Annotated in this window: 38 protein-coding genes and 1 tRNA gene (2 of these 39 cut by a window edge); 11 read left to right on the top strand and 28 right to left on the bottom strand. The window is 39.7% G+C overall.

The annotated features are described in order from the left end of the window. From ACN9MR_RS16260 to ACN9MR_RS16245, 4 genes are all read right to left on the bottom strand, one after another. A protein-coding gene (locus ACN9MR_RS16260) for a Gfo/Idh/MocA family oxidoreductase (RefSeq protein ID WP_426325164.1) crosses the window boundary here: on the bottom strand, positions 1 to 414 show its 5' end (the start). The gene continues 906 nt to the left of window position 1, outside the view; the window shows 414 of its 1,320 coding nt (coding positions 1-414); it begins with the start codon at positions 412 to 414; the stop codon falls past the left edge of the window. Between the two features lie 34 nt (positions 415 to 448). Then, positions 449 to 1,414, bottom strand: coding sequence for a formylglycine-generating enzyme family protein (locus ACN9MR_RS16255; RefSeq protein WP_426325163.1), 966 nt, complete (start codon positions 1,412 to 1,414; stop codon positions 449 to 451). 926 nt (positions 1,415 to 2,340) lie between these two features. After that, the gene (locus ACN9MR_RS16250; protein ID WP_426325162.1) at positions 2,341 to 3,618 is read right to left on the bottom strand and encodes a DUF5103 domain-containing protein; all 1,278 of its coding nucleotides are present in this window, start codon (positions 3,616 to 3,618) and stop codon (positions 2,341 to 2,343) included. 485 nt (positions 3,619 to 4,103) lie between these two features. Beyond that, a complete protein-coding gene (locus tag ACN9MR_RS16245) occupies positions 4,104 to 6,011 on the bottom strand; it encodes an ABC-F family ATP-binding cassette domain-containing protein (RefSeq protein WP_426325161.1) in 1,908 nt (635 codons plus the stop codon). 350 nt (positions 6,012 to 6,361) lie between these two features. On the opposite strand from ACN9MR_RS16245, the gene ACN9MR_RS16240 reads away from it, so the two are divergent. From ACN9MR_RS16240 to ACN9MR_RS16230, 3 genes are all read left to right on the top strand, one after another. Next, positions 6,362 to 6,772, top strand: a complete 411-nt coding sequence (locus ACN9MR_RS16240) for an Rrf2 family transcriptional regulator (protein WP_426325160.1) — start codon at positions 6,362 to 6,364, stop codon at positions 6,770 to 6,772. 74 nt (positions 6,773 to 6,846) lie between these two features. Beyond that, complete coding sequence (locus ACN9MR_RS16235; protein WP_426325159.1) at positions 6,847 to 7,497, top strand: NAD(P)-dependent oxidoreductase; 651 nt, start codon at positions 6,847 to 6,849, stop codon at positions 7,495 to 7,497. A gap of 154 nt (positions 7,498 to 7,651) precedes the next feature. Further along, positions 7,652 to 8,680, top strand: a complete 1,029-nt coding sequence (locus ACN9MR_RS16230; RefSeq protein WP_426325158.1) for a quinone-dependent dihydroorotate dehydrogenase — start codon at positions 7,652 to 7,654, stop codon at positions 8,678 to 8,680. Between the two features lie 1,028 nt (positions 8,681 to 9,708). On the opposite strand, the gene ACN9MR_RS16225 is transcribed toward ACN9MR_RS16230, so the two are convergent. From ACN9MR_RS16225 to ACN9MR_RS16210, 4 genes are all read right to left on the bottom strand, one after another. Further along, positions 9,709 to 10,374: a DNA alkylation repair protein gene (locus ACN9MR_RS16225; RefSeq protein WP_426325157.1), complete on the bottom strand. Its 666-nt coding sequence runs from the start codon at positions 10,372 to 10,374 to the stop codon at positions 9,709 to 9,711. A 289-nt stretch (positions 10,375 to 10,663) separates the two neighbouring features. Beyond that, positions 10,664 to 10,834, bottom strand: a complete 171-nt coding sequence (locus ACN9MR_RS16220) for a hypothetical protein (RefSeq protein WP_057933572.1) — start codon at positions 10,832 to 10,834, stop codon at positions 10,664 to 10,666. A 34-nt stretch (positions 10,835 to 10,868) separates the two neighbouring features. Further along, a tRNA-Cys gene (locus ACN9MR_RS16215) sits at positions 10,869 to 10,942 on the bottom strand. A gap of 59 nt (positions 10,943 to 11,001) precedes the next feature. Next, positions 11,002 to 11,748, bottom strand: a complete 747-nt coding sequence (locus ACN9MR_RS16210; RefSeq protein ID WP_426325156.1) for a TrmH family RNA methyltransferase — start codon at positions 11,746 to 11,748, stop codon at positions 11,002 to 11,004. Here ACN9MR_RS16210 and ACN9MR_RS16205 point away from each other — a divergent pair. Next, complete coding sequence (locus ACN9MR_RS16205; RefSeq protein WP_426325155.1) at positions 11,739 to 14,162, top strand: BamA/TamA family outer membrane protein; 2,424 nt, start codon at positions 11,739 to 11,741, stop codon at positions 14,160 to 14,162. The two genes, ACN9MR_RS16210 and ACN9MR_RS16205, sit on opposite strands and share 10 nt — an antisense overlap. On the opposite strand, the gene ACN9MR_RS16200 is transcribed toward ACN9MR_RS16205, so the two are convergent. The 6 genes from ACN9MR_RS16200 to ACN9MR_RS16175 form a co-directional block, all read right to left on the bottom strand. Next, positions 14,163 to 14,732: a 2'-5' RNA ligase family protein gene (locus tag ACN9MR_RS16200; protein WP_426325154.1), complete on the bottom strand. Its 570-nt coding sequence runs from the start codon at positions 14,730 to 14,732 to the stop codon at positions 14,163 to 14,165. It lies immediately after the preceding gene. A gap of 426 nt (positions 14,733 to 15,158) precedes the next feature. Further along, positions 15,159 to 15,689, bottom strand: coding sequence for a hypothetical protein (locus tag ACN9MR_RS16195; RefSeq protein WP_426325153.1), 531 nt, complete (start codon positions 15,687 to 15,689; stop codon positions 15,159 to 15,161). Further along, complete coding sequence (locus tag ACN9MR_RS16190) at positions 15,686 to 17,983, bottom strand: patatin-like phospholipase family protein (RefSeq protein ID WP_426325152.1); 2,298 nt, start codon at positions 17,981 to 17,983, stop codon at positions 15,686 to 15,688. The genes ACN9MR_RS16195 and ACN9MR_RS16190 overlap by 4 nt, the downstream gene beginning before the upstream one ends. A gap of 48 nt (positions 17,984 to 18,031) precedes the next feature. Further along, complete coding sequence (locus ACN9MR_RS16185) at positions 18,032 to 18,505, bottom strand: TspO/MBR family protein (RefSeq protein ID WP_426325151.1); 474 nt, start codon at positions 18,503 to 18,505, stop codon at positions 18,032 to 18,034. Between the two features lie 44 nt (positions 18,506 to 18,549). After that, positions 18,550 to 19,899, bottom strand: a complete 1,350-nt coding sequence (locus ACN9MR_RS16180; RefSeq protein WP_426325150.1) for a M28 family metallopeptidase — start codon at positions 19,897 to 19,899, stop codon at positions 18,550 to 18,552. A gap of 153 nt (positions 19,900 to 20,052) precedes the next feature. Next, on the bottom strand, positions 20,053 to 20,673 hold the full coding sequence (locus ACN9MR_RS16175) for a hypothetical protein (protein WP_426325149.1): 621 nt from the start codon (positions 20,671 to 20,673) through the stop codon (positions 20,053 to 20,055). 609 nt (positions 20,674 to 21,282) lie between these two features. Between ACN9MR_RS16175 and ACN9MR_RS16170 the strand changes: the two genes are divergently transcribed. Together ACN9MR_RS16170 and ACN9MR_RS16165 are read left to right on the top strand one after the other, a co-directional pair. Next, a complete protein-coding gene (locus ACN9MR_RS16170; RefSeq protein ID WP_426325148.1) occupies positions 21,283 to 21,744 on the top strand; it encodes a response regulator in 462 nt (153 codons plus the stop codon). Further along, the gene (locus tag ACN9MR_RS16165; protein ID WP_426325147.1) at positions 21,725 to 21,916 is read left to right on the top strand and encodes a hypothetical protein; all 192 of its coding nucleotides are present in this window, start codon (positions 21,725 to 21,727) and stop codon (positions 21,914 to 21,916) included. Before ACN9MR_RS16170 ends, ACN9MR_RS16165 begins: the two co-directional genes overlap by 20 nt. Positions 21,917 to 22,042: 126 nt before the next feature. Here ACN9MR_RS16165 and ACN9MR_RS16160 read toward each other — a convergent pair whose 3' ends face one another. Continuing rightward, the gene (locus tag ACN9MR_RS16160) at positions 22,043 to 22,879 is read right to left on the bottom strand and encodes an alpha/beta fold hydrolase (protein WP_426325146.1); all 837 of its coding nucleotides are present in this window, start codon (positions 22,877 to 22,879) and stop codon (positions 22,043 to 22,045) included. A 155-nt stretch (positions 22,880 to 23,034) separates the two neighbouring features. Here ACN9MR_RS16160 and ACN9MR_RS16155 point away from each other — a divergent pair, with 155 nt between their 5' ends. Beyond that, positions 23,035 to 25,113 carry a hypothetical protein gene (locus ACN9MR_RS16155; RefSeq protein ID WP_426325145.1) on the top strand — a complete coding sequence of 693 codons (2,079 nt, stop codon included), beginning with the start codon at positions 23,035 to 23,037 and terminating at the stop codon, positions 25,111 to 25,113. Positions 25,114 to 25,279: 166 nt separating this feature from the next. Here the strand turns inward: ACN9MR_RS16155 and ACN9MR_RS16150 are convergent, their stop codons facing one another. The 10 genes from ACN9MR_RS16150 to ACN9MR_RS16105 all read right to left on the bottom strand — a co-directional run bounded on the left by ACN9MR_RS16150 (position 25,280) and on the right by ACN9MR_RS16105 (position 44,642). Further along, the gene (locus ACN9MR_RS16150) at positions 25,280 to 26,317 is read right to left on the bottom strand and encodes an IS110 family transposase (RefSeq protein WP_426325144.1); all 1,038 of its coding nucleotides are present in this window, start codon (positions 26,315 to 26,317) and stop codon (positions 25,280 to 25,282) included. A 377-nt stretch (positions 26,318 to 26,694) separates the two neighbouring features. Then, a complete protein-coding gene (locus tag ACN9MR_RS16145; protein WP_426325143.1) occupies positions 26,695 to 27,204 on the bottom strand; it encodes a hypothetical protein in 510 nt (169 codons plus the stop codon). Next, positions 27,197 to 28,465 carry a hypothetical protein gene (locus tag ACN9MR_RS16140; protein ID WP_426325142.1) on the bottom strand — a complete coding sequence of 423 codons (1,269 nt, stop codon included), beginning with the start codon at positions 28,463 to 28,465 and terminating at the stop codon, positions 27,197 to 27,199. The genes ACN9MR_RS16145 and ACN9MR_RS16140 overlap by 8 nt, the downstream gene beginning before the upstream one ends. Beyond that, positions 28,462 to 29,751 carry a condensation domain-containing protein gene (locus tag ACN9MR_RS16135; RefSeq protein WP_426325141.1) on the bottom strand — a complete coding sequence of 430 codons (1,290 nt, stop codon included), beginning with the start codon at positions 29,749 to 29,751 and terminating at the stop codon, positions 28,462 to 28,464. The genes ACN9MR_RS16140 and ACN9MR_RS16135 overlap by 4 nt, the downstream gene beginning before the upstream one ends. A 125-nt stretch (positions 29,752 to 29,876) precedes the next feature. Further along, positions 29,877 to 31,085 carry a glycosyltransferase gene (locus ACN9MR_RS16130; protein WP_426325140.1) on the bottom strand — a complete coding sequence of 403 codons (1,209 nt, stop codon included), beginning with the start codon at positions 31,083 to 31,085 and terminating at the stop codon, positions 29,877 to 29,879. Between the two features lie 10 nt (positions 31,086 to 31,095). Then, positions 31,096 to 32,295 (bottom strand): glycosyltransferase, encoded by a 1,200-nt coding sequence (locus ACN9MR_RS16125; protein ID WP_426325139.1) that lies wholly within the window; start codon positions 32,293 to 32,295, stop codon positions 31,096 to 31,098. An 11-nt stretch (positions 32,296 to 32,306) separates the two neighbouring features. Then, positions 32,307 to 33,071, bottom strand: coding sequence for an alpha/beta fold hydrolase (locus tag ACN9MR_RS16120; RefSeq protein WP_426325138.1), 765 nt, complete (start codon positions 33,069 to 33,071; stop codon positions 32,307 to 32,309). Further along, on the bottom strand, positions 33,059 to 33,355 hold the full coding sequence (locus ACN9MR_RS16115; protein WP_426325137.1) for an acyl carrier protein: 297 nt from the start codon (positions 33,353 to 33,355) through the stop codon (positions 33,059 to 33,061). The genes ACN9MR_RS16120 and ACN9MR_RS16115 overlap by 13 nt, the downstream gene beginning before the upstream one ends. Beyond that, entirely contained in the window at positions 33,343 to 37,578 is a 4,236-nt protein-coding gene (locus ACN9MR_RS16110; RefSeq protein WP_426325136.1) for a beta-ketoacyl synthase N-terminal-like domain-containing protein, read from the bottom strand. The genes ACN9MR_RS16115 and ACN9MR_RS16110 overlap by 13 nt, the downstream gene beginning before the upstream one ends. Before the next feature lie 23 nt (positions 37,579 to 37,601). After that, positions 37,602 to 44,642 (bottom strand): SDR family NAD(P)-dependent oxidoreductase, encoded by a 7,041-nt coding sequence (locus ACN9MR_RS16105; RefSeq protein WP_426325135.1) that lies wholly within the window; start codon positions 44,640 to 44,642, stop codon positions 37,602 to 37,604. Positions 44,643 to 45,428: 786 nt separating this feature from the next. Between ACN9MR_RS16105 and ACN9MR_RS16100 the strand changes: the two genes are divergently transcribed. Next, entirely contained in the window at positions 45,429 to 46,757 is a 1,329-nt protein-coding gene (locus tag ACN9MR_RS16100; RefSeq protein ID WP_426325134.1) for a rhamnogalacturonan acetylesterase, read from the top strand. Between the two features lie 21 nt (positions 46,758 to 46,778). Further along, the gene (locus ACN9MR_RS16095) at positions 46,779 to 49,124 is read left to right on the top strand and encodes a beta-L-arabinofuranosidase domain-containing protein (protein ID WP_426325133.1); all 2,346 of its coding nucleotides are present in this window, start codon (positions 46,779 to 46,781) and stop codon (positions 49,122 to 49,124) included. Positions 49,125 to 49,695: 571 nt separating this feature from the next. On the opposite strand, the gene ACN9MR_RS16090 is transcribed toward ACN9MR_RS16095, so the two are convergent. From ACN9MR_RS16090 to ACN9MR_RS16080, 3 genes are read right to left on the bottom strand one after another with little or no spacing between them, the layout of a single operon-like run. Beyond that, positions 49,696 to 50,634, bottom strand: coding sequence for a glycoside hydrolase family 43 protein (locus tag ACN9MR_RS16090; RefSeq protein ID WP_426325132.1), 939 nt, complete (start codon positions 50,632 to 50,634; stop codon positions 49,696 to 49,698). Between the two features lies 1 nt (position 50,635). Further along, entirely contained in the window at positions 50,636 to 52,177 is a 1,542-nt protein-coding gene (locus ACN9MR_RS16085; RefSeq protein WP_426325131.1) for an alpha-N-arabinofuranosidase, read from the bottom strand. A 13-nt stretch (positions 52,178 to 52,190) separates the two neighbouring features. Beyond that, positions 52,191 to 54,194 (bottom strand): alpha-L-arabinofuranosidase C-terminal domain-containing protein, encoded by a 2,004-nt coding sequence (locus ACN9MR_RS16080; protein WP_426325130.1) that lies wholly within the window; start codon positions 54,192 to 54,194, stop codon positions 52,191 to 52,193. A 462-nt stretch (positions 54,195 to 54,656) separates the two neighbouring features. Between ACN9MR_RS16080 and ACN9MR_RS16075 the strand changes: the two genes are divergently transcribed. Next, on the top strand, positions 54,657 to 57,059 hold the full coding sequence (locus ACN9MR_RS16075; RefSeq protein WP_426325129.1) for a hypothetical protein: 2,403 nt from the start codon (positions 54,657 to 54,659) through the stop codon (positions 57,057 to 57,059). A 44-nt stretch (positions 57,060 to 57,103) separates the two neighbouring features. Next, a protein-coding gene (locus ACN9MR_RS16070) for a rhamnogalacturonan lyase (RefSeq protein ID WP_426325128.1) crosses the window boundary here: on the top strand, positions 57,104 to 57,671 show its 5' end (the start). It continues 1,280 nt past the right edge of the window; 568 of the gene's 1,848 nt are visible here — the first part of the coding sequence; the start codon lies at positions 57,104 to 57,106; the stop codon falls past the right edge of the window.

Here is a 57,671-nt window from a genome sequence, read left to right as displayed (position 1 = left end):
TTGTTTAACAGCTTCTTCAAAATGGATCGGACGGAAGCCCGGAGGCGTGGTTAACAGCACCACATCGGCTAATGGGATGGCTTTTAAATAAGCATCGAAACCTACAAACTGGCGTTCTTTTGGAACATCCATCTTTGCTGCAAATTTTCCGCTTAACGATTGGTAACTGCTGTCTAAACGATCCTGAAAAGCATCGGCCATAGCTACCAGCTTAATATTGAATTTGGTACTTAACGCCTGGAAAGCTGCTCCTGTTCCACGGTCGCCACAGCCAATTAAGGCAATTTTTATTGTGTCAGAGCCCGAAGCATAAGCCCCGGCCAATGGGATACTGCTTAACATTGCACCACCTGCGAGCATTGCAGTCGCTTTTAAAAAATCGCGGCGATCTTGTTGGTTGATTGGTTTTTTCATGTGTTTAGTTTTTATTTTGGTTAGATAGTGTAGGTTAAAAGTCTTTTATAGGTTGTTTATTGTAATAAGCATCAATTTCAGCTTTTGATGGCGTTTTAGCTGGTCGTACTAAACGCATGCCTACAAATGGCGCTTCGGGGAACCACCAATTGCTTTTCGGGATCTGTGGATCTAATTGTTTCCACGATGGATCAGACGCTAATCTGGCTGTTGAAGTCAGGTTGTTTGGCGTTTCATCATAAGAGCCACCGCGAACTACATTTGGGTAGAGTTTTTCGGGTACCGCCACAGGGTTTTCTGCCGTTTTATCCTTACTTTGACTATAGAAATCAGCGATATATTGGTCGTAAGTCCATTCGCTAACGTTTCCGTACATGTCAAATAATCCCCATGCATTTGGTTTTTTTTGCCCTACCTGATGGGTTTTATTGTCGCTATTGTCTTTATACCAGGCATAATCTCCTAATTTGGTTGCATCATTGCCAAAAGAATAATTGGTTTCGGTACCTGCTTTACAGGCGTATTCCCATTCTGCTTCTGTTGGTAAACGATAAAAAACACCAGTACGCACATAAAGCCATTTGCAAAATTGGATGGCATTGTATTGAGTCATTGCTACCGCTGGCTGGTGTTCCTTACCCATGCCAAAAGTCATATCAAGATAGGGTTTTGTAGGTCTGGTTACCGCATCTACCTCCGCTGGAATAGCACTTGTGCTGGCTTGTTTTTCGTAATCGCGATAAAGGAAAGGTTCGAAAATATCCCAGGTTACTTCATGTTTTCCAATCCAGAAAGCATCGAGTTTAACCTCGTGAACGGGTTGTTCATCAGGTTTCCCTGTTTTACTTCCCATCTTAAATTTGCCTGCCGGTATAGCTTGCATATCGAATTTTAATTTTGTTCCATTAATGGATTGTGTGTACGATTCACTAGAAGTTTGTGCTGAAATCTGCGCACAAGGATAGGCGATTAATGCTACGGCAATTAACTTTTTAAACATAATTTTTGGTTAGATACACTTATTTTCTAGGTGTTTATCTGGTTGCTTTCTGAAACACTAAAGTAAATAACCACATTTAAAACAAAGAAAATTTATGTAACAATAAAGGTAATAAATGTAACATTAAAAGTCAAATTGACAATTAAAGCGATCGTCATCCTGAAGGGTAATTTATTGGATAAAAATCAATATAAATGTCGTTTAAATTTCAGGAGGCATATAATTCCCCTATTTTAGAGGGGTGTCCGCAGGAAGGGGTGTTTTATTAGTCCTAGCCGGACAGGCTTCTTTCTTTTTGATGTCAAAAAGAAACAAAAAACACCGGCTGAAAATTTTTCTTTCAAAGCTAGTGGGTTGGCTTGGGCAGTGCGACCCGAAAAATTTGTTAGGCCGGATTTATTAGAACGGGGATACGGTGCTCAGGCCTAGTTGGGCAGAAATACAATCGGCTAAACTACTCAATATTACAAATAACATCAATGGTAACTTGTTTCAGGATCTAATTGGAGAAGATTTTTAAAGTCGATCTTACTTGTAATTATTTGACTAATAACCTGAGTTCGATTAATGTTTAAAAATTAATGTACTTTATTAGGACGAATTGGCTAGCCGTTTCGTCATGCTGAATTTATTTTACAAGTAGAAGTAGTGTTTTCAATTGTCTTGTAGCTACTATGTGGTCAGCATCTTTACTGTTAAACCGTCTTGCTATAAAGACCCTGAAACAAGTTCAGGGTGACGACCGTTCATATAACTCGCCAAATAACCCAAATTAAAGCACATTATTAATCGAACTCAGGTTAATAGTATTATAGCTAAAAGGTCTTTTGCCATATAAGGAATATAAGGTCATTTAAGCTTATATTCCTTATGTATCTTATAATCGTTTGTTTTGCATTTTTGACGCATCATCATTGCAAGCTGACTTACCTTCTATCGGTAACTTTATTACTCAGGTTGGTATAACCAATCAATGTATCCCATCGCGCTCCGGGACGGCGATAATAAACGAAAATCTGATAGCTGTTTTCGGTCTGGAAGAATGCACCTTCGAAAGGTTTGGTTTCCATTACCCTGGTGTCTTTATTAAACCAGGCAAACTCATAATCGTATAGGCCCTGTTTAAGTATAACGTTACCGTAAAACTGTTTTCTGTTGGCATCATAGAGCAGTTTGTTTTCATTGCTCATGGTATAATTGTTAAACCGGCCAACAACATAAGCATCGCCATTCGGGCTGGGTGCAGGGGCATTTAATGTAAATAAAACACTCATGTACTCTGCTTCTGTTTTATCATCACGTCCGTCGGTATTGCGGATAAAAAAGTTTCCGTTTTCATCGTACTGGTTGGCAAATGCACCGACAGTTCTGGCTGCATCCTGAAAAAGCATCACGTTCACGGATTGATTGTCGCGATAAATATCTTTAACATTATCAGCCTTGTACCTTAAACTCCTGGTGTCAAATTTCCTGAATTCATTATCTCCCCAAAAATCATTCGTATTGAGGTCGTTATAAACCAATTGGTTTGGTCTTACAAATGAAGGTTTAGTATTAACCTGGATAGTATTGGCATTGAAGTTTTGCATTACTACTGCTTTAATATCCTGATAAGGGTTGGGGATTGGGAAAGCATGATTAATGGTGAAATTGATTTTTTGTTTGTAGTTCCTGTTTTCAACCTGCATGGAATTGTTTACTTCTGCCGCTACAGCAACCTGACTATCGAGGATGTAGAAACGTTGCGAAATAACAGGTTTGTTTTTATCGCCATCTAAATAAACTTTTAATACGTAGTTGCCCCCGATTTTTGGCTGGATTTGGGTATTGGGTAAATTGATTTCGTAATGGGTGTATTTTCGGGCGGTATTAGAAGAGTAGCGATAATTGATGATGCGGTCATCATTGAAGCTTCCTAAATAATCTATACTCGAAATTTTCGAAGTTTCCCATTCTGAGGTGCAGTGTTCTATGGTGTACCAGTAGTTTTGGGTACCTGCAAGTAAATCGTCGAACGAAAAAGTTATCGTTTCTGACGAATTGAGCATGATTACAGGTAGGCTCTGTTCTTTATTGCTGTTATAACAAAGTACAGTTTTAATATTTGGAAGATAAATTTTATTCTCGTTGGTAAACGTTTTATCGTTTTGCGCAAAGGCTAGGCTAGAGATGAAAAATAAAACCGGAATTAATATTTTCTGCATGGTTAAAAGTAAAGTTTTATTGGGAAGTGGCAAAACCAAATTGTGGATGGTTTATTCGTGGTGTCAGATATTTCTATCTGACACTGATCTGATTTTTTTGCATATAAATTCTATTTGTTAGGATTTCCTAAGAATCACTTAACAGTCAGATGGTAACATCTGACTACACATTGGATGGTTGCCACGGAAGCACGGATGGACACGGAAGGTTCCCCGCATGCCGTCATTTCGAGCGGAGTGCAACGCAGTCGAGAAATCTACTAAACAGATCTCTCCGTTCCGCGTTGCTTCAGTCGAGATGACGGGACGACGAATTATCCGTGGTGTCAGACATTACGATCTGACACTAAATGATGAATTCATAAACAGCCAGATGGTAACATCTGACTGCACATTAATACCTCTATAGCAACTAATGCACAAAAAAGCCGTCACGATGTAAAATCGAAACGGCTATATATTTATACCTACTGGCGTTTAAAAAACTAACCTTCCAGCTCCATAATTTCAGCTGCTAAACTTTCCCATTTATTTTGGCAATTGTCTAATTCCTGTTTTGTTGCTAAATAACGTTTGTTGGCTTCAGCTAATTTATCGGCTTTGGCGTAAACATTCTCATCTGCCAATTCTGCTTCAATATTTTTAACATTCTGCTCCAGTTCGGTGATCAGCTTTTCTGTTTTTTGCAGTTCGTCGTTCAGCTTTTTTAATTGGTTAGCTGTATTTGGGGTAACTGCTTTTGGCTGTTCCTTTTGTTTCTCTGGCATTTTAACCGGAATAGGTTTAGCCGCAGGAATTACCCTTTTGCTATTCCATTCTTCATATTCTGCATAAGTACCAGGGTATTGTTTAATTTTTCCGCTTTCGATAAACCAGATCTTATTGGCCACATTATCTAAGAAATACCTGTCGTGAGATACTGCAATAAAGGTACCTTCAAACTGTTGTAATGCCTGAATCAGGATATTAACCGATTGGATGTCCAGGTGGTTGGTCGGCTCATCCAGAATCAGGAAATTCGAATCTGTGGTTAACGATTTGGCCAGTGCCACACGCGATTTTTCACCTCCCGAAAGCACTTTGATTTTTTTGAAAACATCGTCTCCCGTAAAAAGGAAACAGCCTAAAATACTACGTAATTCGGTATCGGTATGTTTTGGGGCAAATGCTTGTAATTCTTCTAAAATCGAATTTTCTAAATGCAGCGATTCCAATTGGTGCTGTGCAAAGAAAGTGGTGGTCACATTATGACCGGTTTCGCAGAAACCTTCAAATTTCTCGGCTCCGGCAATCATTCTCAATAAAGTAGATTTACCCTTACCGTTTGCACCAATCAAGGCAATTTTATCGCCTTTTTCTATCACTCCTTCAGCATCATCCAAAATGTGCACATTCGGATAGCTTTTATTGGCGTGTTCTATACGCACCACGTGCCTGCCCGATGGTTTAGAAAATTTGAAAGCAAAATTTACGGTCGGGTTATCATCATCTACATCATCAATACGCTCCATCTTATCTAAAGCTTTCATCCGCGATTGTGCCATTTTAGCCTTGCTCGCCTTCGCTTTAAAACGCTCAATTAAACGTTCTTCCTGCTTTATTTTAGCCTGTTGGTTTTTAAATTCACCCTTTTGGATTTCACCACGTAAGGCTTTTTCTTCAACATAGAAGCTATAGTTACCCGCGTACACGGTTAATTTTCCTTTACGCGATTCTACCGTACGGTTTACAATCTTATCCAAGAAATACCTATCGTGAGATACAATTACAATGGCACCTTCAAAGCCCATTAAGTAGTTTTCTAACCATTTAATGGAAGGTAAATCCATGTGGTTGGTAGGCTCATCCAGCAATAGGATATCAGGCGTTTGTAATAATATTTTGGCCAGCATTACACGCATACGCCAACCCCCCGAGAAGGTATTTAACGGACGCAACTGATCTGCGGTACTAAAACCTAAACCAGCCAAAATTTCATTTGCCCTATATTCGATGTTATAGCCATCTAAAGCTTCAAATTCTTGCTGTTTATCACTTAACTTAAATAAAACTTCTTCGCTGTAATCCGTTTCGATTTTTTTAAGCAGTTCTTCAATCTCATCGTGCAATTGGTTTTGGCGTTCAAAAGCTTCCATGGCCACATGCAAAATGCTATGGTGAGAATCGTAAGAAAGTAAATCCTGGTTTAAGTAGCCGATTTTCAGGTCTTTAGACATGGAAACAGTACCCGAACTCGGTGCATATTCGCCTACAATTATTTTTAAAAGTGTTGATTTTCCTGTTCCATTGGCGCCGATTAAACCAGCTCTGTCGCCAGGTTTAATGTGCCAGTTCGCGTCATCGTACAAGGCTCTTGAGCCAATCAGGAAGGTTAAATTATTTATTGAAATCATTTCGGCTGCAAAAGTACGAAATTTAAAGGCTTTTTTCAGCTGGAAAGTCAAATAGGATAAGCTAAAAACATTAATTGGTTTTAGGTAAAGCAATACTTGCTAATTGGTGTCGTAATGACATTAAAAATCAATTTATATAAAAACAAAAGCTTTTAAGTGTCTGTTTAATAAATTATTACTGTTTTAAATTGATACTCGATATAACGCCTATCTGCTCAATATCCTCAAATTTTAGTTGGTCTTTAAAATGGTAATGCATTACAATTGTCAGTACAGGGTTAAATGATGTTAAATTTTTATGATGTATAAAAATTATCATACCTTTGTTCTGTAATTAAAATAGTTACAGTATGAATAGCAGTCATTTTTCTATATCGCTTCACATTCTTACGCTTCTCGATCAGGTGAAGGGACAGCTATTGAATTCGGAATACATTGCCGGAAGTATCAACTGCAATCCTGTTTTGGTAAGAAAGGAGCTTGCCAATTTACATAAGTACGGTTTTGTTCAAAGTAAAGAAGGAAAGGGTGGAGGCTCTACATTGGCAAAAAATCCTGCCGATATTAATTTGGGGGATGTGTATAGGGCGGTTAAACAAAAAAGTTTACTGGGTGAAAGCAAAAATAAACCTAATCCCGATTGCCCGGTAGGGAGACAGATTACTAAACATTTAAACGATTTATACGATGAAGCCGAAACCGCTTTGGTGAAGAATCTTTCATCTAAAACATTAAAAGATTTTAGTGCGGGTTTTAAGTAAAAAATTTTAAATATAACTGTAATAAAAAGTATTACAATTTAAATCAGATTAATAAATTTTAAAAATTAAATAACATGAAAGTAGCATTAATTGGAGCCTCTGGATTTGTAGGCAAAGCCATTTTAAATGAATTAATTAATCGTGGAAACGAAGTAATTGCCATTGCACGCGATACCACTAAAATTGAAAGTAATAATGATCAGGTAAGCAAGATCGCAGTTGATGTTTTAGACACTGAAAAATTAGCAGCGGTTTTAAAAGGTGCTGATGCAGTGGTAAGTGCTTTTAACGCAGGTTGGACCAATCCGAATTTATATAACGATACGGTACAGGGAGCAGAGGCTATTCAGGCTGCAGTAAAAGCATCGGGCGTTAAACGTTACATTTTTATTGGTGGAGCAGGTACTTTGCAGATCGATGGTCACCAAATTGTAGATGGGCCAAACTTCCCTGCCGAATACAAGCCAGGTGCAACAGCAGTAAGAGATTATTTTAATACGCTAAAACAAGAAAAGGAATTAGACTGGTTGTTTTTTAGTCCGGCTATTGAGATGCATCAAGGCATCACCACCGGCCGTACCGGGAAATACCGCTTGGGTAAAACGAGTCCGGTTTTTAATGAAGAAGGCCGTTCTATTTTATCAGTAGAAGATTTAGCAATTGTTATTGCTGATGAGCTGGAAAATAATGCACATCACCAGGAGCAGTTTACGGCAGCTTACTAGGGATGCAGGATGGGGCAGTGGGATGGTTTATTGGTTCATTAGTCATTAGTCATTGGTTCACTGGTCATTGGTTCACTGGTCATTAGTAACTGAAAATTGATCACTGAAAACTGCTCTATTTTCCTTTTTCCCATTAAGTTCTTATCTTCGTGCCATGTATCGCCTTATTAAACCAATATTCTTCAAATTTGACCCTGAAAACGTACATTATTTTGTAGTTAAGCGGTTAAAATGGTTTAATGATAAATTTCCGCTAGGTAAAACCATTATCCGTAGCAGCTTTGATGTACACATTAAAGGTTTAGAACGCGAGGTTTTTGGCATAAAATTCAGAAATCCTGTTGGTTTGGCTGCCGGATTTGATAAAAATGGCGAATATGTGGAGCCGCTTAGCAATTTAGGTTTCGGATTTATTGAAGTGGGTACGGTAACGCCAATGCCTCAGCCAGGGAATGATAAACCCCGGATGTTCCGTTTACCTAACGATGAAGCCTTAATTAACCGGATGGGCTTTAACAATAAGGGTGTAGATGTAATGGCCGAGCGTTTGCGCTTGCTAAAAGATAAACATCCTGATATTGTGGTTGGTGGAAACATCGGTAAAAACAAGGTTACTCCAAATGAAGATGCGGTAAACGATTATATTAAATGTTTCGATCGTCTTTTTGATGTGGTCGATTATTTTGTGGTGAACGTAAGTTCACCCAATACCCCGGGTTTACGCGAACTGCAGGAAAAAGAACCATTAAAAAAAATCCTCAATACTTTGCAGCAACGCAATCGTAAAAATGATATTTCACGTCCGATTTTATTGAAGATTGCGCCTGATTTAACTGATGCGCAATTGGACGATATTATCGAGATTGTTGCCGAAACCAAAATTGCTGGTATCATTGCCACCAACACAACCGTTAGCAGGGAAAATCTGGCTACAGAAAAAGACTTGGCTACGCAAACCGGTGGTTTGAGCGGTAAACCTGTTAAAGAACGCTCTACAGAAGTGATCCGTTATCTTTCGGAGAAATCAAGCAAGGCCTTTCCAATTATTGGGGTAGGTGGTATTCATTCGGCAAAAGATGCAAAAGAGAAATTAGATGCTGGTGCGTCTCTGGTTCAATTGTATACTGGTTTTATATATGAGGGGCCAGGGCTGATCAAAAGCATCTGTAAAGAGTTGGTTTAAACATATTCACCTGCACCGGGCCATCACTCGCTTCTCGCCTGCGGGTTTCACGCTATTATCAGGTTTAGTAGCAAGGTTTGTCTATAAAAGCGGAGCTGAAATTGCCAAAAGAGCAGAACCAGCCGTTTCTTAATCATTATTAATATTTTTTCTTTTTTAGGAAATGAAAGTTCAGCGTTTCATGGGTACTGTAGCCCCGCCATCCGCTTTACTTCACCCGATGGAAAAGATCGGGTTCGTGTTCGCTTCTGTCAGGTTTATAAACAACGGCTTGCTTTCAGTGCGCCTAATCATTATTAATATTTTTTCTTTTTTAGGAAATGAAAGTTCAGCGTTTCATGGGTACTGTAGCCCCGCCATCCGCTTTACTTCACCCGATAGAAAAAATCGGGTTCGTGCTCGCTTCTGTCGGGTTTAGTTAACAGCGGTTTGCTTCAGGGTACCAAACTTTGTTAAATAAATCCATTGTCAGTGAGAGCTTCCGATCCTTCATCGGAACCCGCACCAAAAGCGGGGCTGAAATTGCCAAAAGAACGGAACCAGCCGTTTCTTAATCATTATTAATGTTTTTTCTTTTTTAGGAAATGAAAGTTCAGCGTTTCATGGGTACTGTAGCCCCGCCATCCGCTTTACTTCACCCGATGGAAAAAATCGGGTTCGTGCTCGCTTCTGTCGGGTTTAGTTAACAGCGGTTTGCTTCAGGGTACCAAACTTTGTTAAATAAACCCATTGTCAGGGAGAGCTTCCGATCCTTCATCGGAACCCGCACCAAAAGCGGGGCTGAAATTGCCAAAAGAACGGGACCAGCCGTTTCCTAATGATTATAAAAGTCTTTTATGTTTAGAAAATGAAGGGTAGCATTTCATGGGTACTTGTTTCCCGCCATTCGCTTTATCCCGATTGAAAATAATCGGGATGCTTATGATTGTTTATTTAATAAGGTCTGAATTTTATGATTAAATGCTACTTGAGAGGCCTGCTTCAACAGAGAGTATCATGCATGAAATATGGTGAGAATAGGTAAAAAACTATTTCTGCCGGCTTACCATTTCATTAATCCAGATCGGTGCAAATGGAGAAGTACAGCCTTTAGAAACAGGATAATCGCGGTATATTCCTAATCTTTCACCTATTTCTAGTGCTCTTTTTCTATGTTGGGGATGGTTAATGCCAATCTGAGCCAGTGCGGTATTCATCGTCCATTGGATTTCTGGTGCTGCTGTAGGCATTTCTTTTTCAATCCGATCAAGAATTGCCGGGATGTCTATTCCTTCAGGTGCCCGGGTTATACGTCCGCTGGTTAAGCTCCAGCCTGCGCGGGCCAGCATAATATTTCCAGAATTCATCCATTTTTCCCTGAATTGTTCCTTATCGGGGTATTCTTTCACGATATAATTGTAAAACCAATCAGCTGCCCAGGTAAAGTTTTCTGAAGCGACCATTTGTTCAATCTGTGCTGCAGACAGCGCTTTTGATTTAAGGATTAAGATTGCCAGCAGTCGGGCATCAATATTTTCAGTTTCCCAGAGTTGAAGTGCAAGTTCATGATCGGTTTTGATCTTTTTGGCTATTGCCCTGATGTCGCCCATTTTAACGCCAAAAATATTTTCTCGGGCGCCGTTCTTAATGTGCATGGCGCGGACTTTCTCTTCGCCAAGCGATTCTAGTGTTGAAAGGGTTTCTGTAAGATTCATGTCATCGTAAATCTGATAGCATAAAGTTAAGATTTTAGGTAGTTAGTATACATCGTCACCCTGAATTTATTTCAGGGTCTGTCTTGCAGGAAAGGTGCTGACCACTTAGTAGCTACAAGACAATTGAAAATACGACCACTACTTGTAAAACAAGTTCAGCATAACGATTGAATTAGAAATGAGGCTTAGGATTGCAATAAATACTGTGAGTATCAAAAATACTAACGCATAAAAAAAGCATCCTTTGATCAGAAGGATGCTTTAAATCTTTAAGAAGAATTTCTAAAAACTATTTTGCCAAAGTAGCCAAAACAGCATTGTTTTTAGCTAATTGATCGTTTTTAGGTTGTGCAGAGCGGCTTCCTAACTCAATGTTGGTTGCTCTCTTTAAAAATGCTACCTCTTGGTGAGCTGTATTTTTATTTCTTCTGTCTTTTCTTTTTAATCTGGTAACTGCCATGGTAATAACCTTTTAATTATTTTATTTGTACAAATGGAGGTCGAGAGCGGATTCGAACCGCTGTAGAAGGTTTTGCAGACCTCTGCCTAGCCACTCGGCCACTCGACCCTTAAATTCAAGGCTGCAAAAATAGCAATTATTAGTTAGCCCGCAAATAATATCTCAATTTAATTTCGAACTCGCACTAACTCAGCACAAAAGATTGCCGCACTTACTGCCACGTTTAACGATTCGGCTTCGCCAATTCTCGGAATGGTTACCGGTTTATTTATTTTTTTGATTACTTCTGCTGATATTCCCTTTCCTTCATTGCCTAAAATCACCAATCCTTCAGCCCCCCATTGCGTTTTGTAAATCGATTCGCCATCTAGCAATGCCCCAAATACAGGGATGATATTTTTCTCCAGTAATGCTGGTAAATCTGCTTCATAAATATTTACCCTTGCCAAAGAGCCCATGGTAGCCTGTACCGTTTTTGGATTGAATACTTCTACACAGTCTGCAGAACAAATGATGTTTTTAAAGCCAAACCAATCTGCCGTTCTGATTATGGTACCCATGTTACCCGGATCCTGAACGCCATCTAAAACCAAAGTGAACTGATTTTTTAGCGCTTTTAGCACTAATTCTCTGTTTTTGGGGATATGGACGAGTGCTAAAAAGCCTTGTGGCGTTTGCAGCGTACTAATCTTGTCTAATTCGGCGTTCTTTACTTCAAATAAGTTTATATTTGCAGGCAATTTGGGTAACAAATTGTATTGTTCGCTGTTGTAAAATATAGTATGGATCTGGTAGCTTGATTGAAAAAATTCTTTTATGGATTTTATACCTTCAACAATAAATAAACCATGTTCTTTACGGTATTTTTTTTGATGTAACGACTTTATAAAACTAATCTGTGATTTTGAAAGCATACCAAAACTCAATAAATATTAAACTGAAAAGCACTGCAATATTACTATTTATTATTGTTTTAATTCAGGCCTGCTCATCAACTAAATACATTGCCGACTATCAATCGATAGTGAAAAAGGTTACTATTGATAGTGTTGATGCTAAATTTGAAGAACAGGCATACAATTATGTTCAGAAAGATATCAGGCCGGCATCTAAGTTGAGTATCAATGTGCCTTTGTACAATTTATTCAACACAAAAGATGGTCGTTATAAAACCAGTGATATTAAGCCATTTGGTACGCCACCCGCTATTTTAGATAGTACGTTGGTCGAGATTTCCAGAACACAGATACAGAAGTTTTTAAAAAGCAAAGGCTACCGCCAGGCCGAAGTAACCTCGGCCATCAAGATTGCAGATAAAAAGGCCGAAATTGTATTCAGCGCAAAACCGGGGCCTGCTTATTTTATTGAGAAAATTTCCGATTCGATCCCAAATACAAATATTAGGAATCTTTACCAATCGAATAAGGCTAAAATATCCCATTTACACAAGGGAATGCAGTACGATGAAGACTCTTTAACTTATGAAAGGGAGCAGATTTATCGTATTATGAAAGAAAATGGATATTTCTATTTCTTAAGACCTTATGTGAATTTTGATGTATATGGTGCCGAAGCAAACTCTAAGACTAACAAAATAGATTTGAATCTTAATGTAACAGATCCTGCAAACGGTGAGCACAAGCAGTTTAATATTGGTTATACCCACATGATTATTGCACCTAACCCTGATGGGTTTCCTGATTCGGTGCGTTATAAACTGAGTAAAGATACGCTTAATGGCATCATATTTACCGATTTTTCCAAACGCTACCGTAGAAACCCGATTGTAAGGTATGATTTTCTAAAACAGGGCGAACTTTATGATATCCGAAATGAAAACCTTACTTATGACCGTTTATATGAACTTAACATTTTCAAAAACGTAAAGATCGATTATTTTAGACGAGACAGTACTTCAAATAAGGTAAATACCGTAATTCAGTTGATTCCGCAAAAGGTGATGAGTAACCGTGTGGAGGGCGAGGTGCCATTTAATGGGGGTACAGTAGGTTTTAACCTCAGTAATACCTATACCAATAATAATATTTTTAGGGGTGCAGAACGTTTCGAACTTCAAGTAAAGGGTGGTCTGCAATCAAGGATAGGGAACGGAGCCAGACCTTTTAGTGATATTTACCAGCGAGATTTTTCGATTAGTGCCAGCATTACAGTACCTAGATTGATGATTCCTTTCTACAATCCGGTTTTGGGTGGTAACGGAATGCCACACACTACTTTTTCAAGTAGTTATATTTATGCCTTGCAGAAAGATGTATCTGTAAGGAGGATTTTTATCAATTCGATCACTTACGATTGGTTTGAAACCAAATCTAAACTGCACTCTTTTACGCCCTTGAATTTCGAATACCGTTTTGGCAGTTTAGATCCTAATGTGGATGCTGAAACCGTATTGAATAACCTTTACTACTCAACATTATTAGCACGTAAAGATTTAACGCTGGGTATGAAATATACCTATACCTTAAATGCAAATAAGCTGAATGAATACCGCTCTTTTGTTTATTTAAGGGCAGGAATGGATATTGCGGGTAATATGTTGCAGGGGATATCTAAATTAACAGGCAATAAGAACGATCCGGCAAACAACGACCCGGCAAAAATATTTGGCTTGCCATTTAACCAATATATGCGTCCGGAGGTTGACCTGAGGTGGTACAAACATTTAGGCGGTGAAAGGCAATTTGTTGCACGTTTAAACGCAGGTGTAGCTTATGCCTATGGGAATTCGGTATTAACAGGTATTCCCTTTGAAAAACAGTTTTTTGCAGGTGGGTCGAATGGCATAAGGGCTTGGCAGGCCAGGACCATTGGGCCCGGAAACTATGATAGAGGGCTTTTAAGGAGTGATACCTTAAGGAAAGCGTTTTACGGGCTTGATCAGCTTGGGACCATGCGGATAGAAACGAATTTTGAGTACCGTTTTACCGTGGCCAAGAAATTTTTTGGCGCCACGTTAAAAGGAGCAGCCTTTGTTGATATTGGTAATGTATGGAACCTTCGTAAAGGAGAATCAATTCTGGTTGCAACCCCCACGCTTGATGAACAAACCGTATTTAAATTAAGTAAATTTGCACAACAGTTGGCTATTGGTACAGGTGTAGGCCTGAGATATGACGTGCAATATTTTGTTTTTAGGTTTGATGTAGGTTTAAAGCTTAAAGATCCGCAGTTCACAGGTTCGGATCAATGGGTTATCAGTAAGTTTTTATCTGGTGCAAGGGCATTTAAAGACAGTTATAACTTAACACATGCACCTGATACTTATCGGTTTTTACAATATAATTTTGGTATCGGTATGCCATTCTAATTAACCAAAAAGGCTTAATGCTTTGGGTTTTGTATCGGGATCTTTAAAAGAAAATTCTTTAAAGGGTTGCCATCTTTTATCCATGTGTTTGTAAACAGAAAAGGATGAAACCGGAAACTCGCGTTTAAATTTCCGGTCTTTAAATTCGGCAGCAATCTGTTTGAAAATGGGCGGTTTTACATCTCTAAATGCCAAAGTTAAATGTGGATTGAATTTTTCTTTTTTCTCTATTAATTTTAAAGGCTGTAATGTTTTGGTAATCTGTTTTTCCAGGTTCATTAACCCTTCATTTTGTTCAACATCGAGATAAAAGGTATGCTCCAGAAATGAATTAAAGTTTCGGAGTACCTGTGTAAATGGCTCACTGAAAGAAGCATCTTCTAAAGCTTTAAAAAATCTTTTTTCTGCATTGTAAGCTGATAGTTTTACCGGTGGGTATAAGGTGATGTGTGCCGGCCGTTTTAATGATTCATGCACATTAAATTTCTCTGAAATGTATGTTCTAATTTCATCGATGTCTTCTGCTATAGAAACAGGAGGGACTAAACACACTAAAAATAGATTTTCCATAAAACGAATTTGCTAATATTTTTAGTAATATTAAAATAAATTATTGTGTTGTTGCTGTTGGTTGAATTAGATATCCTTTTTTCGGAAAGCAGTTATAGTAGCATTTTGGTTATTGCAGTCCCGCTTCCGCTTCTGCCGATTGAAATAATCGGCATTCCGCTTCGATCGGGTCTAGGAGGCTTAAAAAGTACTACTATCTGTGGTAAAATAAACCCGACCGGCAGCGTTATCCCGATTGATGCTGCTTTTATTTAACGGTTTATCTATCGGGATTAAGCAAAGGGCGGGAGGGGGATAACCGAAGCACCACAGACATTGCTTTTCTAAAAAAAAGAACATATTTTAATTTATAGAGAAAGATTGCTTCGGCTCGCGCCTATCCAGCCTCGCAATGACGATTCGTGGTGAAAATTTAATTCGAAAATGTCAGACGAGGTTCTTTAATCCATCAAATATACTTTCGAAAAAGGTAGAAAGGTTTAAGCCATTGCTGTGATTAAAATACACAAATACCAGAAAAACAATGACCACAAATATGATCAGTTTGCGGAAGGCAAAGGCAATAATTACCAATATAATAGGAATAATGAAAAGCCATAAACTGTTTATAGCGTACGGACTTAAATCAGTGTCTTTTTTATACACATACACCAGTTTACTATGCGTACCAGAGTCGTTTTGATGTTTGATGTAAACGAAGGTAGATTTATCGATTGGTAAAGGCAGCACCGCTATGCCATCGTTAAATTTTAATACCTGTGTAAAACCACTTACACTAAAGGTGTAGGTTCCGTTTATATTTTCGTTGGGGTTGTTTAGCGAATCGGCGGCTATTATGGCCAGTTTATTGTTTTTGAGCAAATTTTCTTTTACCAGAAAATTATTGATTGCTGCGGTTTGTGCATGGCTGAAAAACCCGATTAAACACAGCGAAAGCAAGAGTAAGATTCGTTTCATTCGATAGAACGTTTATTGTAAATTAAATAACCGATATGCAATAATACACCATTTCTTTTAACAGCATCATTATATAAATTATAACTTAGGCTAACCGGACCCAGAGGGGAGTGATAAACCAGGCCAGCGGTACCCGCATAACGTAATTTTGTAATGGGCTTTGCGTAATTTATATCCTGGAAATTATTCAGCTCAAACTCTTTATGAGGTAAAAATAAATAACCTTCTAATCTAAAGTCAAGATTTTTTTTAACATTGTAAATGTTTTTTATTCCGCCGGCGGCATAGGTGGTTGCCCTAAACTTATCCAGAAATAGCGAGCGGCTATCTTGCAGCGGGTAGAAGGCCGGAGCGGTTAAAAGTGTTGCGTAATAGTTGCTAAATAAAGGCTGGTTAGAGAAAACGCCTTCCACAATATAACCCAATGTGTATTTTTTAAGGTGTAAAAAGTAATTTTCCTGGGTAAGTTTTATACTTCCCCATTGGCGCAAATGACTACTGCCCGGAATTTTTACAAACCCCGGGGTGTTGCGGAAAATATTGCCGGGATTATAGTTTTCGCGGCCTGTGGTGTAGTTGAAACTTAGCGAAAAGCTCTGGCCATTGGTGGCATATTGTTTTCTGTTCAGCGAATTTTTTTCGAAGTTTAACGAGCCCCTGAAACCGTTGAATATGGTTTGGTCTAATAAATCGCCTACCGCAAAGGTATTGTTTGGGCTATAGCGATCATTATTATTTATAAAAGTAGAATGGAGAACAATTTTGGTATTGTAATTTAAGGGCATTCCCATCATCAGGTCAATCTTACGGTCAGATTGTTCGATGTAAATGGGGCGTGGGTTTTCGATAAATATCTGGCTGGTATTATAAAAATTCCAGTGATTATAGGTTAATTCTGCGGCCAGAAACAAGGGTAGTCTGGTTGGATAATCTACCCGGCCATTAACCTGTACCGATTCGTAAAAGCGGCCAGAGTAAAAGCTGGTTCCAAAAGTGTACGATTTTCGGTTAAGGTAGTTGTACTGGGCACCCAAAAAAACATTGCTGATGGGTCTTGTAGATATATTGCCGCCTAGTTCGAGTTTGAAGCTCTTTTTCGGCTGTGCCACCACCTCAAAAGTATAACTGTCTGTTGCTGCCTGATATGAAATTTTAGGAAATACAGTTTCGAAAGTTTGGTCGGCAACCAGTTTATAATACCCTCGTTTAATATCTTGCAGGTTAAAAGTAACTTTATCACTTTTGAAAAGCCTTTCTACATATTTTTTCTGCTGACTGTTTACACCGGTTACGATGATGTTGCTGAACTTTAGATCTGGCTTTTTCGCATTAAATTTTTCCCTTCTTTTTGCCAGTTCTTCATCGCTCACTCTTTTGCTGATTAAAGCTTTAATCCTTGGCATATCGGCTATTGTTGCATCATAGCCTTTTTTAATCAGCTCTTCTACCGGAGCAAAATTAGTTACGCTGTAAGTAGCTAAATTGGGTTGGATATATACACCATTTTTCCCGATCATGGTAGAATCCGATTTGGATAGAAACATGTATACCAAAAAGCGGTTCATTAAACGATCGTCGATGTTTTTAGGGTATTCGTTATAGGTTTTTGAAGAAACATTCGCACCGATCACAAAATCAGGCTTAAAGTCTCTTTCCATTACATCAGCAGGGAAATTGTTGTAAAGGCCTCCATCAAAAACGTACTTTCCATCTAGTTTAATGGGCCGGTAGATAATCGGAACCGTCATGGTTGCCCTTACTGCTTCTGCTAAACTTCCTTTGCTTACTGTGATACTTTTTTGTGAAAGTACATCTGCAACCATACAACGATAGGGAACAAAAAGATTATCGAAATTATCTTTAGAAACGGCTGAAGCCTGGGCAAAAAGCTCGAGAAAGGCAAAATTTAATGGAATATCGTTAATCAGGTTAGAACGGAAGCTAAAATGAAAGCCCGTATCAATAGCCACTTTTGCAGTAAGCATAGAAGCATTGGGCGCATTTTTCTGGAAGTAGTAGGTGTAATCGCTGGTGTATCTACCATTTACCCAGTTCTGGAAGTCGTTGCTTAATGCAATTTTTTCTATCTGTGCGGGGCTATAACCTGCGGCATACATGGCGCCAACAATTCCGCCCATAGATGTGCCGGTAATGTAATCGATGGGGATGTGGTTCTCTTCTAAAGCCTTTAATGTGCCAATGTGTGCCAATCCTTTCGCACCACCTCCGCTAAATACAAGACCTACCTTTTGCGCCCGTAATTGGTTACAGCACAGAACGAAGAGGATCAGCAAAAATCTTTTAAAAGTTACCACCCTTAAAAATAGGGGTTTTCTTTTAAATTAGTTCAACATGAAAATGTTATAAGTTAAAATTGTGGCAAAACTTACCCAAAGGAAATATGGAATAAAAATCAGTCCTGCCCATTTGTTTATTTTATAGAACATAGATGCATTGATAACAATGATGATCAACAGTAAAATAATTTCGGCAAGGGCAAAGCCTATTTCACGCAGGTAAAAGAAAATGAATGACCAGCCTAAATTTAAAATTAACTGGATAAAGTAAATGGCAACTGTTCGTGGAAAATGAACAATTTTGTCGCGCTTTATCCATACCAGATAGGCTGCAATACCAATAAGTACATACAACGTTGTCCAAACAGGGCGAAAAAGCCAATCTGGCGGGTTAAAAGAGGGTTTGTTTAATGTTGGATACCAGGTTTTGACAGATTGAAGAGTCGCCCACGCACCTAACGCGCCTATACCCAACGTGATGGCAATATTGATAACAAAAGCTAAAGGTTTAAATTTCATGCGTTAAATTTGAGTTTAAACAACAATAAAACCTAAATGTTTTATCATCTGCCAATGCCCGGCACTATTGGAAGGCTTTCAGTGCCGTCATTTCCAATACTTTGAACCGCAAATAAATAATTGTCTTTACTGTAGGGTAATCTCAATTCGGTGGCTGAAGTGAAAAATTTCTTTTCCCAAACGGCGCTGCTGGTTTCGCGCATTAAAACATAATAGCCCTTTACTGCACCATTAACAGGTGCTTTCCAGTATAAAAAGGTAGAGTTGCTCAGGTTTTTTACATCAACTTTTACTTCGGTAGGGCTTGAGGGCGCTTTGGCCAGATTGGCCAAAACCGCAATATTTACACCTGTATTTTTACGTAAATATTCGAAATCCATAAATTCCTGAAGGTCGCCATATCTAACGCCTTTCTCTGTTCTAAGGTCCTGGTGCTGGTGATCGAAGTTTTCGTTCATTTCGGTTATGCGTACGGCTGTAAATCCATTTTCTACGAATGGGGTATGATCTCCGCCACGGAGAAATCTATCGTTCCTGTAAATTAATTTAACTTCTAGCTGATCTACATAACGTTCGCCTATTTCTTTAACATATCTTGCCAACTGACGGCTTTTACCATCGTTCTCTAAACCAAACTGACGGATGCTCTTCGCATTTTTATCCAGATCGAAGCTGGGTAAGCCCTCACTAAATACACGTAGCCTGGTATTGTCGATGATTTGCGTTTCGCTACTGTTGTTGCTGCCGATCATATCATTGTTCAACATGGCATCTACATTCCAGTTTTCTTTTTTCGCTTTTGCAGCCATAAAACCAGAGCCTAATAAAGATTGTTCTTCACCGCTTACAGCTACAAAAATTATGGTGGCAGAAAATTTATATTGACTCATAATTCTTGCAGCCTCAATTACGCCTGCAACACCACTACCATCATCATTGGCGCCGGGTGCATCACTGGTTCTGTTCATTACATCGGTAACACGGCTATCAAGGTGCCCGCTCACCACATAAACACGTTTGTCGTTTACATCAGTGCCTTTTAGTACGGCTATAGCATTGCCCAAAAGTGTAGGCTGATCTACTCTTTTGCCATCGGGTTTAAATGTAATGGTATCCAGGTATGCGGTAAGCCTGCCATCACTTTGCCTGGCAAACTGATTAAACTTATTTACGACCCAATTTCTGGCAGCCCCAATTCCTTTCGTTTTACTTTTAATATCACTAAGCGTATTTCTTGTTCCGAAAGAAACCATTTTACTGATATATGATTTTAGCGAATCCTGGTTTACAGCCTTAACCATTTTATCAATATCCTGATTTCGGTTAACCACAACCTGTGCCTGTAGAGATAAACTTATGGTAACAAAAAGTAGGGGTATGTAGATTTTTCTCATCTGTCGGTTTTTTCAGGAATAATGATTTTATTTAAAACGAATATATTGAATGATTCCTTGAATACAGGCGGTTTAAACCTAATCTCTTGTAACATTTTGGGCATAAAAAAAGCCCTTCGAAACTAATCAAAGGGCCTAGGCTTAATTTTAATATTACCTTGCCACAGTTAATGCAAGTTCTTGTGTCCGGTTCCAGTTACCAAAAGCTTTTTTAGCTGAAGCTTTGGCCGTATTTAATTCAATATCTCCGGCAATAGTTAAAAATGTTTTTTCTGGAGAAAGCTGGCTATAAAAGTTTTTAACATCGGCCAAGGTTAATGCATTAATCGAATTTTCATTTACCGTTTGGTCATAATCGTAATCCTGAAGTTTTAAACTGGCAATTAATTTAGCTTTCGCTGTATTGAAAGTTTTTTGATCGAAGCTGGCATTTTGAATTACCGAAGCCATTGTTGCCAGGTCTTTCTCAAGGTCAGCATTTACTGTAGCCAACTTACCGCTGTTATCTTTAAAGCTAATATTTGAGTTTTTATTTACGTTTTCGTTTAAAACCGCATTCAATAACTCCACTATACCATCTTTTTTGCCCTCAAAGGCCTTAGTATCTAAGGTAAAGCTAGAATATGCTTTTGGCGAACGTTCATTTTCCGAAATAATGATGTTCATGCCATTCTTAAGTTTATAGCTAACAGGCTCTTTAAAGTTTTGGGCTTTTGCACTATAAACCGATAAGATACTTAATGCAGCGAATGCAATTGTTTTAATGTTGTTCATTTTGTTTTTTTTATTTTTTGTGATTGATGATTTCTGTTTAATGCTTTGATAATCTGCCTCTGAATGCTTGTTTTGACTGTTTCAAGTCGTTGGAAAGGCGATAATTTTAGACGAATGGGGAAACGCGCGCTTAGAAAATGTGGGTATATTTTTTACAAATATATATTTTATTCATTTTGTTCATTATTTATTTGTGAAAATATTCCTCTGGGTTATGCTTAGTTTTAGTAAGGGATAACCTGATCATAATGAATTGTTTAGTGGATACATTAGCTATTTGTTTTGAATAACCAATAGGATGTTTGTTTTTACCAGGCATTTGGCCATATTAGGCATGCAAAACTGCTCCATATTAATTATCTGAAGATACAAGGTGATTGTGTGTAGATTTTTTGAATGAAAAGTATATTCGGTACTCTTCTTAAAATCCTATTAAACAAGCTGCCAGAACAGGTTCTTTCCGTGTAATCCGGTCATTTATTATCAATGTGGGCAAAATAGATGCTGTTGAAGGGATACTTCGGTATGCATAAAAATTGTCCCCCCTTATCTGATGCTTATAAAATGATCCTGAATAAATGAATGCAAACATTATAACGAATGCAATTGATGAAAGCGAATAAAGCAAGTGATAAGGAATTGAACAGCATAGCTGAGGTTTTAATTGTGGATGACCACGCAACAGATCAAAAGCGCTTATCAGATTGCCTTAAAGAATACGATATTAGTTTTGTGGTTGCTGTAGATACCAACGAGGCCGTAAAAACTTTAGCAGACCATACTTTTATGCTGGTCTTGATCGCAGCTGAGCTATTAGAAAATGATTCGTATAAAATTGTAGAGAAAATACGGGCCTATTCGTCTTCTGATGTTTCAATTGTAGCTATAATTGAAAAAGATTCAGATGAATTAAAAACACAGTGCTTTAATGCAGGGCTGGATGGCTGTTTTACCAGACCCATCTCGAGAATTGAACTGGTTGGTGTTTTGACCCATTTTTTATCAAATGATGTATTGTCGACCAAAAATATTCAGGTTAAACATGAGTTAGATGGATATGGTGCTATTTGATTTGGCCATCTGTAAGCAGGGAGATATTGCCTACGAAAGGGAAATAACAGGGAAATTTAAAAAGCTATTGCACATAATGCTTTCAACCATTTATGTAATTGGGGTAGGTCTTAAACTGAGCGCAGGCCTGCAAGCTATTGAAGATGATGGTTTAAACTGCAGATCAGTATAGGTATCGGGCAAGCCTGATTACGATGAACTGCGAAAAGGCTAAAGAAGAAGCACAGGTTTTTTTAGAACAATAACCTATACTTTTTCTTTGCCAGAAGGCTTTTAATTTACTGATTGCTGAAAATTATTAGGAGGCATAGAGATGATCAGATGCCGATTTTAAACTTGTTTCTTCAATAAAATCTTTTATTTCCCTGATAGTTTCCTCCGGTTCGCTAATGTGCGGAAAATGCCCTGTAGCTTTCATTACAACCAAAAAATTCTCCGGGGTATTTTTATGGATAAATTGGCCGGCTGATAAAGGAGCCATCATATCATTCGTACTTTGCAGGGTTAGGCTTGGCACTTCGAGATTTTTTAATTTATCTCTGTAATCGGCTTTAAAGGTGGCCATTGCAAAGGCCAGGGCAACATCAGGGTTGGTGGCTTCAAAACATTCCTGTAAAAAATCAGTTAATTCGGGTTTGGAAGGGTTATCCATTACCAGCGGTGCCAATTGTTTGCTCCAGGCTACATAATCATCTGCAATGTGCTCAAAAATGGTTTCAATATCTTCAGTATTAAATCCACCGATATAATCACGATCATTTAAATATCTCGGCGAAGGGCCGATAAAAACCAGTTTTTTAAATGCTTCCGGCATCTGTAATGCGGCAATCATGCCAATCATGCTGCTTACCGAATGACCAACAAAAATAATGTTGTTTAAATCAAGTGCTTCTATGATATCGATTACATCACAGGCATATCCTTCGAGTGTAGCATATTTTCGTTGATCGTATTGGCTGAGGTCCGAATTACCTGATCCAACATAATCAAATAGTACGACTTTGTAGTCTTGGAGAAAAGCATCTGTTATAAATTTCCAGGAACTTTGCGCACAGCCGAAACCGTGGGCAAATACAATTACCTGGCTACCTTCGCCAAGGATTTTTACGTTATTTCTGATGAGTATAGGGTGCAAAATGTTTGGTTTTAAATCCAGATTAAGTTAAGTAATGTTATTTATTTTTTGGAAAAAAATAAATAATGAACGAAATGCATTACTGATTAGCCAATTTTATGTTTTGCACTTAATTGTTATCTTGCGTTATATCTGTACTAAAACGATTAAGTTGTATGAGAAACTGCATTCCTATAATATTGATAATATGCTTTTCAGCATTTTATGCGCAAAGCCAGGTAAACCTAAAAGCATTTAAACCCAACGGTGCCACAGTTTCTTCCAATCAAAAAGAACTTGTACTTACCTGGCCGGCTGGCAAAGGAACCTCAGGTAAAATGATTTTAGACCTTGATCGTACCAAACCATTGTTTAAAAGTTTATTGTTAGGTAAGCAGGGCGCCTTAAAAGAAGTTGCTGCTCATCTCGATCCTGCATTTGTGCTAAGAATAGGTAAACGCACCTTAAGTCCAAACAGTGGGGGCTGGGATGTTTTTTTCGATCGGGTCCCCACAAGACCATATACCACAAATGTTGTAAAATTCGAAAGAGGAGCGGCCAGTGTTTCTACGAAGGGCTCGCAAACTGTGGTGCGAATAAATGGCGTTCAGTGCGAAACCTTTAGCGGTGCTTTAGAAATAACACTTTACAATGGAAGCCCTTTGTTTAATGTGGCTGCAGTAGTATCAACCCCAAAAGATTCTACAGCTATTTTGTATGATGCCGGATTAACGAGCAAAAAAGACGCCTGGGCCAATATTGCCTGGAGTGATGTAAAAGGTAATCTTCATACTGAGAAAGTTGTTAAAACAGATGCGAGTAAAAATCTTGAGGTAAAATACCGTACCGTTATCGGCGAAAATACAGCAGGAAGTTTGGCGGTTTTTCCTGCGCCGCATCAATATTTTTATCCATTGGACGAAGCTTTTAACCTTAAATTTACCTGGAAAGGAAGCAACTATTTAAATCTGATTCCCGATTTTGGTATCGGCATCCGCCAGGATCCATTGGGCGATAAACGTTATGTGCCCTGGTTCAATGCACCACCAAATACCCAACAGCGCCTTAATTTTTTCTGTTTATTGAGCACTGGGAAGGCAGGAGCAGCGTTGGATGAAGTTAAAAAGTTTACGCACGATGATACTTATGCGCCCTTGGCAGGTTATAAAACAATGGCTAGCCATTTCCACAATGAGTTTATTTCTGACGTAGTGCTCAGCGGAAAAGCCGTTCCAGAAAAGCCTGAATTTGTTGAGGTGTTGAAAAAGGCGGGTTTAAATATTGTTAAGCTTGCCGAATTTCACGGGCCAGGCCATCCTAAAGGACCAGATTCTGTTCGTTTAAAAGAATTAGATGCCTTATTTAAACAGACTAAAAGATTATCTGATCCAAATTTTTTATTGTTACCAGGAGAAGAAGCCAATAATTTTTATGGTGGACATTGGCTGGCATTTTTTCCTAAACCAATTTATTGGATTATGTCGAGAAAAAGCGATCTGCCTTTCGAAACCAACGACCCTAAATATGGTAAAGTTTATCGCATTAATGATAAAGCAGAAATGCTTAAATTACTGGAACAAGAACATGGCTTAGCCTGGACTGCCCATGCCCGAACAAAGGCTTCCACGGGTTACCCGGACAAATATAAAGAAGAAGACTTTTTTAAGTCGGAGACTTTTATGGGCGCCGCATGGAAAGCTATTCCCGGCGATCTTTCTTTACCAACCTTAAGTAAAAGGGTATTGAACCTGATGGATGATATGGCCAACTGGGGGTTGAAAAAACACATTATTTCAGAGGCTGATATCTTTACCATTACTGAGCAAAATGAAATGTATGCACACTTAAACGTGAATTATTTACAGCTGGATAAGGTACCTAATTATGCCAATGGCTGGCAGCCTGTTTTAGATGTAATGCGGAAAGGCAAGTTTTTTGTATCTACAGGTGAGGTGCTGATCCCGAGCTTTAATGTTAATGGAAAAGGCGCAGGAGAGATTTTGAAGGTTGATAATAACGGAAAGGCAAAGATAAACATACAACTCAATTGGACATTTCCTTTAAACTTTGTCGAAATTGTATCGGGTGATGGAACGAAAGTTTACCGAAACCGCATTAATTTGAATGCTACACAGGCTTTTGGCAAAAAGGATTTTAGTTGGCCGGTAAATTTAAAAGGCCGGCATTGGGTAAGGGTAGAGGCCTGGGATATTGCAGCCAATGGTGCTTTTACACAAATGGTTTGGTTGGAATAATGGCTATACCTGAGATTGTCATTTCGAGCGGACCCGATAGCTATCGGGTGCAACGCGGTCGAGAACCCGAAGATTCTGTGTTTATACGCAAATAATTTTTAACTTTATTTATTAAAGGCAGCTCTAAGCTAGCTTCATTAGGGCAGTTCATTTTTTAATGGCTGCTCTAACCATTTATTACCTCTTCTATCGCGATCTTATTATAGTCAATATCAAAGCGTTTATTGGTTTTGTATATGGTATATATAAGTCCGAGTATTTTTTTTTGTACGGCCACCACTGCCTTCATTTTGATCCCGTGTTTGGACACAAGGCGTACAAATATCGCTTTATGGTTTGCATTGTGCCTTATGGCTGTTATTGCCGGCATATGCATCGCTTTCCTTAAATGCCTGTTACCTCTTTTGGATATCTTTGGTTTTCCTTTTACAGAGGTTCCAGATTCCTTTAGCCTTACATCAAGCCCGCTATAACTTATCAGTTGCTTTTTGTTTTTTATCAGTTCAAATCCATTTGTTTCTGCAAGGGCAATTATGGCCGTTAATTTACCTACCCCAGGTATTGATGTGATAAGGTCTATCTTCTTAACCAGTTCTGCATCCTCTTTTACGGTTTTGGAAAGCTCGGTTTTGATCTCCAGTTCCTGTTTATTGATGAGCTGGATACGCTTGGATATTCTTTTTATACTGCCCTGGTTTGGGAATTTCTCCGACATCTCGGCATGTAGCTGATTTTTCAGTACTGTTCTATCGGCGATTAGCTGGTCTCTTTCACGGGTAAGTTGCTTAAGGTTTCTGAATATTTTTTTTGGTTGTAACCAGTCTTCCAGTTTCCGTTCCAGTCCAAACTGACATATCGCCTGCGAGGCGGTCCTGTCTGTAATTGTCCTTACATCCAATGTTCTAAAATAATTGCTGATCTTGTTTGGAAGTACAATACTGATCTGTTTTTCCTGATCTGAAAGATAATAAGCCAAATGTTCATGATAAACCCCGGTTGCCTCCATTACATATCGTACCTTAACATCTTTCACCGTCTTTTTCTCAACCCATGAGGTAAGGCTGCCAAAACCGGCTACAGTATTTGCAAATATTTTATAGGCATATATATCAACGCCTGTGTCGTGGTTCATCCTGCCGAGCGAGACCACTAATTCATTTTGTGCTACATCAATGCCTACAACCTGTTTTACAATTTCTGCCATAAATTTTAATTAAATTAGCAAAAGTGAGTTGTCTCCCTTCATCTTCTCTCCTGATTGGGTATCCTGGCTATACATCAACATATGTACGCCTTACATTCTGTTCAGACTCTAAAAGACAAGAAAGAGTGAGGTGCTATCTTCGGGAGAACATGCTATATAAAAGCTGTTTAGGCTCAGATCCACTCTCACTCTTTTTCACTTAAGTATTCTAATTTATCTCTTTTTCGATTTGAGAACAAACATAGGAGGCTCAGCGAAGCTAAATCTATATTTAACAGATCTCTCTCCCGAAAATTCGGGACTACGCTTCAGTCGAGATGACGACACGCTTTTATTCTCATAGCGTTCAGAATGACAGCAGTTTTTTCATACTGATACTATACCGCATCATCTTTAAACCTTCTAATGGCGAGATAAAAAAAGGTAATGGAATATAAACCAGCCAACAATCCCGCACATATAGCCGATGGGGTAATTCCAAAATCGTGATTTTTAGGGAAAGAGAAGTGCAGTGCGAGCATCAATGCAAATACCACCACAATGCTGTACAAACCATTTAAACCTGCTTTTTTCAATATAAAAGGATAACCTGTAATTTTTTCGTCTACCTTATAGTTAATGGCACCGGAGTGTTGCAGCAGCTTTATTTTTTTTAAAATATCGAGGGTAACCATAAAGGGCAGGAGCAACGACATGGGCAATAAAAACCTGGCCAGATTTTGCTCTCCACTAAATAAATGCACCGAGTTTTGCGCTTTAAAAGCAAAATATGGCACTACAGTATTCAATACCGTGTTTGGGATAAGGTGTATCAGCAGGTTTTTGCGCACAAACTTTCGCCAGTTCGACACTTTTGCCTGCTCATCATATTCCACTTTATCAGACATTGACCAATTCATTTAAATTTTCCTTAATCAGTTCCATCACCCTGTCTTTGATCTGCCAGGCTTCAAATTCCCGAAGGAATGATTCATTTGACATAAAAGAGAAATCCAGCTGTCCGTTAAAAGTGCTGCATACTAAAGTATTGGCATTTTTCCACGGGAAAGCAACCGTAGGACTATAAATGGTTTCAATAGAAAAATTCTGATAATCCTTAGGGATGTTTAAAAGCCCCATGTTGCTGAGCGTCACATCGTGTGTGCCCTTTGTTGTTTTCAAAAAGCCAATCATTTTATTTACTGATGAATGGAAATATTCGCTCATGTTTAACAGGTCGTGGACTTTCATTTCTGCTACTTTTGCTTCCAGATCGGTTTTTAAGGTTCGGGTTTTTGCCCAGAAATCATTTTCGCCCTGCGCTAGTTTTAACTCTACAATGGGTGCAAAGGCAAACATGGTATCTTGTTTTATGGCCTCTATAAACCGCCTGATATCAACCGGGCAGATCACTTTGCCATGGGCTTTGGTGCCTTGTACATGTTTAAAAGCTTCCATAAAGGCCACACAGATGATTGCATGCACGGTTGTGTTTTCTTTCTTACACTTAATTAACAGGTTTTTGGTATCCTCTGCACTGATTTTCCAATGAACGGCGTAATTGCTCCTGTCTATATTATTGTTCGAAGTAGATTTAAAAAAGAAAAACAAACGGCCAAGCGCTGCAAAAATTTTTCCTTTAAAATGGCCGGCCTTACTGATTACAAAATCTTCTGGTAAGAGGTCGCGAACAGAAAGAAATGAAGGATATGGAGCCAGGCCTCGTTCAGGATCATCAATCAAAGTCATCAGCTCCCGCATTAGATTTAAAATGGTAGTTCCATCGCAAATACAGTGTGGAAGCACAAGCAAAAGGTCTGATTCGGTTTCTCCTTTTAACCAAACTAACCTGGCTAATGGCTCGTTTGGGGCATCAAAAAGTTTATACCATTCTATTTTTGATTGTTTTAACCAATCCTCGTCTGTTAAACGATCAGCAATTCTAACGGGTATTTTGCTGATGTTTTCGTTCCGTACGAAGTATGGCGTTTTGCCTGTGGCATCAATATTCATTTGCAGCAGTGGATGTTTCTGCTGGATTTTAAACAGTGCCTTGTGCAAATTTTCTTCATTGATTTTACCCGAAATCCTGGCGCCAAAAACACAGTTTAGCGGTGTTTTGGCATCAACGTGCATTATTCTTTCGCCTAAAATTAATCTTCTTTTCATGCAGTTGCAGTTAAAATCCCGATTGGTTTTTCAACCTGTTCTTTAAGGATAGCTATTACTTTTTCTTTTATAGCCTGTGCTTCTACAAATGGCACATAACCTTCGCTAGCCACAAAGGTAAAATCCATTTGATTGCGGTAGGTGGATACAATCATGGTGGTGGTGTTACCTAAGGGCCCCATTACCGAAGGACTGAATATGGTTTCTACTTCAAAGTTTCGGTATTGGTAACCGATGTCTATTTTGCCCAGGTTGGAAAACATACAATCATTACTCGATTTTCCATATTTTAAGAAATTGGTGAAGTTGTTTAACGCAGGGTGACAAGCTTCCATCATCATCATCAGGCTGTAAGGATTTAGTTTGGCCGATTTATCGTTCACCTCTTTTTGTAAGGCCTTCACATTATCAATAAAGTTTTTTTCTGGCAACAGGGAAAGTACAATCATTAATCCGAAGGCAAAAATGTGGTCTTTTTTAATAATCGGGTTAAAGTTTCTGATATCAACCGGTAATGATATTTTGTTAAATGCTTTTTCTTTTCTCACCTCTTTAAAGGCCGTTAAAACTGCTGCACTCAACAAAGTGTTTACAGTGAACTGATTGGCTTTGCAAAACTGGATGAGCTGTGTAGTGAAATTCTGATCGAACTTCCAGCGCAGCATAAAATCTTTTTTTCGTTCAACGGCTACTTTTTTGATCGGTATGATCCAAAGTGCTAAAGTGGCAATTTTGCCGATCAGTCCGTTTTTGGTTCGGTTGCGGTAACTGTTTAGTACCTTTTTCGGAATCACATCCTTTATACCCATAATTGGAATTTCTTTACCAATATCGGTATCAGGCTCATCCAAAAGCTGAAGCAATTCTGTTAAAATAGAAAGTGCCGAAGTGCCATCGCAAAGACAATGGTGATATACCATCAAAAATTCGGATACGGCTTTACCCTTTACCCATGTAATGCGGCAAAGTGGTGCAATGGAGGCATCAAAAACGGTTTTCCATTCATAGGTAGATTCCTCCTCCCAATGTTCATCATTTAACCTGTCTACAATGCGAATGGGGATGCTAAAATTTTCAGTAAGATTGGTTACAAACCAAGGCCTTTTATCTTCGTCAAAACGTATCGCTGCTGTTAACCAGGGGTGTTTTTTCTGGATTTTGAATAAGGCAAACCTTAAATCGTCTTCTTTGATTTCTCCCCTGATTTTGAAAGGTATTACAATGTTAAACGGGCTTTTTCCATCACCGTATAACATCCTTTCGCCAAATAACAGTTTTCTTTTCATTTTTTAGTATTATTCTGATAGAAAGTCGTCATCTCGAGCGGAGTGCAACGCAGTCGAGAGATCTTTCTGGATAGATCTCTCTCGAAAATTTGGGACTGCGCTTCAGTCGAGATGACGGTCGAGGTTTACAAACTGTTGGTTTCCACAGCTTGTGCTGTTTTTGCGAAGTCTTCCAACAATTGTACAGCCTTATCATTGCCACCGGATGCGATAAATGTTTCTTTTATTTTTTGTGCGGCCTCGCGGTATTTCGGGTTTTCTAAAAGCTCGAAAACAGTATCTCTTAAATCGCTGATACGTAATCGTTTGTAACGGATGCTTACTCCACAACCTGCTTGTTCAATTAGTTTTGCAGTGTGAAAATGATCATAGGCGATGGGCGTGATCAACATCGGTAAACCGTTTGTGAAAGTATCGTTTACAGTATTAAAACCTCCGTGACAGATTACCGCATCCATGTGTGGCATCAGCTCTGATTGCGGCACAAAACCGTTTACGATAAAATTATCAGGCCATTTTTCAAAAATATCAGGATTGGTGGCTGCAACAATGGTTACGGGCTGGTTTTCGAAAGCAGTAATCAGTTTCTGGAAAAATTCTTTACGGATGTTAACCAGCAAAGTACCCAACGAAACAAAAACTTTAGGGGTGGTGGCTTGACTTAAACGTTCCCAATCAAAAGGGGCTAAATTTGGCCTGCCTTTTACCGGGCCAACAAAATGCATATGCGGTGGCTTGTCTTCGAAACCTGCAAAAGCCTGTGAGGTAAAAACCATATTCAACTGGTGCGAATGGATGTGGATATCATCTCTATAAATGCCTACTTCTCTTTGTAAACCTTTAATTAAGTTTTGTTGCCATTCGAATATTTTGGGTGCACTGTTAGCCGTATCGCCCATTACATCTGGTGGTACTGGAGTAGTGGTAACAGATGGTATGCCTTTTAAATGTGCACTTAATGCACCAGCAAAGGTAATACAGTCATTAATAATTACATCAGGTTTCCAGGCATCAACAAAGTTGTTCAGCCCTTTCATCATCATTTTGGCAAAAGGAACATAGGTTTCTTCGAGAGCCAGTTTCATCACCTCTGGGCCAGAGCACGCAGGACCATCATCCTGACGTTTTAAAATGCGTTGTATTTCATCAGCATATTCTGCCAGATCTGCTTCAGGGTAAATAAATTCGCCACCTTCAGGTAAATGTACCTGCGCAAGTGGGGTAATACCCAGCCATTTTACCTCATGGCCGCGGGCCAGCAAACTGGCGCCAATACTTAATGTTGGACTGATATGGCCAAAAAAAGGCGGGACAACGAAAAGGAATTTTGACATAATGTATAATTTAACTGATGAATACGTTTGAGGTTTTGTTGCTTAAAGCTTCCAATAAATCGGCGGCACTTTCTGTTCCACCAGCCTGGATAAAAGATTGTTTAATCTGTTCTGCAGCAATTTTATAACTTTCGTTCTGCAGCACTTTATTTACGGCTTCTTTAAGGTGATTAGCTTTAAAACGGTTAAAGTTTAAACGCTCTCCGGCGCCTACCCTGAAAACACGTCCGGCAACATGGCTTTGATCGTATGCTATTGGAATAACCACCATGGGCAGGCCATTCATCAAGGTTTCGCAAACGGTATTATGTCCGCCGTGGCAAACCACAGCATCGAGGTGAGGCAAAAGTTCTAATTGTGGTACCTGGCGCTGCACCGTAAAATTGGCTGGCCATTCCTCAAATAAAGCAGGATCTGAAACGACAACCACATGTAAGTCTTCATTAGCGAAAGCCTCAATTACCTTGGCAAAAAAGGCTTTTTTATGCTCATGATCGAAGGTGGTACCAATGCTGACCAATATTTTTGGTTTGCTGGTATGAAATGCTTCCCAGCGGAAAGGAATTGTAGTTTTGCGGCGGTTAAAAACAGGACCTACAAATTTAAAATGCTCGGGTAAATCCATTTCCCCGAAAAAATCTCTGGAGGTAAATACCAAAGTGGCAAGATCAGAGCAGGCAATAGAATCTTTAGTATTTATACCGAATTCTTTTTGCAGGGCGACAATCTGATTTACTTCCCACTCATGCACTTTAGGCAGCTCATCCATTACTTTTATGGCTGCTGGTGCGGTAACACAGGTAACATAAGGATAGTTTTTATTGCTTGCGGCAATTGCTCCGGCAAACATTTGATGATCGGTTATTACCATATCGGGTTTGAACTGATCTAATATATCGGCTATGCCATCATAACTGTGCCTGTTAAGCGGAATTAGTACTTCCTCGTACAGAAATTTGATGCTATCGATGCCGTAAACAATCTTTTTGGTGATGATGTCGAGGTATTTTTCTGAATCTTTTTTCTGCTGATCGTTTTGGTCGTAACTGATCAACAGCAACTCGCCTCCAGCAGGAAGTTTATCGCCTAATGACTCATCTAAAGTAATCCATCCTACACGGTGGCCTCTTTCAAGCAAGGCAGTACCCATACTCAGTGTAGGATTAATATGGCCAGTTAGCGGAGGAACAACAAATACAAATTTTGCCATAGTGTTTAATTTTATATTTCCTGAAAGAAGTTTAACAATGCTTCGGCGATTACCAATGGTTGCTGTATCGGGATATTATGATCTCCCGGCACAGCAATTAACGAGGCATCTTTGATCATTCCATCTAAATGTTTACCTGCATTAAGGCAATTGGAATCGGTGCCGTACAGCAATAGCGTGCTCTGTTTTATAGTTTCGATTGCAGGGCTGCCAAAAAAATCTTTTTCAAGCTCCATGTCTGTTTTAATCGAAGTTTGATAAAAAAGGTACTCGTACATGCGGTGGTTGCGTTCCATCTGCCTTTTACCCATTTTTACTTTTGTGGTGTCAGTAAAATTTTCGACGTAATGCTCCAAAAATTCACGGCTGTATTCGTCAATTATTCCCCTTGTTTTATCGTCGTTCGGATCAGGCGCTTCAATTATTGCCAGTTTATTAATACGTTCTGGAAAGCGGATGGCCATTTTTAAAGCAATCAACCCACCGAAACTATAACCACCTAAATGCACTTTTTGAAGGTTTAAAACCTCCATTAATGCAAACAGATCGTTGGTCATGCTCTCCAGGTCGTACCCCTCCAAAGCCTTTTCGCTCATGCCATGACTTTTTAAGTCGTACAGTACCACGTGATATTTTGTGGCCAATAGCGGCGCGATATTAAAATAATAAACAGACAGGTTACTGAACATCCCGTGAACAAGGACGATGGTTTCAGCAGCTTCTTTATTGAGCTCCTGAATGTGAACCGATTTGCCGTTTACTGTTATGATTGGCATTCTTCGATATAAGAGATGATCATGCCCAGATTTAAGTTGATCAGCTGATCGAGATCCATTGATGATAACCAGCCCGCAAAATCGATCTGTTCGCCAAAATGCGCTTTGATTTTTTCAGAAAAAGATACAATTTCGATGCTATCCATTTCCAGATCTTTGGTGAAAGAACTTTCGGGGGTGATATCCATTTCTTCAACAAATTCTTCGCCGATTACTTCGGTGATAAATTGTTTCATGAGGTTGAAGATTTCTTCGCTGCTTAATTTTGTAGTTATAGTGTCCATCCGATGATATAGTTTTTATGTTTGATTGTTTTGACTGTGATGTTATTGATGCGTAATTCTTCGTCATTGATTTCTTCAACGGTATAGGCTTTTGGATTGCCCTGTAAACCTTTGCCCAGGTATTTTCCATAAGCTTCTTTGGCTACCCAGAACCGGGTTGCCCATTCTATTTTGTCGCGGCTTTCGAGCAGGGCCATTTCGTGATCGTTAAACACAAGATCGAAGAAACCGGCGCTCCGTTCTTCAATATGTTCGATATCGATACCAACGGGTTCGTTAAAACGTGCTATGCCGACGGCATCGGTACCTTTATGCGCAATCGATATATTGATGTTATCTGTTAAGCCGCCTTTAACATAAGGTTTGCGGTATTCGTCAGAATAAATTTCGAAGGTGATGGGGTAACAGGCCTGATTTTTCTGTGTATTCAATAAATTCCGAACGGCATCTTTCGCCGCCACGCGACTGATCATCCAGGTTCTTCTTTTATTCGGTAAAAGGTTGTTGTGGTGTTTTTTTTCTGTCTGGTTGAAATATCTCTTCAGGATAAAATCCCATGATACCACACGCGAATAAGCATTGCCGAAAAGGAAAACACCAGGTGCAATCTCTTCCGATAAACGGTTATGGAGTGGCGACATGGACACGTTCCAAAGCGGTTCGTCTATTTCCAATCTGCGGTTCTGCCATCCTGAAATGATAAGCCATGTGATGCCATCTCGCTTCATTACGATGTCGGCAGTGGCAAATTCATCGTTAATTTCGGTGAGTACGCAGGTACATTCGAAGGCGCCTTGCTGGTCGGCCATATCACCAAAAAACTCTATTTCCTGAATTTTAACAGGGAAAGCTATCCTATCTTTTTCTAAAGTAAGTTGAAGCCATAAACCAAATAACTGACCTGCATTATCAAGCAATGAGCCTTTTCCGCCTGAGGCTTCGATGATGCCTGTGATTCCTTTTTCACCAACTGCGGTCAGTTTTTTGATGCCCTGGTAATCTGGTCCGTGGAACATGTGCGCATCATAAATCTGTGCAGCAGTACGGTCGATATCCAATAATTTTCCAATGTCGAAAGTTCTGTTTGGAGCGACACTTAACTGTGTCGCCAACTGCACTTCTGCATTGGCAAAACGCTCCAGATTAAGGTAAACCCGTTGTTCGTCTTTCCATTCGCCAGTTACGGTTTCCTGAAAAGGTTTAACCACGTTCATCCATTGGAATACGCGCATATTCATTATTTTCTGCACCTTTTCTTCTGGCGATTGCGCATTGGCTATTTCAGCAAACACTTCAAAAATCATGGTCATCGGGATCACAGGATCCATATCTTCTACTGTTGGCCAGCCTTTTGGTTGCCTTAATAGCGAGTGATCGATGAGATAAGGGCAGTTCTCAAGGCTCACATCAAGTTTTTGACTAAAAGGTTGCCTTACGGGTTTTATTGGTTTGGCTGGTGCCCAGTTGCTCGGCTGATCGACCTGTAAAGCTGCATTTTCGAACAGTTCGATCATTTCGCTCTGCATGCTGATCATTTCCATCACATTTTCATTAAAAGCCTGTAAAACCGGATGTTTGGCCTCCACAAAAGTTTTAGATGGTGTTGGTTGAGCTTGTTTAATAGTTAAACCTTTAAGCGTTTGCAGGTTATGGATAATCGGAGAGCCCAGTTCGAGTTTAATGCCTTTGTTTTTTTGCGGTGGAGTTGATTTGATATTGCCCAAATAATTAAGGCCAATTTCTTTTCCTTCAATAAAAAGTGCTGCCAAAACTCTTTGCAACTGCGTAATGCCCGAACGGATCGGTACATTGGCACTAATGGTACTGATTTCTTTTCCCTTTAAAGTATCGTCGATAAAGCCGACTAAACCGCCAGAACCCACCTGAATAAAAACACGTGCACCTTCTGCGTATAACTTTTCGGTAAGCTCGCGGAAACGTACTGGTTTAATCAGGTGCTCGGCACTTAAATGGCGGATGGCTTCAAAGCCTTCGGGATAAGTTTCTAAAGTAGTTGCTGACCAAAGTGGTGTAGTGGTTTTTCGGAACTGCATATCCTGCATACCCTCAAGGATTAAACCCAGCTTATCGGCTACAAATGGAGAATGGAAACCTGATTGGAAAGGCAAAATCTGATGAAAAATCTGTTTCACTTTTAGTATCGGAACAAGCTCTTCAAGCGCGATTTTGCTGCCACAAAGGATTACCTGTTGCGGACAGTTATCGTTCGAGAGGTATAAATCGGGTATACTTTCGATAATGGGTTGAAGTGTATCTAAACCGCAACCCACGGCAATAAAACGTGAATCTTTCAGTTCAAAAGTTTCGGGGTTAAGCACATTCAATAAATTCATTACCGAACTTTCTTCTGCCAGTTCCGAAGATCTTGCTGCAAGCCATTCGCCAAGGCTATGCCCTGCATTCATATCGGATTTAATGCCCAATTGTTTCAATGCCTGATCTAAAACACTGCTTTTGTTGAGTATGTTCAGGGCCTCGCTTAAAAGGCCATCTTGTTTTTCGTTTTCATCAATATGAATGTTGAAATAATCGGCTACTGATTTGATTTCGCCACCTGCAAGTCCATCTAAGCCAGGAAATACGAATGCAATTTTTCCATCGTTCGCCAATAGTGGTGCATTGGTGTACCAGATATCCTGTTTGTTTCTCCACGGAGAATTTTTAGCCACAATTTTTAAAGCTTTTTTGATCCGCTCAGGACTAGGATTAAACAACACTAAACGGAAATCTCCATTCCCAATGTTATAATCTCCATTTTCGAGCGATTCGATCAAAGCCTCATGACTTGGTCTTGCGATGACCAATACTTCATCTTTTTTAGGCGTTTCGTGGGCGGTTAATACCACATGGGCGTTAATCCCTCCAAAGCCAAATGCATTTACGGCAGCCAGTTTTGGCAAACCCGATTGGTTCCAGTCCATTGCTTTTTGCACGGCAGAAAAACGGGTTTCGGCCAGTTGTGTTACAGGCTCATCGCAATGTAAAGTAGGCGGTATGATACCATGATACAAAGCCAGACTCGACTTGATCAATCCTGCTATACCTGCTGCGGGCATGGCATGGCCGATATTTGACTTAACCGAACCGATACCCGCTTTTGGCAGATCGGGATCCTGGCCGAAAAACTGTTTTAAAGTCTCTACCTCGGTTTTATCACCAAGTGGGGTGCCTGTTCCGTGGGCTTCTAAATAGCCAATATTTTTACTTTCTAACTCTGCGTTTTTCCAGGCTTCGGTAATGGCTTTAAGCTGGCCTTTAACCGATGGACTCATTACGCTGGTTCCACTGCCATCGCTACTAATGCCCACACCTTTAATTACCGAATAAATTTTATCCTGATCCCTGATTGCATCTTCGAGGCGTTTGAGCACAACAAAACCACAACCTTCGCCAATAATCAGTCCATCGGCATTTTGATCGAATGGTCTTATTTTTTCCTGTTTGGATAAAGCGCCCAGCTGAGAAAAAATGCTCCAGAAGGCTGCATTCTGGCCTAAATGTACACCGCCTGCAATAATCATATCGCAACGGCCACTATTCAGTTCCTGTACGCCATGATCTACTGCGATAAGCGAACTGGCACAGGCAGCATCCAAAGTAAAAGCCAGCCCGCCTAAGTTAAGACGATTGGCTACCAGCGAAGCCACTAAATTAGGGATCAATCCCATTGCGGTATCGGCACTAAAACGGCCTTTACGCAATTGAAACTCGTGTTTTACCTTTTCAATTTCTGCATCAGTAAGTTGTGGCATTAAGTCTTTCAATACACTCGAAATCTGCTCGCCAGTTCTTACAATTTCGATGGCGCGGGTTGCCCCAGGCCCCACATAATTGCCTTTGCCAATAATGATCCCAGTTTTATCGAGGGAATATTTTTTTTCAAATACTGATGCATCCTCTAATGCCTGGTGAACCAGATCTAAGGTTAACAAATGATCGGGTTCAGTACCTTCAACAGCCAAGGGTAGAATGCCAAAACGCTGCGGGTCAAACTGATGATCGGGAATAAAACCTCCTCGGTTGCAATAAAAACGATCTACTCCACTCACGGCTTTGTCGAAATGCACCGGATCAATCCGGTCAGCCGGAACCTCTTGTGTAGAATCTACGCGGTTGATAATATTCTCCCAAAAGGCCTGCATATCTTTCGCACCCGGAAAAATGCATGACATTCCAATAATTGCTACGTCGCTTTTCTTCATCTGCTGTTTGGTTACGCGGTTTTCTATATCCAGGTGTTTCCAGCCATGATCAATACCTGGCTTTCTTTACCATATTTTAGTTCGTTCAAGAAAGTTTCCATTCCATCCTGTAAAGGAATCAATGCAATTCCTCTGCGTTGGTATTCTTTTTCTAAGGTTGGCGAAACCATACCTGCACCTTTCCATGGTCCCCAGTTAATGGCCATTACCTTGCCTTGAATCTTCTGTTTTAAGGCCCAGGCATATTTATCCATTACACTGTTTGCTGCTGCATAATCGGTTTGCCCACGGTTTCCGTAAACCGAAGCGATACTTGAGAAAAGGATCACAAATTGGGTTTCTGGCCTTAATTGCTCAGCCAATACCCTTAGTGGTGTTACTTTGGTATCGAAAACACGTCCGAAAGATTCAGAAGTTTTGCTATGGAACAGTTTGTCTTCCAATAAGCCTGCACCATGTACTACGCCATCTATGCGACCATAATCTTCGTAAACCTGATTGATCAAACGGGTCAGCGCTTCTTCATCTTTAAGGTCTAACGACTCATAAACTACGGTCGATCCACCTTCTTCTAAAGTTGCAATGCAGCGTAAAATCTGGTTGTTTTTGTAAATCCGATTAGTTTCCTGTTCTATTTCGGCAGGTTTTTTAATCTCGCCTTGTTTAATCAGGTATTGCCTGATCTCATCTTTGGTTTTTAGTGAAGAACTGGCTTCGCTTGCTGAGGCGATCGGGTTTGCAGAACGGCCCACCAAAATGTACCTGCAAGGGTAATCTTTGGCAAAATGGATCATCAGTTCGGCAGTTATTCCCTGTGCACCACCTAAAACCATCACTACAGCTTCTTTGTCCAAATGGATGTGTGCATCGGTTTCGGTGCTCAGCTGGTGTGGCACCAACTCCATAATGTGTCTTTTATGGTCGTTGTAGATAATTTCCGAAGGTTTATCCGGATTCAGTATTTCGTTTAAGGTAATATTGGTGATTTCATCTGGCGACATTTTGGTTTCGAGGCTGATGAAACGGCATTTGGTATGTTCGTATTCACGGTCTAAACTTTTAAAGAAGCCCGAGTAACCTTGATAATTTCTCAAGAAAGAAATATCAGATTGATCGTTAAAATACTGCTTGGTATCTGCAATCAGGTACACCCATTTTACGGTATCAAAATTTAGTTTTTTAATGGTTGCGAAATGATCGAGAATGCCTACTTTTTGTTGTGCTTCGAACATATTCAAAATGATGAGGCCCTGATAACCGTCCAATGAGTCTTCAAAGCTCACCAGATCGGCAATAGCGCCATGTTTTTCGAGCACTTTCTTGATTTTGATCGCCTGTCCGCCACCATCATCGGTTAAGGCAAAACGCTGACCTTTTAAAATTGCTGCTTCGGTAATGGTAAGCGCAGCAGGAGTTAGCTCAAATCTTAAACGGGATAATTTTTCTTTTACCGTTTGATCATCGATGCTCTCCTCAATAAGCTTTTTTGCTTCTGTAAGCACCTCCGAGCTTTCTGCTTCAACATCGGCAATCCAGTTAACCAGGGCATTTAAAGTTTTAATTGCAGCCAGTTTTTCCATTAAATCATCAGCCTGTTCGCTTTGTGAACCAAATCCGATTTTTTCTTTTAAAGAGGCGATAATTTCCATTCTTTTGATCGAATCGATACTTAAATCAGCTTCAAGATCTAAATCCATGCCCAGCATTTCTTTCGGATAGCCTGTTTTTTCACTCACCACATCAAGAATGGCCGATTTTAACTGATCTAATGAAAATTTTGTCTGTTCTGCCTGAATTATTGGAGTTACTGCTACAGCAGGTGTACTAACCGCTTTTGGCTGTTCGGTATTTTCTGTAATCCAGTTTACGAGGCTGCTTAAGGTTTTAAGTCCCGCAAGCTGCTCCATAATTTTATCTTCCGGAAGGTTTAGTTGAGAGAAACCACCCAGTTCGGTACGTAAAGCACCAATAATTTCTACACGTTTGATCGAATCGATACTTAAATCGGCTTCCAGATCCATTTCCATGCCTAACATTTCTTGTGGATAGCCGGTTTTATCGCTTACAATCTGCAAAAGCACCAGTTTTAAATCTTTTTGTGCAACCGCAGGTGTTATTGCTTCGATGGTTTGTGCTTGTGGTACTTCCTGTTTTACTGTGATCTGATTTTCAATACGGACAGGTTGAGGTGCCTGGTATGATGTTAAAGGTTGATTAGTGATTTGCGAAGGCATTGCGGGAACCTGCCCTAAAAAGGAAAGCATCACATCGCGTTGTGCCTGAATCAGCATTTTCATGCTGTGCAGGTACTCTTGCATCATCAAGTCTTTAGCTGAGCCACTAACCTGTTGATTTTCAGTTTGTGTAGAGGTATTATTCATAAGGATAATCGGTTTAGTAATAGGAGATGCACCATTGGCCGGAAGTTTACCGGTTGATGGAACAGCGTGTTGACCGTTCACATACCAGATAGCGGGACTTTTTTTATAAAGTGAAGGTTCATCCAATTTGATGTTTTTAACAGAACGGCCTTCGAATAATTTTTCGAGTTTGATTTCGCGGCCGGTAGCTAGGTAACCAGCCAGTGTGCCCAACAAATTGCTGAGTTTATTCTGCCCCTGATCTTCGGTGTGTAAAATCACTTCGTCTTTACCGATGCAAGCTTTGGTTAAGCCACTTAGCACCTTGCCAGGGCCAACTTCTACGAAAACCCTGGCGCCGGCGGCATACATATCCCTAAGCTCATCAACAAAAAGGACAGGTTTTATTAAATGGTCGGTCAAACGTTCTTTTACAGCGGCAGCTTCAGTTGGATATTCTTTTGCCGTGGTGTTAGACCATACCGGAATTTTAAGATCTTTAAAGTTTACACCAGAAAGCACTTGTTGGTAAAGCTGTTTCGATTTGGCAACCAAAGGGCTATGGAAAGCACAAGCCACTTCAAGCGGGCGGAAAGATATTTTAGCTTCTTTCAATACCGCAGCCAACTGGCCGATAGCTGCTGTACCGCCTGCAATAACACATTGTGTTGGTGCATTAAAGTTCACTGGATAAACGGCTGCAGTACCATTTAGGTATTGCGCAAGGTCTTCTTGTTTTGCGCTCACGGCAAGCATAGTACCCGGATCTCCGTTTTCTACGGCATTCAAAATAGATTGTGCCCGTTCTGCGCTTAGGTGAACAAGGGCTTCTTCTTCAAAAGCACCAGCAAAACAAAGCGCAGGCAATTCGCCATAACTGTGGCCTGCAACCATATCAGGCACAATGCCCAATGATTTTAAGAAATTGGCGATTGCAAGATCAACAATGCCCAGTAGGGGTTGTGCCATGCGGGTATCTTTTATACGTTCTTTTTGTGCTTTCGTATCCGCATCATTAAATACAGTATTTGGGAAAAGGATTTTTTCATATTCAGGATAAGCTTTCAGCAGTTTTCTCATTTCAGGGAAAACCACAAAAAGATCCCTTGCCATATTTACCCTTTGGCTGCCTTGCCCTGGGAACATAAAAGCAACCTTGCCATCCTGTTTTTGAGTAAGGTAAGTGTCTTTGCTTTCTACACCAGATAAAACAAGATCGATTTTCATTACCAGATCTTCTGCATGATTGGCAACGATGCTCAATTGAACAGATTTGGTGCCAGCAGTTGCTAAACTATAGGCAATATCTTTCAGTTCGATCTGATCGTTCAGTTCTAAGAGATTTTTTACTGAAATTATGCGGCTTTTGGCTTCCTCATAAGTATCTCCCCTGAAAACAAACAGTTCTGATGGCCACGATTTTAAGATCGAATTTTTATTTTCGGTATTCTGAGCACTTTCCAGTACGGCATGGAAATTTGTTCCGCCAAAACCAAAGGCGCTAACGCCAGCATATCTTTTTTCTTCCATCCATAAACCCGCTTCAGTATGGAAAGCGAATGGACTGGTTTGGGCATTGTAGAAAGTATTTGGAGTTTTTAAATTGATGGTAGGTGGTTTAATGCCATGGTAAACCGATAGGGATGCTTTAATTAGGCCTGCAATGCCAGCGGCACATTTGGTATGGCCAATCTGCGTTTTTACTGAGCCTAGATGTGTTTGCCCAGCGGTTGCACCTGATTGATTAAGCATGTCGGTTAATGCGCTGATTTCAGTTTTATCGCCAACTACGGTTCCTGTACCGTGTGCTTCTACCAGGCCAAGCAGTGAAGGCGTAATTCCAGCCTGACTATAAGCCCTTTCCAAAGCATTTACCTGTCCGTTTTTACGTGGCGCAGTTAAACCAAGGCTTTTGCCGTCACTCGATCCGCCCACACCTTTAATAATAGAATAAATGGTGTCGCCATCACGTAAAGCATCGTCATATCTTTTTAATACGATCATGGCGATACCTTCGCCAAGGGCAATTCCGTCTGCTTCGGTATCAAAAGTGGCACATCTTCCTTTTTTAGAAAGGGCATGTGTGCTCGAGAACATCAGGTAATCGTTAATGCCGTTGTGCAGATCTGCTCCACCTGCCAAAACCATATCCGATTTTTCTAAAAATAACTCCTGACAGGCCAGATCTATTGCTGCCAAAGATGAAGCGCAGGCCGCATCAACCGTATAATTTCTGCCGCCCAGGTTTAACCTGTTGGTGATCCTGCCAGAAATTACATTCGCCAAAATACCCGGGAAAGAATCTTCTGTTGTTTTTGGTAATACGGCATCTACTTCAGCTGGCATTTCGCCAAAAACCTGTTTGTAAAAACCTCTGAAACTGTAGCTATTGGCCAGATCGTTTCCACCTTCGGCGCCGATAATTACAGATACATTTTCATTGTCAAAGCCACCATCTGCATAACCTGCATGCTGCATAGCTTGTTTGGCCACCATTAATGTAAGTAATTGGGTAGGCTCTATGGCTGCAAGCGACTGTGGCGGAATACCGAATTCCAAGGGATCAAAATCTATCCTCGGGATAAAACCGCCCCATTTAGAGTGCGACATATCACCAGCAGTAGAATCTGGATTATAATAAAGTTCTTTGTTCCATCTTTCATCCGGTACTTCGGTTACCGAATCTTTGCCTAGAATGATGTTACGCCAGTATTCTTCGAGATTTTTAGCCCCAGGGAAGATACAGGCCATACCTACAATAGCCACATCTAAAGCTTTGGTTTTATTTTCCGGAGGTGATGAAAGTGTGGCGTCTAAAATATGTGAATAGTTGTTGTCGGCTACATCCTGATGAAGATCGAGCAATGACATCACCTCTTTATGCATAGGTGCAATCTGACCGATCATATACATGCCCAGGTCGGTTTGTTCAGCTTCGTCGATTTTTACCAGTTCATCGCCGCGTCTTTCTATACCTTTTGCAGCAATACGTAAACGGCCAACGTTTAGTGTTTCCAGTTTTGCCCAGATTTCTTTTTTATCCATTCCCTCTGCCTGAAGTTTCTTTTTTTCTTCGTTAAAGAAAGTGGCAAATGAAGAATTTAAACACCTGGTTTCATGTCCTGGAGCGGTTTCAAGCAGTACAGTTTCGTTTGCCTGCATGGCTTCCTGTTGGAATTTACCTAAAATGGCACCTGTACTTACGGCTTCTTTGGTATATAGGTAGGCGGTGCCCATTAATACACCGATTTTCATTCCTTTGGCGGCCAAAGGAGCAGCCATTACCGAAATAAAAGCAGTAGAAAAAGAATCGTGGATGCCACCGGCAAAGAAAACGCTGATGTTTTCCGGATTTTCTTCCTTTAACAAACGTTCAATCTGTTTTTCCCACAATACCATGCTGGATAGGGGGCCAACGTGACCACCACATTCGCGGCCTTCGAATACGAAGCGTTTAGCACCTTCTTTTAAAAACATATCTAAAAGAGAAGCAGATGGCACATGGAGAAAAGTTTTGATCCCGGCTTTTTCGAAGGGTTTAGCCTGCGATGGTCTTCCGCCTGCAATTAGTAAAACAGGAGGTTTTGCATTTAATATATATTCTTGTTGCTCATCTCTAAGCTCTTGTGGTGCAAAACCTAAAATGCCTACGCCCCAGGTTTTTTCGCCAGCCAGTTTTTTGGTTTCTTCGATCAGGTTTTTTGCCGATGCACCCTTTAACAAGGATAAAGCTATAAATGATAAGGCACCAGCTTCCGAAACCGCATCTGCAAACGGTGCTACATCGCTTACCCTGGTCATTGGGCCCTGCGCAATAGGGTAGGTGAGGTTTAAATCTTTAGCAAGCGCGTTATTCGCTTTTATTACATTGATGGCTTTGGCCTGTTTTAAATGGCCGTAAATGGCTTCTTTTATGCCAAAAACCAACTTGTCAAGCTTTTTATATTTGGTAACCAGGTCTATCGATAGGGCAATATCCTGACCCATTGGAAGATAATTTGTTTCCAGATTGTAACCCTTAAAATGTTTTTGAAGACCATTATAATCTATATCTTCTGCCAATGCCGGCGAATTTGGACGGGCCAATACGCGGCAGTTATCGATCAGTTTGGTTTCTGTTCCACTTAACTTACCACAAACAGTTTTTAAATCTTCAGGAGCAGAACATTCTGGGAATAAGGCGAGTTGGCTATCTAAAATAATCCCTGCTGCGCCTTGAGCCATTAAAGAGGCCGCAGTATGAATACCTACACCACCCTGAACCCAAACCGGAATATGTGTAATTTCTTTAATAATCCGTTGAAAAAGTACAAAAGAAGATTCGTAAGCCACACGGCCGGCACCTTCATTTCCTTTCACTATGATTCCATCGGCACCCTTTGCTTGTGCAGCCAGTGCCGATTCGAGATCAAAAACCTGATAGATAATTTTTGCAGATGTTTTACGCTTTAGCACGAAATCATATGGAGCAATAATTAAACTTACCTGGGCAGGAAGATCAATGTTGGCGAATACCGCCGAATTGATGCTTACACCAAAATCTGAAATACCCAATTCCACAAGTGAATGAAGTGCGTTTTCGGTTTCGGTTATGTTGTGTCCAAGACTTAGAACTGGGAAGCAATCTGCTTTTTGTAAATTAGAAACCAATTTACTATCAGGGATTTCGAAGGGAGTTACTCCAATAATGGCGTATTTGTTCATGGCTTTAGATTTTTCTACTTCTTCTGTTTGATGGATGACTAAAAGCGAAACATAATGGTTCTTTATGCCTGCCCGTAATACGCAATAACACAGCTTTTTAGGACTGCAATTAGTGTGTATGATTAATTAGACTAATATACGACTTGGTAAAGTCAAATTGTTTTAAAAATTCATAAATGAATGAACTGAACAAGGCTTGGAATGTAAGCAATCTTTTCATTTAAAAATGAATTTTATGAACAAAAATCTAATTAATATTTTCAATAATGGTTCTTTATATGGTGCATTTAAATTTCAAATACAAAAAAAGACTATCCATATTGAGTTAGTATTAATAATGGGTTAATTTACAGATTTATTTTTATAATAGACTGATTTTATACGCTTTGTGTTGATAATTTTTTATTTTTTAACTAAAAATTATCAAATTTTTACTGATTTAAGCTCGTGAAATGGAGTTTTTGATCTTATAGCTTAATATTTCTGAAGCTTAAAAATTTTTAACTAAAAATTGAAGAAATTTATGCGGCATTTTGAATTGTTTATCTTTGTAGTATTAATTAGTATTTATAATTGAATGTTTGTTGTTTTTCGTACTTTTCGATAACATACTTTTGTTAAAAAAATGCTTAAATTTTAAAAACGTTGTTCATTCTCATTTAATTGAGAATTGTTTTTATATATTCGTTTATAAATGTCGTGTAGACGTTTATTTAACCAAATTTTAAAGGAAAGCGATTTCGATGGATTTAATTATCAAACAGATCGTTGCCAAACCTTAAGCATATGAGCATTCAAAAGTTTATTAAGCCATTTGTTTTTCTAGGCTTAATAGCCAACCTATTGCAGGCCCAGGAAAAAACCAATTACAAATTTGATTTTGGCACGGGAAAGGTTGCTAATCGTTATACACCGGTTTTGCCAACTGATGTTTATAGTAAAGAAAAGGGTTATGGTTTCGATTTTGACTCGAAAGTTGAGGGGCCAGATTATGGTGGGAAGAATTTTTTAACATCAGATCTGGTAAAAAGTGATAAACCTTTTTATTTTTCGGTTACCGTTCCTGAAGGTAATTACAAAATAACAGTTACACTTGGCGATCCGAAAGGCCCTGCATTAAGCACTATAAAAGCAGAATCGAGAAGATTGATGCTCGAAAATGTAAGAACTACAGCTGGGCAATCGCTAACTAAAACTTTTATTGTAAATATTAAAGATAAACATATTACTGGTGGGCAGGTTGTTTCTTTAAAACCACGCGAACTTACCAAACTTGATTGGGATGATAAACTGACTTTGGAATTTGACCATCAAACCGCACTACAGGCACTCGAAATTACGAAGGTTGAAGATCAGATTACCGTTTTCTTAGCCGGGAACTCGACTGTGGTGAACCAGGACGATGAACCATGGGCATCATGGGGGCAGATGATTCCCCGTTTTTTTAAACCTGGTGTCGCGATTGCCAATCATGCAGAATCTGGCTTAACACTGGGTTCATTTTTAGGAGGCAAAAGATTAACGAAGGTTTTAAGTATGATGAAACCTGGTGATTACCTTTTTATTGAATTTGGACACAACGATCAAAAAGATAAAGGGCCCAATGATGGTGCTTATAAATCGTATACCGAAAGGTTAAAAACATTCATTTCGGAAGTGAAGAAAAAAGGAGGAATCCCTGTTGTGGTTACCTCTACCAGCAGAAGGTCTTTTGGCCCGGATGGAAAAATTGTAAATTCTCTTGGTGATTTTCCTGATGCTGCACGTAAAGTAGCTATCGAAGAGAAAGTCGCTTTAATTGATCTGAATGCCATGACGTCGACTTTGTTTAATGCTTTGGGCGAAGAGTTATCGAAAAAAGCCTTTGTTCATTATCCTGCTAACAGTTATCCAGGTCAGGACAAGGCATTGGCCGATAATACGCACTTTAATCCTTATGGTGCTTATGAAATTGCACAATGTATCATTTTAGGCATTAAGAAGCAGAAATTAGGCATAGCAAAATATCTGGTAGACGATCTGCCAAAATTTGATCCGGCAAAACCAGATAATCCTGCTGATTGGCACTGGCCAGAGAGCCCTAAAAGTAGTGTAGTTAAACCAGATGGGAATTAGAATAACGTATTACTTATAAAGATGAAAAAAATAATTACCGCTATATTGTTTACCGCCTTGTATGGAACTACTTTCGGACAGGCGAGCTTGCAGCCGTTCAGTTTAAAAGATGTCCGTTTGTTGGATGGGTCGTTCAAGCAGGCACAGGAAACCGATAAAAAATACATGCTTTCTTTGGATCCGGACAGACTTTTGGTTCCATACCAGAGAGAGGCAGGACTAAAACCCAAAGCAGCATCTTACGGAAACTGGGAAAATACAGGTTTGGACGGGCATATCGGCGGGCATTATTTGTCTGCTTTGGCTTTAATGTATGCTTCAACTGGTGATGCGAAAGTGAAAGATCGGATGGAATACATGATTGCCGAACTGGACAAATGCCAGGTAAAAAATGGTGATGGTTATTTAGCCGGTATTCCTGGTGGCAAAGAAATCTGGAAGGAGATCAAAGCAGGTAACATCAAGTCGTCGAGTTTTTCGCTGAATGGAAAGTGGGTTCCCTTGTACAATATCCACAAAATTTACGCAGGGCTTTACGATGCTTACGCGGTTGCCGGTAATGAAAAAGCAAAGCAGATGCTCATCAAACTCACCGATTGGTGTGTAGATCTGGTCTCGAATTTATCTGATCAGCAAGTACAGGAACTTCTAAAAAGCGAACATGGTGGATTGAATGAAACTTTCGCCCATGTTTATGCTATAACGGGTAATCAAAAGTATCTTCAACTGGCAAAACGGTTTTCGGATCGATCTATCCTAAATCCATTGCTGAAAAATACAGATGCCCTGAATGGTCTGCACGCAAACACACAGATTCCTAAGGTAATTGGTTTTGAGCAGATCGCTTTGCTGGATAAAGATCCTTCCTGGGCCAATGTAGCCGCTTTCTTTTGGAAAACAGTAGTAGAACATAGAACAGTAGCCATTGGTGGAAATAGTGTTAGAGAGCACTTTCATCCTGCCAATAACTTTTCATCGATGACAGAATCGCGAGAAGGCCCGGAAACCTGTAATTCTTATAACATGTTGAAGCTCACCAAACAGCTATTTTTGGCCAAGCCTTCGAACACTTACCTCGATTATTATGAGCGTACACTTTATAATCATATCCTCTCTTCGCAAAGACCAGGCGGTGGTTTTGTATATTTTACACCAATGCGGCCGGGGCATTACCGTACTTATTCGAGTCCGCAGGAGGGCTTTTGGTGCTGCGTAGGCTCAGGATTAGAAAACCATGGCAAATATGGTGAGCTTATTTATGTGCACCGTGGAAATGATGTGTATGTGAATCTTTTTATCCCTTCTGCCTTAAACTGGAAAGAAAAAGGAATTCAGCTTACACAGCAGACACTTTTTCCTGATGCTGAAAATACCACACTCAAACTTCAATTAAAAAAGAAACAGCGTTTTGCTTTACATTTCCGTCGGCCATCTTGGGTAGAACCGGGAAAAATGACTGTTTTGGTGAATGGAAAAAAAGTTGCCGTCAAAAGTAATGCGAATGGGTATACCAGTATCGATCGTGTTTGGGCTACCGGTGATGTGGTTAACATTTCCTTGCCAATGCACACCACTACTGAGTTTATGCCCGATGGTTCAGATTGGGTAGCCTTTCTTCGTGGACCGGTTGTGCTCGCTGCGGCGATGGATACATTAAATCAACCCAATTTATTAGCCGATGGCAGTAGGATGGGGCATATTGCTTCAGGGCCATTGTTCCCGATCAGCGATGCACCACTTGTTACAGGTACTAAAGGTACCTTAGCAAATGAAATTACTTTGATTGATAAAAACAGTTTAACCTTCAGTGCTCAAAATGCGATCTATCAGCCAAAATACAAATCTTTAAAATTGGTTCCTTTTTACACCCTGGCCGAAAAGCGGTATGTGGTTTATTTCCCTTACAGCAACGCAGAGGCATTGCCAGAGCGTGCAAAGGCGATTAAGTTGGCAGAAGAAGATAAAATGAAAACGGAACAGCGAACCGTCGATCTGATTAACACTGGAGAGCAGCAGCCAGAATCGGATCATAATTTTAAGGGTGAGCAAACTGATAACGGAACGTATCAGGAAAGGCATTTTAGAAATGGAAAGGCATGGTTTAGTTATGTACTTAAAAACAAAGATTTATCGGCAAATAAGCTGAGTTTAACTTATTACGGAAAAGACAAGAATAAAAACTTTTCTATTTTGATTAATGGCGTTGTGATTGAAAATGTAAAGCTGGATGGCAACAAAAGTGATACTTTTTATGTACAGGAATACCAAATCCCCAAAGAACTATTAAAAGCAGATTTAGAAGTGAAATTTGTTGCCGATCAAGGGTCAGCTATTGCAAATATATATGAAGTGAGGTTGGTGAGATAGATAGCTGGCGTCATTTCGCCTTATTCCGTGGTCTGTGTCCTCACAGACCACTAGCATTATTTAAATCGATCGTCCTCCTGAACTTGTTATATTAGTTGTGTTCAATGGTCTAATAGCTACTTCGTGGTCAGGATTCTATGAGGAAGGTTTTTGAAGTGGATATGTGTAGGCTATAAAGATGCTGAAACAAGTTCAGCATGATGCGTGAGGGGATCTATCAAAGTAGATTTCTCCACCGCGGTCGAAATAACGATGAATTAAAGGCGATCGTCCTCCTGAACTTGTTTCAGGATCTTGTTTGAGAAAATTTTTATTTCGTGGTCTGTGTCCTCACAGACCACTAGCATTATTTAAATCGATCATCCTCCTGAACTTGTTTTATTAGTTGTGTTTAATGGTCTAATAGCCACTTCGTGGTCAGGATCTTGTTTGAGAAAGTTTTATATCAGGCATGATAGATGCTGAAACAAGTTCAGCATGACGCGTGGAAGGTAAATTGATGTGATTTAACAAGGTGGTCTGTGCGGGCACAGACCACGGAGAATCAGGTATTACTTTGCTTTCTTAACCCTTATTGCTTTAATAAGATTTCCAGTTCTTTTTCCTTAATTGTTAGTATGGTTCCGTGTCTTAAGCCTTTTGGTAAGGAGATTTTATCAGAAACATCGGTCCAGTTTTTTAAATCTGCAGATTGTATTGCACCATATTTATGGTCGCGGTACTTATCAAAATATACCATCCAGTTATTGCCTGTTTTTAAAGTTGTTGGTCCTTCAGCCCAATAATTTCCCGTAATTGGATTTCCCGCCTTGCTGTAAGGACCAGTCAATTGGTCGGCATAAGCTATTTTGATATTCTTCTGAGCAGGTTCACGGGTCTCGTCTTTTAAAAACATGATAAACTGTTTCCCGTTTTTTACAATAGTAGCATCAATCACATTAAAACCTGGATCGTAAAGCAGTTTGGTTTCCGAATAGGTTTTGAAATCTTTGGTGGTAACATAATACATACGGTGATTGTAACCGCTTTCTTCAGTTGAGGCCGTTTCATTAAACTTACCCGTAATAGTTGTAGCCCAATAAATCATATAAGTTTTGGTGCGGCTATCGTAAGTGATTTCAGGTGCCCAGGTATTTCTTGCACCATCTTCTTTAGCCATTACCGGTAAAAACTGCTGTTCGCTCCAGTTAATCAGGTCTTTCGAACTGGCGTAACCAATTCCCTTATCTTTCCAGCTTACTGTCCAAACCATGTGAAATAAGCCATCAGCCCCTCGGATAATGCAAGGATCCCGCATCAGTTTATCTTTACTTACAGTAGGCCTAAGGAACGATTGATCATTTTTAAGCGCGGTCCATTTGTATGCATTATTACTATAGGCCAGATGCAACCCGTCTTCCCCGTTACCTTTAAAATAGGCAAAGAGATAAACCTCCTTTTTAGACTGCGCATGTGCATTAAAGCAAGCCGATAGTAAGATTATAAAGAGGTATATGCGTTTTTTCATCATTTTATTTTAATTCGAGTACCACAACCGATTGCGCAGGCAATTCAACTTTAAGCGAATTTCCTGATTTTTTTGCGCCTGTAAATTTAGCATTGTGCACTTTGTCCGAATCGCTAAACGTATTTACATCGGTAAGTTTGGCCGAGGTTAAAATCTGTCCTGTAACCGAGTTCCATTTTAAACCATCTAAAACAGTGCTTAAGACAATTTTCTTGTTTGGATCTAAGTTCACCAATGAAATATGGATAGCGCCGCTTGCATCCTGAGAGGCAGAAACATTTAAAGCCGGAATTTTTTGATCGCCTACAGTATAATCAGGACTGATAAAGGCAATCGGTAGATATTTGGCATCCTGATGCACTTTGTACAGATCAAAAACATGATAAGTAGGGGTTAAGATCATTTTATCCTTTTCGGTTAAAATTAAAGCCTGTAAAACATTAATTGTTTGTGCCAGGTTGGCTACTTTAACACGATCGGAGTGGTTGTTAAAGATATTCAATGTTGTACCGGCAATTAAAGCATCACGTAAACTGTTCTGTTGATACAGGAAACCTGGGTTTGTTCCTGGTTCTACATCCGTCCAGATTCCCCATTCGTCAACCACTAAAGCCACTTTCTTTTTAGGATCGTATTTATCCATTATTGCGGAGTGTTTGGTTACCAGTTCTTCCATTTTTAAACAGTTTTTCATGGTCGAAAAGTATTGTGCCTCATCAAATTTGGTAGCTGATCCTTTTTTGCCCCAGTTTCCTGTTGGGATGGTGTAATAGTGTAAAGTTAATCCCCACATCTGGTTGCCGATGTTTTTCATGCAGGTTTCTGTCCAGTTGTAATCGTCGGAGTTTGCACCACTGGCAATTCTTTTTAGTGGAGCGCCCGGATAATTACGTGCATAAGTGGCATACCTGCGGTATAAATCAGAATAATAAGCAGGCGTCATGTTTCCTCCGCAACCCCAACTTTCGTTACCCACACCCCAGAAAGAAACTTTCCATGGTTTTTCTCTACCATTTTGACTGCGGATGGCCGTCATTGGGCTTACGCCATCAAAGTTCAGGTATTCTACCCATTTGGCCATTTCTTCAACAGTTCCACTACCTACATTGCCTGCAATGTAAGGTTCGCAATCGAGCATCTGACAGAGGTCTAGAAATTCGTGTGTACCAAAACTATTGTCTTCAGTTACGCCACCCCAGTTGGTATTTACCATTTTCGGGCGTTGGTTTCTCGGTCCTATACCATCTCTCCAATGGTATTCATCGGCAAAACAACCTCCCGGCCAACGCAGGTTCGGAACTTTTATCTTCTTTAAAGCATCTACAATATCTAAACGGATTCTACCTTTATTGGGAATAGTCGAATTTTCATCCACCCAAAAACCATCGTAGATGCAGCGACCCAAATGCTCAGAAAAATGACCATAAATATGCTTGCTAACCATCTGATCGCCAGCAGGTTTAATGGTTAATTGGGTTTCGCTTTGTGCATGCACTAAAATAGAACTGCAGAATACAGCCGCAGATAAGATAAGTTTTTTCATCATGATCTCGTTAAATCTATTGGTTAAATGGAATTTTAATAACGTTAAAAGAATAAGGTTTTAAAGTGATGTTGAGTTTTTTGCCTTTCAGGTTGATGGCGCTTTTTTGTGGGCTAACCGCTTGGGGAGTTTCGAAAGAGTTGAGTTGGTTTAGGTTACTGTTTGCTATTTCCTCATTGGTGGCCTTACTCTTTAATTTCATTTTTCCTTCCAGGTCGAAATCAATGTTTTGTGCCTGATCGGAGTTGTTCGCAATTTTAATGATCAGTTCCTTTTTTGCCTGATCGGTCACCGCAGAAGCGTAAAGGCCATCCTGGCCGATAATGTTCTTCTCATCAAGCGTAATCGAAACTACATCGGTTCCTTTATTCGTAGAAAACTGTTTCTGTACATAATAATCGGGTGTTCCGTACGATTTTAGGTTATCTACCCAGATCATATCGGGTGCCCATTGCCAGGCATCGACATGGGCAAAAAGTGGGGCATAAGAGGCCATCTGTACCACATCGGCATTGCGCTCCAAACCGGTCATCAACGAAGCTGAAGCTAAGGCGCTTTGCCAGTTGTTTTTATCGCTTCCTGTTAGGTTTTTATCAGCATGTACTGCATATTCGCCAACAAAAACCTTCGATCCGTTTCTTGGGTAGTTATCATAACGGCCGGCATTTTTTAAAAACCAATCGGCAGGGCGGTAATAATGTTCATCAATAAAATCGGCATTATTGCTTCTTAAAGTGGTATTCAATAAATTAAAGCGATCACCTTCGGGATCGGTTCCCGAGCTATTGATTAGTTTAAAATCGGGATATTTGGCTTTTATGGCCTTAGTGAAAATTGCTAACCTTTCCAGGTATTGTGGGCCCCAGTTTTCGTTTCCAACGCCCATCATTTTTAAATTGAAAGGTTTTGGATGACCAAGATCTGCCCTCATTTTTCCCCATTTAGTATTTACATCGCCATTGGCAAACTCGATCAGGTCTAAAGCGTCCTGTACATAGGGATCCAGCTCGTCAAGTGAGGCTACTTCTGCAGAGTTAAACTGACAGGCCATACCGCAGTTCAATATCGGAAGGGCATCAGAACCTATATCTTCTGCCAGTTGGAAATATTCGAAAAAGCCCAGGCCAAAACTCTGGTAATAATCTGGTGCCGAGCGGAGTGCAAATTCCGTATTCCAGCGGTTCATTAACAGTTGTCTGTTTTCAATCGGGCCGATGGTTTTCTTCCATTGATAACGATTTGCCAGATCGGTGCCTTCTACAATACATCCGCCAGGGAAACGGATAAAACCGGGTTTCATGTCGGCCAGCAACTGTACCATATCGGCCCTTAATCCCTGCGGGCGGTTTTTCCAGGTGTCGCTTGGAAATAACGAAATCATATCCAGATCGATATTTCCTTTTCCCTGAAACCCGATAGCAAATTTTGCTTTTGGATCGGTTTGGGTAGCGGTAAAACTTGCCGACTGTTTTTTCCAGTCGCTACCGGTCTGATCAGGTGTTAAACTTCCCTGTCCGATTATTTTATTGTTCGCATCTTTTAACAAGAGTACAAGTTTAACCCCCGGAGTTGATTGACGGTACATCACAGAAAAATCGTAACGCAAGCCCTTTTTTACGCCAATGCCTTTAAAGCCTTCATTTACGAGCTCAAAATCATCAGTTTGTTTTTTTACCTGTAAATATCTGGGATTGGCGGTGTTCACTTCTTTTCGGTTCACCACCAATAGCTCGCCTTCCTGTGGTTTTTTGGGTTGGAAACTCCAGCCCATCAGCGGTTTTGCAAACTCAAATGAGCGGTTTTTGATCAGTTCGGCATAAATGCCGCCATCAGCACCAAAGTTGATGTCTTCAAAAAAAACGCCCCACATGTTAGGTTGCACCTTGGCAATGGAATGGTCTGTTTTAACTTTGATTACTTTTGCAGTTTGTGCCTGTACATCGGAAGTGTATCCGATTCCAATTGTTGCATACGCTAGGCATGCCGAAAACACACTTTTTGCAGGGTAATTTAATTTCATACGGTTTAATATTTGGAAGATCCTAATGGTAAAAGTAAAATATTTAAAATAATAAACGTTATTTAAACAGTTATTTTTTTATTCATCAACAATTTTTTTGATAAATTCTACAATCTTAGCATTGGGGAAAATGATGCAGGCATCTCAAATATGGATTGAGGCAGTAAAAGGGTTTAGTAAAGTAACTTTTTACTTGATGTTTAAAATTTATTGAGCAGAAACCTTTAAAATCTTTCTTATAACATATTGTCATCATTAAAAAGCAGGATACTACAGGATGCACCTTAAAGATATACTATTTACATTCGACATAAATCATTCAATGGCTGCTATCCAGCAGCTGTTATGATCAAACTAACCAATAACACATGATGAGCCTCCATTTCTTCAATATTCTGGTATTGACTATGTTTTTTATAGGGCTTTTGTGTGCAAAATAACGGGCTGATTGACAAAAGAATTATGAATCTCAAAAAATACATTTGGCTTAGCCTCCTAAGTGCGGTAACACTTTGCAGTTCGGCACAACAAAAAACTACAGATAAACAATCAGTTAAACTCTTTTTTGAGAAATCATACCTGCAGGTAGACCGCAGTTATTACAGTACTGGCGAAGATGTATGGTTTAGCGCCTATTTGGTAAATGGAAAAAGCAGCAGTTTAACCGCTACCAGCAATAATTTATATGTAGAGCTGCTTACACCAAAATCGGAAGTTTTAGACCGGAAAATGATCAGGTTGGATGGTGGACTGGGAAAGGGAGATTTTAAACTGAAAGATTCTATTCCTTCTGGCTGGTACGCCATTAGGGCTTACACCAATTGGATGCGAAACTTTGGCAATGATTTTGTTTTTCAAAAACGGGTCCATATTAGCAATAACATTATTGAAAACGCTTCTTATTTTACCCGAAATCCGGTCAAAAAAACAGATGTTTCCAATTCGAAAAAATCGATTGCTTTTTTTCCCGAGGGCGGTTCGCTGGTTGAAGGATTAACCAGTATCGTAGCGTTTAAAACTAATGATGATGTTGGGAACGGGATTAAAGCCACGGGAAGTGTAGTTTCATCAAAAGGCGATACCGTAACTACTTTTCAAAGTACCGATGCGGGGATGGGCATTTTTGCTTTTACACCCAAAACAGACGAGAAATATAAGGTTGAGGGATTTTATGGCAAAGAAAAATTTTCTTCAGAAATGCCTAACAGTCTTAAGAAAGGTCTTTCATTACACGTTACTACTGATTCTTTAAATATCAAAGCAAGTATTAGTGCCAACGAATTAATGTTTGCTGAATTGAAGGATAAAAGCATTTCGCTTGTAATTAAACATGCAGGCGATAATATTTATTCCGGATCGATCAAATTAAGTAAAGCTACGGTGTCGGTATCTATCCCAACAAAAGGTTTTCCGAATGGCATTGCAAGCATAACCTTACTCGATGACCAAAACAGGCCTAATTGTGAACGACTTATTTTTATACAGGACGAAAATACGGTCAATTTCTCCATAAGCCCAAATAAAGTAGCTTATAAACCAAGAGAAAAAGTGATTATTAAGGTAAAAGCGACCAATTTTCTTGGTCAGCCAGCTAAAACGGCATTTTCCTTAGCTGCTGTTGATGGGCTTATTCCAGATGATGGAAATGATATCGTATCGTATTTGATGCTGCAATCTGAAGTAAAGGGAGATATTAAAAACGCTGCACAATACTTTGATGCTAAAAATGCATCTCGTTTAAAACAGCTCGACTTATTGTTGCTTACCCAGGGCTGGAGAGATTATATCTGGAGAAAACTGGCCGATTCGGCTATTAAGATAAGTTATTTGCCTGAGCCTGGCATCACAATTAAAGGATTGGTAAGAGAGAAACTGGCAGATAAACCCATTCCGAACATGAATATTACCCTGTTTGGCTCCAACTTTACCGGCAATAAAATCTTTACTACGAAAACCGATCAGAGCGGACGTTATTTTCTGGATGGGCTCAGTTGGTACGGCAATCAAGCGGTAAAAATTTCATCAAAAGATGATAAGGGGAAAAAAGGTGGCTGGCTGCAGATCGATACGCTGATTAAACCTTTAAATTTAGCGCCGTTAAATACGATCTCATCGGGAATTCCGAATACCTTAAACGTAGAAATCGGTAAACGCATGGATTATAACCGCACTTACAAGTTTGGCGATTCGATCAGTTTAAACGATATTGAAATTAAGGCCGCCCAGAATAACAAGGTGGTTCTGTTTCAGGATGTACTTACCTCATTCGGGTATCCCGAGGAAGTTTTCAATATTACGGCAGCCGATTATTCTTACAAGGGCTTGGAACATTTTCTGTTAACAAAGGCTAAAGGAAGTTATCCGGCAGAAGAAAATGATAGCCTGGGGAATGAAGGGGTCACTTTTCTCGCCAACGGAAAAAAAGTTAGGCCCGTTATTAAGGTAAATAACCGAGAGGAGCTCTTTACCGAGCGCTTAGATTACTACAGTTTAACGATGGATCAGATTAATCAGGTTAGAATTCAGCATTTGTTAAATAGCACTGGAAAAGATGTGTACCTGATCAGTCTTAATTTAAAGGACGAGGCTTTGCGGGGACCAAATTTAGACTTGCTAAACCTCAATTTAAACGGTTATTATACCGCAAGGACTTTTTATTCGCCAAATTATAGCAGTCCGGCAACGCCAAATAAAGATTTACGTACCACTATTTTCTGGATACCAGCTGTAAAAACCAACGAAAATGGCGAAGCAACTGTTACTTATTTCAATGGCGATAACAAAGCCGATATTTTGATCAAAGCCGATGGAATTACCGATAAAGGAGTGGCTGTATCGGCCAAAATAACCTATAAAGTTCAATAAATCATGAATCGATTATATTTTTTAATTAAGATTGTATATAAGCCATGATCAAAACCATTAAAGTTTCCTGCTTCATGATCAGTTTGTTCTTTGCTACACAGCTTTTCGGCCAGCGCCAAATGGAAAAATTGGGACGTGGTGTAATTGCCATTCGGCAAAATAGCGATTCTGTTTATGTAGGCTGGCGGATGCTGGGTACCGATGCCGATGACATTGCTTTTAACTTATACCGCAAATCCGGAAATAACGAAGCCATAAAACTCAATGACGATCCCATTATCAAGAGCACTAATTTTGTAGATGCAGGGGTTAAATTCGATCTTCCTAATAGCTATTTTATAAAACCCATTTTAAAAGGCAGTGAATTGGCAGCCAGTAAGTCTTTTACATTGCCGTCCAAACCACCTATTCAGCAATATTTAACTATTCCTTTAAAAACACCAGCAGGTTACACGCCTAACGATGCTTCGGTAGGTGATTTAGATGGCGATGGTGAATATGAAATTGTATTGCACCAAACTGGTCGCAGCAGGGATAATTCATCTAACGGTATTACCGATCCGCCGATTTTTCAAGCCTATAAATTAGATGGAACTTTTTTGTGGGAGATTA

It is taken from the genome of Pedobacter sp. R-06 (assembly GCF_049913135.1).
Classification (GTDB): Bacteria; Bacteroidota; Bacteroidia; order Sphingobacteriales; family Sphingobacteriaceae; genus Pedobacter.
The sequence above is the reverse complement of the archived record's forward strand: the minus strand, read 5'-3'. Positions and strand labels throughout refer to the sequence as shown.

What these genes read in the sequence shown, in the direction of transcription:
- ACN9MR_RS16255 (WP_426325163.1), bottom strand. Translation starts at nt 1,414, where the DNA reads ATGTTTAAAAAGTTAATTGCCGTAGCATTAATCGCCTATCCTTGTGCG.
- ACN9MR_RS16250 (WP_426325162.1), bottom strand. Translation starts at nt 3,618, where the DNA reads ATGCAGAAAATATTAATTCCGGTTTTATTTTTCATCTCTAGCCTAGCC.
- ACN9MR_RS16245 (WP_426325161.1), bottom strand. Translation starts at nt 6,011, where the DNA reads ATGATTTCAATAAATAATTTAACCTTCCTGATTGGCTCAAGAGCCTTG.
- ACN9MR_RS16240 (WP_426325160.1), top strand. Translation starts at nt 6,362, where the DNA reads ATGAATAGCAGTCATTTTTCTATATCGCTTCACATTCTTACGCTTCTC.
- ACN9MR_RS16235 (WP_426325159.1), top strand. Translation starts at nt 6,847, where the DNA reads ATGAAAGTAGCATTAATTGGAGCCTCTGGATTTGTAGGCAAAGCCATT.
- ACN9MR_RS16230 (WP_426325158.1), top strand. Translation starts at nt 7,652, where the DNA reads ATGTATCGCCTTATTAAACCAATATTCTTCAAATTTGACCCTGAAAAC.
- ACN9MR_RS16225 (WP_426325157.1), bottom strand. Translation starts at nt 10,374, where the DNA reads ATGAATCTTACAGAAACCCTTTCAACACTAGAATCGCTTGGCGAAGAG.
- ACN9MR_RS16220 (WP_057933572.1), bottom strand. Translation starts at nt 10,834, where the DNA reads ATGGCAGTTACCAGATTAAAAAGAAAAGACAGAAGAAATAAAAATACA.
- ACN9MR_RS16210 (WP_426325156.1), bottom strand. Translation starts at nt 11,748, where the DNA reads ATGCTTTCAAAATCACAGATTAGTTTTATAAAGTCGTTACATCAAAAA.
- ACN9MR_RS16200 (WP_426325154.1), bottom strand. Translation starts at nt 14,732, where the DNA reads ATGGAAAATCTATTTTTAGTGTGTTTAGTCCCTCCTGTTTCTATAGCA.
- ACN9MR_RS16195 (WP_426325153.1), bottom strand. Translation starts at nt 15,689, where the DNA reads ATGAAACGAATCTTACTCTTGCTTTCGCTGTGTTTAATCGGGTTTTTC.
- ACN9MR_RS16185 (WP_426325151.1), bottom strand. Translation starts at nt 18,505, where the DNA reads ATGAAATTTAAACCTTTAGCTTTTGTTATCAATATTGCCATCACGTTG.
- ACN9MR_RS16180 (WP_426325150.1), bottom strand. Translation starts at nt 19,899, where the DNA reads ATGAGAAAAATCTACATACCCCTACTTTTTGTTACCATAAGTTTATCT.
- ACN9MR_RS16175 (WP_426325149.1), bottom strand. Translation starts at nt 20,673, where the DNA reads ATGAACAACATTAAAACAATTGCATTCGCTGCATTAAGTATCTTATCG.
- ACN9MR_RS16170 (WP_426325148.1), top strand. Translation starts at nt 21,283, where the DNA reads ATGAAAGCGAATAAAGCAAGTGATAAGGAATTGAACAGCATAGCTGAG.
- ACN9MR_RS16165 (WP_426325147.1), top strand. Translation starts at nt 21,725, where the DNA reads ATGGATATGGTGCTATTTGATTTGGCCATCTGTAAGCAGGGAGATATT.
- ACN9MR_RS16155 (WP_426325145.1), top strand. Translation starts at nt 23,035, where the DNA reads ATGAGAAACTGCATTCCTATAATATTGATAATATGCTTTTCAGCATTT.
- ACN9MR_RS16150 (WP_426325144.1), bottom strand. Translation starts at nt 26,317, where the DNA reads ATGGCAGAAATTGTAAAACAGGTTGTAGGCATTGATGTAGCACAAAAT.
- ACN9MR_RS16145 (WP_426325143.1), bottom strand. Translation starts at nt 27,204, where the DNA reads ATGTCTGATAAAGTGGAATATGATGAGCAGGCAAAAGTGTCGAACTGG.
- ACN9MR_RS16140 (WP_426325142.1), bottom strand. Translation starts at nt 28,465, where the DNA reads ATGAAAAGAAGATTAATTTTAGGCGAAAGAATAATGCACGTTGATGCC.
- ACN9MR_RS16135 (WP_426325141.1), bottom strand. Translation starts at nt 29,751, where the DNA reads ATGAAAAGAAAACTGTTATTTGGCGAAAGGATGTTATACGGTGATGGA.
- ACN9MR_RS16130 (WP_426325140.1), bottom strand. Translation starts at nt 31,085, where the DNA reads ATGTCAAAATTCCTTTTCGTTGTCCCGCCTTTTTTTGGCCATATCAGT.
- ACN9MR_RS16125 (WP_426325139.1), bottom strand. Translation starts at nt 32,295, where the DNA reads ATGGCAAAATTTGTATTTGTTGTTCCTCCGCTAACTGGCCATATTAAT.
- ACN9MR_RS16120 (WP_426325138.1), bottom strand. Translation starts at nt 33,071, where the DNA reads ATGCCAATCATAACAGTAAACGGCAAATCGGTTCACATTCAGGAGCTC.
- ACN9MR_RS16115 (WP_426325137.1), bottom strand. Translation starts at nt 33,355, where the DNA reads ATGGACACTATAACTACAAAATTAAGCAGCGAAGAAATCTTCAACCTC.
- ACN9MR_RS16110 (WP_426325136.1), bottom strand. Translation starts at nt 37,578, where the DNA reads ATGAAGAAAAGCGACGTAGCAATTATTGGAATGTCATGCATTTTTCCG.
- ACN9MR_RS16105 (WP_426325135.1), bottom strand. Translation starts at nt 44,642, where the DNA reads ATGAACAAATACGCCATTATTGGAGTAACTCCCTTCGAAATCCCTGAT.
- ACN9MR_RS16100 (WP_426325134.1), top strand. Translation starts at nt 45,429, where the DNA reads ATGAGCATTCAAAAGTTTATTAAGCCATTTGTTTTTCTAGGCTTAATA.
- ACN9MR_RS16095 (WP_426325133.1), top strand. Translation starts at nt 46,779, where the DNA reads ATGAAAAAAATAATTACCGCTATATTGTTTACCGCCTTGTATGGAACT.
- ACN9MR_RS16090 (WP_426325132.1), bottom strand. Translation starts at nt 50,634, where the DNA reads ATGATGAAAAAACGCATATACCTCTTTATAATCTTACTATCGGCTTGC.
- ACN9MR_RS16085 (WP_426325131.1), bottom strand. Translation starts at nt 52,177, where the DNA reads ATGATGAAAAAACTTATCTTATCTGCGGCTGTATTCTGCAGTTCTATT.
- ACN9MR_RS16080 (WP_426325130.1), bottom strand. Translation starts at nt 54,194, where the DNA reads ATGAAATTAAATTACCCTGCAAAAAGTGTGTTTTCGGCATGCCTAGCG.
- ACN9MR_RS16075 (WP_426325129.1), top strand. Translation starts at nt 54,657, where the DNA reads ATGAATCTCAAAAAATACATTTGGCTTAGCCTCCTAAGTGCGGTAACA.